This window comes from Carboxydocella sp. ULO1 (assembly GCF_002049255.1).
GTDB lineage: Bacteria > Bacillota.
This window is the reverse complement of sequence record NZ_BDLQ01000101.1, coordinates 1-57671: the sequence shown is the minus strand read 5'-3', so window position 1 is coordinate 57671 and position 57671 is coordinate 1. Positions and strand designations below refer to the sequence as shown.

Below are 57671 nucleotides of genomic sequence, written 5' to 3'. Positions count from 1 at the left end.
TGATCTAAAGGTTGAGCTTTTTCGTCCAACCTATAAAGAAATAAAATCAACATCAGTTTTTAATAAAGGTAAAGTAAAACAGCAAATTGTCCATGCGAAGGAAATACAAATGAAAAGATATGGTGTTAGACATCTTAATAATGCTAATGTTTCTCTAAGCATTTTTCGTGAAAAAGCGGAGATTTCTGAATCAGCTCTGGAGTTGCTGGATTACGCTTATGAAAAATTTAAGATGACAATGCGCAGTTATTGGCGTGTTTTTCGAGTAGCCCGGACAATTGCAGATTTGGCAGATAGCTTACTAATCAAGGAAGAGCATATGGCAATAGCATTACAGTATAGAATTTTAAACGAAAATAACTGAAGATTATGGCATTTACCTTTATCACCTGCATATAATATCAGGGGGTGAAGGTAAATGCGAACTGGTTTTAAAGTCAAGAGAAAATCCTATGGGATGGATGTGGTTTTTCGGGTTATTCATATTTGCCAATATGAGCGCATTGCTATTCTTGAGGCTGAAGATAGTGACAAAAAGTTTTTCGCTGATGCCCCGTTAGAAGATTTAGTAATCATATAGCTAACTGAACCTGTCGTTGACAGGTTTTAATTTTTTAAAAGGAATTGTAAATCATATGTCGAATAAAAATTTGTATAAAGCTGAGAGGAGGGAAAGGATGCAGGAGTTACGTAAAATGCGGATCTGGTTTGTGTCAGTAACAGCTATATTTGTCGGAGCTTTTGAATATATCCGTCATTACCCTTTACATGAAACATTGGAAGAAATATTTCCCGGGTGGCAGGAAAACTTTTTTTCTGTACTATTCTTAATGATTGGAGTAATGTTATTATCCAACCATATTTTCGTAAAATTAAAAAAGGTAAGTGAAAGTTTGAGCAAAATCGTTCAGACTTCACCTGATGCCATTATTTTTATTGACGGTAACCAGAAAATAGATATGTTAAATCCAGCTGCGTTAAAAATGCTTGGGATTGATGATAATAAGCAGGTGCAGCTAAAAATTCATTGTTCGAATATTTTAAACTGTCAAAATGAGAAAAAAGAGAAGTTGTGTAACTCAGAGGAATGCCCTTTTAACTGTACGAAGAACAGTGAAAATCGCATATGTAGAAAAGAGATATATATTAGCGACTCAAATGGAATAAATATTCCAGTGGAAGTAAGCTGTGCTAAACTGAAAGAAGATAAAGTATTTAATGGTTGTGTTTTTATTATTAGAGACATGAGAGATCGAAAACGCAAAGAGGCCTTAGAAAAACAGCGAATTAGTGAAAAAGCCATTGCTGAAGAGCGCTATCGTCTTGCCCGAGAAATTCATGATGGTTTGGCGCAAGGATTAGGATATTTGAATTTGAAAATGAGAACATTAATTGCGACTTGTAGAAAACAAGGATATAATTCTATACTGAGTGAGATGGAAGAATTGATTGCTATAATCAGTGATCTATATCAGGAAACCAGGCTTGCAATCAGAAATTTAAATAGCACAAAACTAATAACTAACGGACTTAATTCATATATTGAAAGTTATCTTTCCAATTTTGCCAGACAGCAAAATATTATGGTAGACTATAAGTGGGTTTCCTCAGGAATAATTAATAATGCTGAAACGGAAATGCATATATTAAGAATTGTTCAAGAAGCATTAAACAATATCCGTAAGCATTCCGGTGCAACGGAAGTAAAGATACTATTAGAAGAAAATGATGGCCACTGGCTCTTAGAAATATATGATAATGGTTGTGGTTTTGAGATAGAGAAAGTGGATCGAGATAAGCATTTTGGACTAAATAATATGATAGACAGAGCTAAAATCATTAAGGCTGATTTTCAAATTTATTCAGGAGAGCAGGGAACCACTATAAAGTTGATCATACCTAAACTAAGCCAGGAGGGCGACTTTGATGGAAAAAATTTTGAAAATACTGCTGGTTGATGATCACAACCTTTTCCGCAGAGGAATCAAAAGTATTATTGAATCCCATCCCGCTTTAAAGGTAATTGGAGAGGCAAGTAATGGTAAGGATGCAATTAAAAAAGCCCATGAACTAAAGCCGGATCTAATATTGATGGATATTAATATGCCAGAAATGAATGGTCTTGAAGCCACAAAAGTTCTTATTGCTCAAAATGTTGCTGCAAAAATAATAATCCTTACTGTCGAGGAAGAAGATGAAATTCTCTTTGATGCGATAAAACATGGTGCTAGTGGATATTTGCTAAAAAATCTTGAACCTGAACAGTTAATAAATTATTTATTAGAGACAAGTAACGGAATTGTGCCTATATCTCCACACCTGGCAACCAAGATTATACATGAATTTGCGCGCTTATCCCAGTACAGACAGGAGCATAAAGGGGATAATGAATCTACCGAGCCCAGGAAAGAGTTATCTTTAAGGGAAAAAGAGGTTTTAAGAATGGTGGCACAAGGTTATACAAATAAAGAAATAGGTGCTGCTCTATGTATCTCAGAGAATACAGTCCGCAATCATTTGAGAAATATCCTGGAAAAGTTACACCTGGAAAATAGAGTACAAGCTGCAGCCTTTGCTACCAGGGAAGGGTTAATTTAATTTAGTCCAACCAGACCAGCGAGAAGCTGGTCTTTTGGTTTTTTTGGACGAATGTCAATTTTCTGAATAGTATTATTTTGGTCGTAAATTAGTCTATTTCGGCCATGTAGTTTTTCGACCACTATTGTTAAAATTTTTTTAGAGACATAAAAATTCAGAATATTACGTACCATCAAAGGGAAGGAGTGGGTGAATGGAGACATTATTGTTGATATTAATGTTAGCCATATCTATCCTGATTAGCTGGATTTTAGTTGGACGTAAGGAACCTGAAGCCGGATCAATGAAGAAATATTTATTTCTGGCTATTGGCTATGGTGTTGCTAATGGTGCTATCTTTGCTGGAGCAATAGCTCTTATTAATTTATTGCAATACCATACACTGAAATGAGGAGGATTGTAATGGAAGAACAAAAGGAAATTTTTCATGCTGAAGTAAGTGACGAAATGGACGAAATCAGTCGCCGTAAGTTTTTAATAACCATGCTCGGTTTAACAGGGTCAGCAATTGCTTTGAGTCTGGCCACCCCATTAGCCGGATATGCATTAGCTCCGGCGATGAAGAAAGAGAAAGTGGAATTTATCGAGATAGGGAGTATCGCAAATTTCAAGACAGGGGAACCAATTAAAGTGGATTTCGAATTCACAAAGAAGGATGGCTGGGTAGAAACCAAACAAAAACGCTCGGTGTGGGTAGTAAAAAAAGATGAAAATAATATAACTGTATTTTCGCCTAACTGTACCCACCTGGGATGCGGATACAACTGGGACGCAGCCAGCAAACAATTCAAGTGTCCTTGCCATGGGGCAGTATTCAGTATGGATGGTGAAATAGTTGCGGGACCTCCCCCACGCCCATTAGATCGCTATGAAACTAAAATTGCTGATGGTAAATTGCTAATTGGGAAGCTAATCCAGGCTGAGGAGGCTTAAAACAGGTGATGACAGAAAGAATATATAACTGGATAGACGAAAGGCTACAAATCAAAGATCAAATCAAGGAAATACTGGACCATCCTGTTCCTCCACACGTGAACTTTTTATACTGTTTTGGAGGAATAACCTTTGTTTTAATTATGTTGCAGGTGATCACCGGTATTTTCCTGACTATGTATTATGTACCATCTCCTGACCACGCCTATGCTAGTGTTGAGTATATAAGTAAGGAAGTGGCTTTCGGCCGGCTAATTCGAGGAATGCATCGTATTGGTAGTTCTGGAGTTGTCATAATGGTAGTTGTACATCTCTTGCGAGTTTATTTCCACGGGGCTTACAAAAAGCCGCGGGAACTGAACTGGATGGTGGGTGTTGGGTTACTGCTCATCGTCCTAACTTTTGGGTTTACAGGTTACCTGTTGCCCTGGGACCAGAAAGCTTACTGGGCTACTGTGGTTGGAACTAAAATGGCTGGTTCAGTTCCAGTTATTGGCGAATTTGTTCTGAAGGCGCTGAGAGGCGGCAATGACCTGGGAGCGGTAACTCTGACACGCTTTTATTCACTGCATATCTGGTTCTTGCCCGGGGTTCTCTTTGCATTACTGGGGGCTCATTTCTTTATGATTAGAAAACAAGGGATTTCCGGTCCCCTATAAGATTCCAGTTTAAGGAGGCAGAAGAATGGCTGATCTAAAACAACACGGGAAAGGGGAGCCCTTTTTTCCTGGCCATATCCTCAAAGAAGCCGTGGTTATGTTATTAACGATAATTATTGTAATGTTTCTGGCTGTAACCATTGATTTGCCCAATGAATCTGTAGCTGACCCCACAGATACGTCTTACATCCCTCGTCCAGAGTGGTATTTCCTTTTTCTCTTTCAATTTTTGAAGTATTTCCCGGGTAGTATGGAAGTTGTTGCTGCCGTTCTTTTCCCGGCTGCTTTCATTGGTTTGTTATTATTCCTGCCTTTCCTGGACAAGAATCCGGCCCGTCATCCTAAAAAACGGCCACTGGCTACTTCATCGGCAATAGTAACAATGGTAGGAATTATAGTTCTGACTATACTGGGGATGGATGATGGAAGTAAAAATACCCAGCATACCATAACCTTCTTTGAAAAATGGAAATATGGTGTTATTATCGCCATTATCTTTATTAACTACATTGTTACCTGGATGCTGGTAAGCAAAAATTCACCAGTCAAAGATTCGGCAGCTAAAGCTATTACCGCTTCTGTACTGGCAGTATTAAGTATTATAGCAATCTCAACCGTAGTAGTTTTTTCGGCCTTGGAGCCGAACCAGGTTAAGGCTGCTGCCGGAGAAGGCAACCCCGGTAAAGATGTGTTGCTGGCAAAGTGTACATCCTGTCATAAATTTGAGGGACAGGGTGCTGATTTTGCCCCTGATTTAAGTAAAGGTCCCAAGAAATATAAAGGCAGTGAAGAAATAGCTAAGTTCCTTAAAGATCCTGCTTCGGTAGGCTCGGGTATGCCTAAACAACAATTGACTGACGATGAAATTAAGCAATTAGCTGATTTTCTGGCCAGTTTACAGGGAGCTGATGCAGGTAGCAGTTCTGGAGCGGCAGTTGAAACGTCCGGCTCCCCTAATAATGGTGGTGGAGGCAATGCTGACAAAGGTAAATCAGCTGTTGAAACCAACTGTATTGGTTGTCATGCTGTCAATGGCAAAGGTGGCACAGCAGGTCCGGATTTGGCCAAGGTAGTAGCTAATTATGACGAAAACAAGCTCAAGGAATTCCTGAATAATCCATCAGCTGTTAAACCTGGTACGCCAATGCCCAAGTTGCCGCTTGCTGAAGAAGATCTCAACAATATCGTTACCTATTTAATGAGTCTGAAAGGAACAAATAAAACTGATACTGCGCAGCCATCAAACAATATCCCAAGTGGCAATGCGCAACCATTGAGTCAGGAAAAAACTTTTGAGTTTGCCATAAAGACCATCGAAGCTAATAGCTGTAAGTCTTGCCACAAAATCAAAGGGGATGGAGGAAGTTTTGCACCTGATTTATCCAAAGTCGGCAGCTATCGTGACAAGGATTATATTGTTAAATTCCTCACAAATCCCAAGGCTGTTAATCCCAATACACAGATGCCCACAGTACCCCTCTCTAAAGAAGAGATCAATGCAGTGGCTTCTTATCTTGCCAGTTTGAAGTAGGTGGAGCAGATGCTGTGGAAGGAAATAAAAGCCTGGAGCCATGAGCATTGGAAACATTTTATTCTGATTCTGGTGATTACGCTGGTATTATCCTTCGCTACCACCTATGAATTGCAAAAATTGGTAGCGCCAAAACTCTGCAGCAGCTGCCACGAGGGGTTATCAGTGGCTCAAGCAATGCAGAAGGGTAATCATGCCCGCTTCAAGTGTGAACAGTGCCACCGCGAGACAGGCATTGGTATCAGTTTGATTCCCAAAACAAACATCATACCGGATAGTGTGCAGGGTAAAATTCCAGTTGATAAAGAAATTTGCCTTGAGTGTCACGCAATTGAAAACCGTCAGGTTACACCACGAATACCTATTAAGGTGCCACATAAGGAGCACCTGGCTAAAGGTATTCAGTGTGTGCAATGTCATATTGGAGTTGTTCATGGACAAAGACCATCTCGCGGTGCAGGAGTTGTCACTTTTAAAGGCCCTGCAATGCCAACTTGTATCAAGTGTCACCTCGAAAGAGGAGTACCTACTAACTGCTCATGGTGTCATCTACAGGATTTAAAACCCCAGTCCCATCAAGATAGAAATAAATGGGTCTGGAAAGGGGAGCATGGCTTGATGGCTCAGAAAGACGTGGGGGTCTGCGAGATGTGCCATGCTTATACCAAAGACAGAGCTGTAAATATGGGCAATAATAACAAACCAGCTGAGTTCGCTCGTAGCAATGCTTTCTGTTCAGGATGTCACATAAATAAACCACCCAGCCATACCGAAATTTGGCCAATTGTGCATAAGCAACAGGCAATACCTAACCGGGCAGCCTGTCTGGTTTGTCATAATGAAAATAAACCTGATCCGTCGGAACGAATTACCCAGAGAATTTATTGTTTCAAGTGCCACAAACCAAGGGATGGGATACAGGGGAATATTACCAATCACCCAACCAACTGGCGAAAACTTCATCCAAATGTAGTTAAGTCAATTGGGATCGTGGAAGGTAAATGTTTTAATTGTCATGCAAGTAACCATTGTGCTAAATGTCATAGGGCCTATAACATTCATCAAATTAACTGAAAGATCGGCAGGTAGACGGGAGGGGAATAAATCCCTTCCCCCTCCTCCCTTCCGAAAGGAAAGGACTAGAGGTTAATGGCCGTAAAAGAACTGCTAATAGTTGTTCTGATCGGGCTGATAATTGTGGGAATATTTGTTAATATTTATCAGCTTGACCTGAAAGAATTTTTCCTCGAAAGCTTATTGGGACTGGTGTCACCAAATAAATATGCGGAAGTAGAAAGCAAAAAAAACTTAATTAATCGCATTCCACGAGAGTTTAAGGTGTGCCTGGACTGCCACGATACGCTTGTGCAAAAACTGCAGGAAAAAAACACTCATCTTCCGGCAGTAATGGGTCAATGCGGAGTTTGTCATGTTGTAACTGGCCATCCTGGAGCCAGTGCTCAGTACACTTTACCTTTAAATGAATTATGTTTTACCTGCCATAATCGGATCTGGGATAAACAAAATCAATATCAACACAGACCTTTTGAGCTGGGCAAATGTGCGGATTGTCATGATCCCCATGGTTCTCCAAATCAATATAATCTGCGCCTGGTACCGCAGTTATTGTGCAATACCTGTCATAATATGGGGATTAGATATGGTAAATACAAAGTTCAGCATCCGCCGTTTGCAACTAACCAGTGTCTCGGTTGTCATTATCCTCACAGCTCACCTTATCCCAAAAACCTCAGAGCTCCAGTAAACGAGCTCTGTAACACCTGTCACTTTGCTACATTGCCGGGCCAATACGCACTTGTTAAACATCCTCCTTTTCGGGATGGACGCTGCATTGAGTGTCATCATCCCCATGCTTCGGATAATATGCGAATGTTAAGAAAGCCCATCCCATACCTGTGCTTGAATTGTCACGATAATGAAAGGCAAATCGGCTGGTATAAAAAAATGCATCCTTATGGCGAGAAGTTTCCAGATCGCGCTGAAGGAGGTAGCGTCACTTGTTTAAGTTGCCATCATCCCCATGGTACTGGTAATCCCAGGATGTGGCGACGACCTGGAAATTACCTGTGTTTTGGATGTCATCGCAATAAAATGGAGCCGATGAGGTGAAAAATATGGACTTACAGCCTCAAGAAAACATTATTCCGCTAAACCGCGCAATCATCTATTTGACCATTCTCATAATAACCGGTCTGTTAGTATTCTATTCTATTGGTAAATTTCTGTTCTGGAACAAACCAGAATTCCAGTCCAAAACCGAATATGATCTCGCAGTTGCCATGGAAAATGTAAAAAAATATCCGCAAAACGCGCTATTACGGGTTGAACTGGGCTGGGCCTTTGCACAGGCCGGTAATTATGATCGGGCCCTGGAAGAATACCAGAATGCTTTAAAAATTGATAAGAAGAACGTTGCAGCTAAATATAATATGGCCTTGATTTATCTGCAAAAAAATCAAGATCAAAAAGCGGTTAAATTACTCGAAGAACTTATCAAGGAAAGGCCAGCCTTTACAGAAGCCAGACTTACACTGGGCGAATACTACCTGCAGACTAAAAAGTATGATGATGCTTTAAAGCATTTTCATTTTGTGCTAAAGGCTAACCCAGGCACAGTAGACTATATCTATTTGATAGGTCAAGCGTTAGAGGGTAAAGGCAAAATAAAAGAAGCAATCCAGCAATATGAGCTGGCTTTGCGATATGTGCCTGATTTTCAACCAGCTAAGGAAGCCCTGGAAAAGTTGAAGGCCAAAAAATAGGGGGCACTATTATGGACAAGAAAAAATTTAAGCAATTATCGCTGGCAAGTCTAATAATTTTATTGCTGGTCTTTGCCTATTTTTACTGGCAAAAAACAGACCCCCTGGAAACCATACCTGTAGGCGATATAAGTGAACCTCCCAAATATGTTTTGTCTATGTATGGGGACAAAAAGTATTCTTTAGAACAACCTTTAGGTATAACAGTTTATGACAATGAGGTTTTTGTCTCTGACTCGGACGCAGGTAGAGTGTTGGTCTTTGATCAGAATGGTAAGTTATTGAGGATTATTGGAGAAAAAGACAAAAAGCTTAGAAATCCTTATGGTCTGGCAATTCACGCTGGAAAGCTTTATGTGGCTGACGGAGGACTGGCAAGAATCGCAATCTTTACTGTCCAGGGAGATTTCAAGGGGTACTGGCTTCCCAAGGAGGAGAATCGAATTAATGTGCCTGCGACGATATATGTAGATGACAATAGAATAGTAATCAGCGATTTGGTTCGCAGCGGTATATATGTTTTTGATCATCAAGGTAACCTGAAATTAGCTTTTGGCGGCAAAGGTACAGAAAAAGGCTTCTTAAATAAACCCCACGGCTTTGTAATTAATGAGCGGGGAGAATTTATTGTGGCTGATAGTAACAATAATAGAGTGCAGATTTTTGATAACAAAGGGAAATTTATCAAAATTCTTGGTGAGAATGAAAGCAATAAAGGAGAAATATTGACCCCAAGAGGCATCACCCAGGACGAACAGGGTAATATCTATGTCGTCTCCGGTCTGGAAAACAGAGTTTATGTTTTTGATAAAAATGGAAAATTTAGATTTAATTTTAACGAGACCGCTAATGGTGATACTTTAGGCTTGCCCAGTGGAATCGCCTACTCAGGACGTAAAGTCTATGTAACAGAATATGCCAATAAGCGGGTAAGTGTATTTAAGTATTAAATGAGCCTGTAAGGCAGATGCCTTACAATATAAAAATAAAGGGGTGATGGGTTAAATGTCTATTTTAAAAAAGAGAGGAGGACCTATATTGAAAGGGCGCTGGTTGACCCAAATATCATTAATTGGATCTCTGCTTTTATTCAGCGCTCAAGCAGCTTACGCTTTACCAACAACTCCACCATTGGCCAGTACTACCCTTAGCAGCGCGGCCAGTGCTGGAGGAACTACGATCACTGTTACCAGTACCACTAATATTGATGTTGGCGATGTACTGGTCCTTGACCAAGGCGTAATTGGCAAGGAAGAACGGGTGCGAGTAGCTGGTATAGCTGGAACTACTATAACCATAGCCGGAGCAAGTAATGGTTACAAGTTACAGTACAGTCATAATAGTGGTGCTACTGTAGTAGAAATTGATACTGTTGGTTTGACCAATGCCAATCCCAATACTCCTGCTACTACTTATGAACACGATCCGGGAGATCCTGATAATTTCCAAGGGGTGATGGATCCTAATTTCAATAACAATTTACCGGTCACCAGTGGGCCTCACGGTCGTTATACCACCAATACCAATGGTTGTGGACGCTGCCATCAATTACACCAAGCTAAAAGTATAAGATTAATCAGGTTTGATACAGCTGCAGCTCAAAACCCAATTTATGGAGTTTGTACTTATTGCCATAGTTTTAATGGGCAAAGTACCTATGATGTTAAAGATGGTATGATCTGGGATACCAACAATGGCTATCGCTATGCTACTAATGGTGGTGGTTTTGAACGCATGCTGGTGGTTGAGGGGCCGGCACAAGTAGCTACTGTAGTAAAAGTATCGGCTAAACACCGAGTAAATGAACAAGCAACTATAAATACCGATGGCTCAATTTCTTATGTAAAGTTTAATGCCCCTGGAGGTTACCAGGAAACAAACGGTCACGTGGAATTGCGTTGTTCAAGTTGTCATCAGCCCCACGGAACTTCTAACAGCCGTCTGCTGGTAACCAGAATACAAACAGCAGATACCAGTGGGAACCCCATCTGGCGTGATACATCTACTTCTGGAACTAAAGTAGTAATTAAGGTAAATAACCCTTTTAGTGATGAAAAAACAGAATACAACGAAGAAATTGCTACTTTCTGCGGCGCGTGCCACTATGACTATCTTTCCAGCAATGCTTCACAGAAAAGTGGATATTATATGCCCAATTATTATCGCCACAAGATGAAAATGGGACCCAATTCAGGTTTAAATGACATTAACACAAATGATGGTACTTTTGGTTATAATTCCAGTAAATTGGTTTTACCGCTGGCCAGCATCGGAAATGATGGTACTAGCACCGGAGCTGCCAATACTGTTATATGTTTGACCTGTCATTACGCCCATGGGACCTTTGTGCAGGTAACTGGAATAAAGACTTATGACCAGATCCAGCTTAATAGTAATACTAATCTAAATACAGTTAATGGCTATGAATCTCCCAAAAACCTGAGGATGGATAACAGGGGAGTCTGCCAGAACTGTCACAACAGAACAAAGAGTACAGTAAAACCGGTACTGGTGCAGGTTTTAGATCCTGCTCAAGATGGTTCAAAAGAATATGGTCAGACTGGTTCGTTGCTACCTGGTAAAGCTGTTTCACCCACTGCTAATACCATTCTAATCCGCTTCGACCAGTACATGTGGAGGGATAAAACCGATCCGACTGGTGTTGCTGGTAGTGTTGAAAACACTGGACATTACAAGGTGACAGACATGACAGCTAGCCAGAATATTTCTGTAACATCTGCTACTCTGCAGCCCGATGGACGTACTGTACTGTTAACTCTCGGCTCTAGTCTTACTCCTGGTAACCAGATTAAAGTCGAACTGCAAGCGATTGGTGCTACCAATATTAAAGACCTGAACTTTAATGAGGTAAACCCGGCAGATACGAATAATATTGTAACTTTCACTAAATAATTAGGCGCGGGGAATCTAGCATGATTCCCCGCTCGACCTTCTTCTGGGGTGGGAAAATGGCCAGAAAAATTAGCTGTTTCTTATTTGCTGTTGTTTTTTTTCTAGGAATTGGAGCATATTATTTCTCTCACGATTATTCATTATCTTATTCTAGTCCTGCAAGAAAAACGATTTATCATTTTTGGCCATCTGGTAATAATAGAATGCTTAATCAACCATTGGATGTAGCTAAGACAGGTAACGATTTATACTGGATTGCTGAAAGTACAAACCAGCGGCTTAGTGCCGTCAATAATAACGGCACAATAGTAAAAGTTATAAACTTAGAGGGAAATTTCGCCCCTGGGAGTATTTGGTGGCAAAACAACCATCTTTATGTTTGTGATTTAAATAGTAATCAAATACTGATATTAGATAAAAATGGAAATTTGATCAATCGTCTATTTTTATCAACAAATGGGGCTATAGTTAAACCTGTTTTTATTACAGGAGACAACCAAGAGCGATTATTTGTGGCTGATGTTTTTTACCATCAGGTAATTGTTTTGGATAACCTGGGTAATATCATTCAGAAAATCGCTAAGCCGGGCCATGAAAAAGGCCAGGTCTATTATCCTTACGGTATCGCTTATGATCAAGGGAACAAACGAATTTATGTCAGCGATTTTGGCAACCAGGAAGTAGATATTTTCGATATAAATGGCAGTTGGCTAGGGGATATCCCCACCTTAAGAGGCAAGCAAATACGCGGTCTGGCATGGGATGAGCGCCGCGATTTGCTTTGGGCCGTCGACATTTTTAATCATTCTGTTTTAATCTTAAATAAGGAATATAAAATTGTTGAACAAATTAATGAGCTGTCAACTGGCCAGTTCTTATATTTCCCAAATAGCGTAAGGGTTTTCGGTAACGAAGTACTAATTGCAGACAAAGAAAATAACCGGATAGTACAGAGGATTGAGGTCGATAGAAAATGAAAAAATTTTTTCAGATTATCTTATTGTTTTTTTTCTCATTTTTACCCATAATTCCGGTTATGGCAGCCCCTGACTATCCATTAATTATAAATTACAGGCCCCTGGCAGGAGATCAAGGGGCAGGCATTGATACCGTTAAATCCCCTATTACTATTACCTTTGACCGGCCTATGAATGCTGCTACAATTAATACAAGTACTTTTTATCTCAAGGATAGTAATAATAATTTACTAAATACAACTGTCACTTATGATAGTAATACCAGGGTGGCTACCCTGACATTAAATCCTGCATCAACAAAATTGAATACTAATCAAGTCTATACTGTTTTTGTTATTGGCGGAGTTTCTGGGATTAAAGATAGCAATAATAATCCACTTCCAGGAAATTTTCAATGGTCTTTTGCGACAGGAACTTCGGATTATTTTGTGCCTCATCGCAATTATTCTACCAGTACTGCAAAATGTGGAATATGTCACCAACTGCACCAGGCACCGGAGTATCGACTGGTGCGTAACAGTTCTACTTCAACTCTTTGCTTTACTTGTCATGATGGATCTGCCAGCAATTATAATATTAAATCACTTTTTGCAGCTGGCACCATTTCCTTTCACCCGGTGGCAGGCATATCTTTGGCTGGTAATTCTGATAAACTGAGATGTGTTGATTGCCATAACCCTCATAATGTTAATGATAACCGTCCCCTTGCGCCAGCTGCTTCAGGTGCTTTGTCTTATAGCCGCGGAGTTGCACCACCTGCGCGGCCAGCCTGGAGTCAGGTCGCAGAAGGGGACTGGAATTATAAAATAAGTATTTCGTATCAATACGAACTATGTTATCGCTGTCACTCAACCTGGGATCCAGCCAACCCAACCCATGCTGCTTTAACTTTACGGGATATTGCCAGGGAATTTAATCCTAATAATAAGGCTTTTCATCCAGTAGAAGCAGATAGTCCCAACACAAAGGGAATTTTTGTTTCCGGCTATTCCGCAAGTACCAGGATCTTCTGTACTGATTGTCATGGCTCTCCGGTTTCAGGTGCAGCCAGAGGACCTCATGGCTCTACAAATGTTAAGATTTTAAAAGGACTTTATGATAATAATACAGGAACTGGAAACAGCCAGCATTTATGTTTTCGCTGTCATAATTATAACGCTTATGCCCAAAGAGATCCTTACAGAGATTCAAATCTCACAGGATTTTATAATAGTAATAGAGGCAATCTGCATGCTTATCACACGGATAAATTAAACAGCATTCGCTGCCAGTATTGTCATTCTGCGGTAGTACACGGTCTTAATAGCAATAAACACCTGATTCTGAACACCAGTTTGGAATCCAATCCCTACAAAAGTAGTATTGCCAAAATTACTTACTATCAAGAAAGTAGTGGTAACTATAGTGCAAATAACTGCCGGGTTAATGATACTAATCTTTGCAGTGCACATTCAAATTAATGGAGAGTAATTAGTATGTTAAGAGTATTATCCAGTATCCGATTAGCTAATTTAATCATATTAGTTTATTGTATTTTCTTGATTATCGCTATGCTTAAACCTGAAAAGAAGCTGCTGGATTCTATTTGGTTTTTTATTTTAGGGATATTGTTTTTTTTCAATCTTACAGCCTGTACCCTTAAACAATTGGTTAATTATCGTAAAAACAAAATTGGCTTAGCGCTCTTTCATATTGGACTAGTATTAGTCCTTTTGGGAAATGGTATCAATTTTTTCTGGGGAAAAGAAGGTATTTTACAACTGGGGATTGGACAAACCAGGATTGTTGATAAAAGCAATTTATTAAATTATCGGGAGGGCAAATTTGCTTCCCCGTGGGAAGGGGATTTAGAAATCACGCTCCAAGATATAAAAGTAGAAATGGATCAGGGTAAACCTAAAGTTAAGTATGGAAATTTACTGGTAGTAAACAGGAAAAACAACGCCATAGCTCAGATACCTTTTGATTATGTAAATTCATTTCAGTCAAACGGCCTTTATTTCTGGCCTTTGGAAAGAGGCTATGCTCCTGTATTAGAGTTAACGGATGAACTGATTCACTGGAGTCTACAAACTAAAAAATTAAATAACCAGGAAGTGTACGAAGGAAATTTAAAAACTGGTGATTTAGACCTAAAAGGCCAGCTGAAAGAGCAAAAATTGATTTTAATCTATCAACAAGGAAAAGAAACAAAAGAGAAAGTTTTAAGTCAAGGACAAACAGTATTCATTAATGGACAACAAATTAAATGGCTTGAAACCTCATACTGGCTGGCGTTTTCTGTTAAATACCAGCCAGGCAATAGTATAATCTGGCCAGGAACTCTCTTGCTGATTATTGGTAGCGCCTATCATTATCTACCACTGCTTTGGAAGAAGGGATAACATGTTTAAACTTCAAGTAATAAATTTATGGACAAGCGTTAGTTTCTATGGTGTCGCCTTTGTTTTTTGGGTTGTTCACAGCTACTGGTATAAACCCATTCTGCTTAGGTTTAGTAATTATTCAGGTATAATCGGCTTTGTTTTTCATACTATAGCGTTAATTCTACGCTGGATAGAGGTTAATCATGGCCCCTATCATAATTTTTATGAAGTATTAATTTCTGACATGTGGGTAGCCTTATTGTTTTTCGGTATTTTAAGCTATAAGTTACCTGAACTAAAAAACGGCGCCCTTATCGTATATCCTTTGGCTATGGTAGTTATAGCTTATGCTGTCTTCCAAACCCCCCAGCAAACAGAACTTCCACCTTCATATGCTACTTACTGGCTGATCATACATGTGCTCTTTGCTAAACTGTCCTATGGTTCCTGTTTGCTTTCGGCTGTAGCTGCTGCTCTATATCTGCGTGAAAGAAAAGAGATTTTCGAGAAATGGCAATATCGGCTTGCAGGTATAGGATTCTTTAACCTTGCTGTAATGATTGCTTCAGGAGCAGTTTGGGCATATAAAGCCTGGGGGCGTTTCTGGGGCTGGGATCCCATCGAGACCTGGGCTTTGATCTCCTGGCTTGTGTACGGATTGTACTTACATTTATGGAGAACGCAAAACTGGCGTGGCAAAAAATCAGCCTGGTTGGCTATTATCAGTTTCTTATTCGTAATCCTGGCATTTTTCTGCCTTAAATTTCTATATCCTTCTGTTCACGAAAATCTCAGCATATAGAATATTTAGTTCATCTGGAGCAAAAAGATTACCCTCCGGGGTAGTCTTTTTTTGGCACAATCAGAGGATGGTAGAACTGCCAGAATTGTCACTATAATTGAAATAAGAGAAATAAAAGGGGGAAATAGCATGGATTGGTCAACTTTAATGGCCCATATGTATGGAACAGTTATTAGCGGAGTTATGTTTGCTGCAGGTATATATTTTTTCTTTGGATTAAGTGGAAAAACTTCCTTTGGTTATAAAGCTTTTGGAGCGGTTATGAGTAGTCTGGGAGGGTTGCTCTTTTTGCTGACCTTAATTCCTGCATTTTAATGCCAAGGAGGTTACATCAGCAAATGTCCATAGTATGCAAATGCGGATATGAACATTATGATGAATCCAAAATCATTAAACGACGCGATCCAATCACAAATCAGGTACGCCCAGTTTGTAAAATATGCGGGAGAAGAGTTTTTTTTAAGTCTGTTAATCCTGCTCAATATAAGAGAATGTTAAGATCTATCCAGACATAGGATAGGTCTTTTTTTTACCCTAAATGGTAGAGCGAAAGGCAAAAAGTTTTATATGAATAGCAATTCAGTGCAAAACTTAAATGTAGCTAAATGTTTTAGTTAACAAATATTCATGTTTTTGAGCAGTTTAGTGACTATCTCTGTTTTTTCCCGGGATTTTTCTCGTCGAATTTTAGGGGCTGGCTTATAATATGACTAAACAATTCAGTATTTGGAAAGGAGGTAATTTGAGGCCAGGAGCCCGTAGCAGACAATAACTAACCTCAATTAATTTAAGAAAGGAGTGGCAGTATGAGCATTAATACTGAGGTTGGAATGGGTCAGAACGTAATTGAACATCCAAAACGTTCCCAGGCTGAATGGAAAAAAATCGCTGATAGTCCTGATTTTAAAACTCTTATTAACGCCAAAGGAAAATTTTTGATTCCTACCATCATATTTTCTTTTGTTTATTACTTTGCACTTCCTATTTTAGCTGGTTATGCCCCTGGCTTAATGAAAACAAAGATTGTTGGTGCTATTAATTTTGGCTATTTATTTGCACTTTCCCAGTTTTTCGTAGCCTGGATAATTGCCGGACTTTATAGCTCAGTATCTAATAATACCTTTGATCCGCTGGCAGAAAAAATTAAGCAACAACAGGGGGGGAAGGGTAGATGAAGATTATTACTTTTGGTCTATTTGCTCTTGTTGTTCTTGCTACCCTGATTATTACTTACTGGGCAGCACGACGTACTAAAACTACTGCCGAATTCTATGCTGCTGGCCGCAGCTTAAGTGGTATTCAGAACGGTTTTGCTATAGCCGGTGACTATATGAGTGCCGCTTCATTTCTGGGGATTGCTGGACTCATTGCTTTAAATGGCTATGATGGTTTTATGTATTCTGTAGGTTGGCTGGTAGCATATATTACTGTTCTACTGGTCGTAGCCGAACCCTTACGAAATAGCGGTAAATATACCATGGCCGATATGCTGGCTTACCGCTTAAAACCCAAGCCGGTGCGGACTGCAGCAGCCCTTTCTACTCTAGTTATCTCCACCTTTTATCTATTAGCCCAAATGGTGGGTGCAGGTAGCTTAATTAAAATGCTAATCGGCTTATCCTATGAAACCTCCATTATTATAATCGGTATAATGATGATCTTATATGTTGCCTTCGGTGGTATGCTGGCAACCACCTGGGTACAAATCATAAAAGCGGGATTATTAATGGCTTGTGCAATTGTTTTAAGCTTTGCGGTTTTAGTAAAATTTAACTTCAATTTCGTGGACTTTTTTGGCGGTTTAAGCCAGAAGTACGGCCAATCATTCCTGGAGCCAGGGAAATTATATAAGAATCCCATTGAATTAATCTCATTAGGATTAGCGCTAGTTTTAGGTACTGCCGGAATGCCTCATATTCTCATGCGCTTCTATACTGTACCTACTGCAAAAGAGGCCCGGAAATCCGTTGTTTGGGCAATGATTTTAATCGGTTCATTCTACATTATGACAACTTTCCTTGGATTCGGAGCAGCATACTTTGTTGGAGCAGATGCGGTCAAAGCTGCTGAAAAAGGCGGTAATATGGCAGCTCCAATGCTGGCCCAATATCTATTCGGTGGACCTAATACAATTGGTGGTGAAGCTGGTTTAGCTTTCGTTTCTGCGGTTGCTTTCGCTACAATCTTAGCAGTAGTTGCCGGTTTGACTCTGGCTGCATCCAGTGCCTTTGCCTATGATTTTTACACTAATGTAATTAAGGGTGGCAATGTGGATGAAGCTACTCAGGTTAAAGTCGCGAAGAGAACAACTGTAGCTGTTGGTATTGTAGCAATAATTTTGGGGCTTCTAGCTAAAGGCCAAAACGTCGCCCATCTGGTAGCTCTGGCCTTCGCAGTTGCATCCTCTGCCAATGTGCCGGTTATTGTCTTCTCGGTATTCTGGAAGAAGTTCAATACTGGTGGTGCTGTAACCGGTATCCTGGTTGGCCTGGCTTCCTGTATCATTTTCCTCCTGCTAGGCCCCAATGTGATGGATCCAAAGACTGCAATCTTTCCACTGAAGAATCCGGCTATTGTTTCTGTTCCGTTAGGATTCCTGGGTGCCTATCTGGGCAGCTTGTTCTATCGTGAACCGGAAGCCGAAGAGAAATTCGAAGAACTCTACGTACGGGCCAATACCGGTATTGGTGCAGAAGTGTAAAAGAAGCCCCGGCAAAATGCCGGGGCTTCATCTTAATCCCTTTGGATAATGATTTTTAATTAAATGTCCATCATCTTTACCCCAGCCTACTGGAAAACCATTTACTGTTATAGTTAGCCAGCCTTTATTGCCTGAAGCAGGTAGAGGATGGCCAGCAAAGTATTGGAATAATTGTTGATCATCAGGTCCAAATTCAACATTATTAATTGTTTTAATTAACGGCCAGGCTAGAGCGGCACTATGAGCAGGCTCAAACCGATTTTTCTTGAATGCTCCTAAAAGCAGTCCAGGACGCAAAATTTTAAGCCCATTAAAATCAGGGGGCTGTAAGGGGAGCCAGAAAAGATGCTGGTTTCTTTCAAAATAAAATCCTTCTGGGCAGCTATCCAAAAAATCTTTTGCGAATGCTTGCCACGTTTTCAAAGCTGAATTTGTTATATTAACATTAGCTCGTTGGATCTTTGAAGAGATACCCGTTTCTGTTTTTCTCAAAAGAGCAATGAAATGTCCTTCGCCTTCCAGTTTATGAGGCCACAATCTAGTGCATTTTTCCAGCTCGCGATTATTTAAGAGAAGCCATTCGGGATGTCCGCCATCAAAAACAGGTAAGGGATCTGGATGGGAAATTAGACTTAATTCGGGAAAATGAGTCAAAAGCCAGTCAATTACCCCTTCATTTTCAAAAGGGTTAAAGGTGCAAGTTGAGTAAACCAGGGTACCTCCTGGTTTGAGCATTGTCACAGCGGCAGAGAGTATTTCTTTCTGGCGTTCAGCACAGAATTCCACCCCGCGCCAGGTCCACTGAGCTCGCAAACTAGGATTTTTGCGGAACATTCCTTCCCCTGAACAAGGAGCATCAACAACAATTTTATCAAAAACCTGAGGTAATTTTTGAGCTAGTTTGGCAGGCAGTTCGTTGCTGATTATACAGTTACCAACTCCCAGTCGTTCTATATTTTCTGCCAGCACTTTTAGTCTGGTTGCAGATGGTTCATTAGACCATAGCAATCCCTGACCGCCCAGGCGGGCAGCTATTTGGGTAGATTTTCCGCCAGGAGCAGCGCATAAATCCAGGATCCATTCACCAGGCCGGGGGTCTAAAGCACTTACAACGGCCATGGCACTTGGCTCCTGCAAATAATACAGGCCTGCCTGGTGATAGGGGTGATTCCCGGCTTTCGCTGACCGGGATATATAATAACCTTCCTTACACCAGGGGACCGGTTCTTCTAAAAAGTGGAGCTCTTGCTTCAAAGTATGTGTTTGGATCTTTAATAGGTTTACCCTTAACCCTTTCCGAGCGGTTGTTGAGTAGGAGTTAAGAAAAGCGGTGAACTCATTGCCAAGCCAGGACTGCATTTTGGTTGTATACTCTTCAGGGAGAGGAGGGAATTGGTTCATTCATGTATCGCTCCTTTTTATCAAACAGGACAATTTAAGGCTAGCTGTCTAATTGCACGCTAAACGGTATTATCTACAGTCTAAATGGTTATATATGTTTACTAACGAATGTACTGACATCTGGACAGGTAAAAAAAAACTCTTAGCGAAAAAAATAATGAAAATTCCATATTATCTAGCTATATTGTTGGTAAGAAGAGAGCGAAAGGATGAGGTCTATGAGCCAGTGGTGTAGAATTTGTGAAGAACCTCTAGAACGTCCTAAAGACCGTTCGATTTGTGACCGCTGTGAAAGTCAGGTTGATCGACAAGCCCGAAGTAGCTGGTCGCCATTAACTGCTGAAGTAGTTAGACAGAGACTACGTCAAAAAGGTTATCAAAGAGCTAGTAAAAAGTCAAATTCCAGTTAGAAAAAAGGCCGGAGCCTGGGGCTCCGGCTTAGTTTTTGAGGAGGGACAAGAGGGAGCGGTATAAAATGTAGAGGGTGGCGCCAACTCCTGCCAGGAACAGGAGTAGGGCAACAACTTTGGCCATAAACATCACCACTAACTATTGTTGCCCTAGTAATGACAATATATGCGCCATACAAAAAATAGGTGTCAAATATAAAGTATGTAAAAAAAGTTTTCAAAAAATACAAAATTATCTTGTTGTTCTGCTAATAAAGACATTATAATTAAGTATAGAAAGAGAACGGGGAGGGGAAAAAGTGGTTAAAATTGAAATTAACAGTCGCTGGTGCAAAGGTTGCGGTATTTGTGTAGCTTTTTGCCCACAAAATGTCCTGGAACTATCTCTTTTGGGAAAGGCAGTGGCTGTAAGTCCTGAAAAATGCATTAACTGTAAAATGTGCAGTGAACATTGCCCTGATTATGCTATTGAAGTGTTCAAGGAGGAATGAGGGGTGAGCGGGAGAAAACTGGTACAAGGCAACGAAGCCTGTGTCTATGGGGCACTGGCTGCGGGAGTTAGATTTTATGCGGGGTACCCGATAACCCCGTCTACCGAGATTGCAGAAATGATGGCAACTGAACTGCCAAAATATCAAGGCACATACATCCAGATGGAAGATGAAATTGCCAGTATGGGGGCGGTATTAGGTGCGAGTATGGCTGGAGTAAAAGCCATGACTGCGACCAGCGGCCCAGGCTTTTCCTTGATGCAAGAAAATATTGGCTATGGTTATATGGCAGAAGTCCCTTGTCTAATAGTAAACGTGCAGCGCATGGGGCCAAGTACAGGCGTCCCGACGGCCCCTGGTCAGGCTGATGTACAACAGGCACGCTGGGGCACTCATGGAGATCATCCAGCCCTTGTACTTACCCCCTGGAGTGTAGAAGAATGTTATACCCTGACTAAAAAGGCGGTAGAGCTCAGCGAACTACTATCTATGCCAGTTATCTTACTTATGGATGAAGTTATTGGACATATGCGGGAAAGCATAGATATAGCCGAAGAATTAAATTTCGCTCAAAAGGCAGAGCGAGCACTTCCTGCTCTTTCACCTCAAGAATATCAGCCCTATCGGGCCGATGAAAAAGGGCGAATTCAGCTGGCACCTTTTGGGCATGGGTATCGTTATCACATAACGGGTTTAGTCCATGATGTTAAAGGTTTTCCTACGAATAACCCCAAACTTATTGAGGAACAGCTCGTAAGAATTCAGCGGAAGGTTGAACTAAACCGACAGGAAATTGAGCTTTATGAAACCTATTATGCTGATGATGCAGATTATCTACTGGTTAGCTATGGTTGTTCTGCCAGATCCGCGTTTGCTACAATGCGCAAGCTAAGAGCTAATGGTTTAAAAGTAGGACTTGTGCGTTTGATTACCCTCTGGCCATTACCGGATAATTCACTTAGGAACATTGTCAAGAATAAAAAAAGAGTTTTTGTTGTCGAGATGAACCAGGGCCAGATTACCAGGGAAATAGGAAGAGTTGTTGCCGGCCTTTGTAAGGTACAGGGCATTCACCGGATTGATGGGGAGTTGATCACACCTAATGAAATTTTGGAAAAGGTGGTGGGATCTTTATGTTAACTGAACTGAAGCCATTTTTGCGGCTGGATCGTTTACCCCATATCTGGTGCCCTGGGTGTGGCAATGGCTTGGTCATGGCAGGCATTATCAGGGCCATTAAAAGGGCTGGCTTGAATCAGGATGAGGTAGTGATTGTTTCCGGCATTGGCTGTTCTGCTCGAGCCAGCGGTTACCTTGACTTTAATACTGTTCATACTACCCATGGCCGGGCCTTAACCTTTGCCACCGGTATTAAACTGGCCAAGCCCCATTTATCAGTCTTTGTTTTAATGGGAGATGGTGATGCATTAGCAATTGGCGGCAATCATTTTATCCATGCCGCCCGACGCAATTTGGATTTGAATGTCATAATATTTAATAACCAGATCTACGGAATGACCGGTGGGCAGGCAAGCCCTATGACACCAGCTACAAGCAAAGCAACCACTGCACCTTATGGACAACTCGAGCAGCCTTTTGACACGGTTGAACTGGCTAAAGGAGCTAGTGCTACCTTTGTCGCGCGTTCAACAGCATATCATACTCAGTTAACCGCAAAGTTTATTGCCGAGGGAATAAAACACAAAGGATTTGCGGTTACAGAAGTGATTACTCAGTGTCCTGTTGCCTTTGGCAGAAGAAATGGAATGGGCAACCCGGCGGATATGCTGAAATGGCAAAAAGAAAGAGCATTGAATATTGATGTAGCCAAAAACCTGGGGGTAAAACCGGAAGGAAAGTTCCTAATCGGTATTTTACATCAGGAGGAGCGGCCTGAACTTGGTGAGCTTATTGCTTCACAAAAGGCCAGATGGCAAAAGGGGGACAACTAGTATGTTAAAAGAATTTCGTTTATCAGGTACTGGTGGACAGGGGATAATTCTGGCAGCTATCTTGCTGGCTGAAGGCGCAACCCGGCAGGGACTAAACGTAGTTCAGACCGAGTCCTATGGACCGGAAGCACGGGGTGGAGCGTCCAAGGCAGAAGTTAAAATAAGTGATGAGCCCATTGATTATCCCAAAGTTGAAATGCCGGAATTATTATTGGCTTTGTCTCAGGAGGCCTATGATAAATATCATAATTCCGTCCAAGAGCGAGGAATCATAATAGTCGATGAGGACCTGGTCCCCCATACAGTTAATACTAATTGCCAGCTGTTCAAGATTCCATTTACCCGTTTGGCTAAAGAAAATATCGGTAAAGAAATTGTAACTAACATTGTAGCCCTAGGCGCGATTGCCGCCTTAACAAAAGAGCTTGATTCCACGTCGATTTTAGAGGCTTTACAGCAAAGAATTCCCAGCCACTTGCTTGATATAAATCTTAATGCCTATAACTTAGGTTATAAACAGGGAGTGCAAGCATATGCGCAATCCCAGACCTTCACCAGACTGGAACAGAATAGCCAATAGTGTACGGGATGTCTGCTTCCATCGCTGGGGGGGACCAAGAAGCCCGTTAGCTGTTGGCTATTTGGAGCAAACCATGCTACCAGATATCCTCTGGTTTTTGCATCGGCTTGAGCCCTGGTGGCATACAGTATTAGCCCAGGAGCTACTAAAGGATAAGTTTGTGATCCAGCATGGTTTCCCCAATGTTCTAGGCCAGGGGATGGCTGAGGAAATATTGGTTGAAATATCACCCTGGCAGACAGAACAGGGCGAAGAAAAGGACCTCTTGTTTCTTTTGTTATCTCCTATTGCGCTTGATCAGCCGATGCATTATTTGACAGAAACTTTTCCTTTGCCAGAGGAAATCTGGGCAAAATTTAAAATGGCCTGGCGGCAACAGTACAATTTCCTCACCAGGTGGCAACCACAAATCCTCGATTTTATTAGATTATGGCAGGACAATAAAGACTTTCAGCTAACCTGGCAATTTAGAACAGAGTTGTGGTTAGTTGGCATCAATTCTGATTGGGACTTTTATCTTAGCCAGCTTATACAACTGGAAAAATGCCGTATAGGTTTGCTAAACAGTCTAGAAGATTCATATGATCTTGACTTGATTCCATCTAATTGGTTAAACCTAAAAGCAGATGGCCAAGTAGAACTGAACAAAACCGGGAGTAAAATAATAACCCCCTGGATTGTAGAAGATATAATAAATACAGTCGAAGACCGTATGTTATTAGGTGGACCAACTCATGGCATCAACTCAGCTATGGGGGTTCTAGCCAGATTATATCCTGAACAAATAAAGTATTTACTAGATTTAATTGTAGATCGTAATCGGCAAGGATGGTTACCTTTGCTGGAAAGCTGGTATGCGAGGGCAGACAAAGAGATAAAAATTTATCTAATTGATGCAATTGGACATTTAGGCAAACAAAAGGCATTACCATTTTTAATCACTGCACTGCAAGCTGATGATGCTTCCATCATTCTGGCAATTTGTGAAACCCTGGCTATGATAGGTGATCGAAGTTGCGGCTTTGCCCTTAGCGCTCTGTTAAAGAACGGCAGTTATATTGTGCAGGAGAAAGTAGTATATACTCTGGCTGAATTGAAATTCACCCCGGCCCTTAAAAGCTTCCAGAAGATGCTTGACGATCCTAACGTTTCTCCAGAGTTAAAAAGAACAATCAAACGTGCAATTCATATTATTAATACACCCTCTTCCAGTTAAAAACTGGAGAGGGTGTTTTTGAATTCATCATAGATGTCCTTGAGATTTTCTGATTTTTGAAGTCTAGTGATCAAGAAACTAAGAAATTCAGATATAGCTTGATGGGGAGGTAAAGGTATTTCTTGCAAAAATGACTTTAGCCAAATGTACTGATTTTCATATAATTTTATGTTTAAATTAATTTCTTTTGGCATAATATTGCCGTTTGCTTGTTGTTGGGCCGAGTTCTTGTTATCTTTTTCCTGTTTTTGTTCTTTAGTAATATACCATTGCTCTCGCGCAAGTCGTTCTACCTCAGGTTCGTTTTTAATTTGGGGATGGGAAACAACTTTACTAAACCAGAAAATGGCTTCATCAAATTTACCCAGTCTGCGTTTTAACTCACCGATTAAATAGAGCTGTCTTACTTCCGACATTTCATTCTGAGTATAACTATTTAAATAGTTTTCTTCATAATGCTTACAGGCTAGTTCCAGAAAAAATATTTCTTTCTCTTGATTTCCCAAAAAACGATAACACCAGGCTGTTCTTAGAAATAGCGGAGCCAATTTATGGGGCGGTTTTTTGCATATTTGCATAGTGCGAATTAATAACTCAAAAGCCATAGCAGCATATGTCCAGTTCGGCTCAAACTTAAATTCAGGGTCCTTAGCTTTTAATATAGGCAGTAAAGTTTTTAGTCTTTCCTTTTCCTCGGAAGGGTGATCGGTTCCAAAAGTTTTGCTGGGAGCAGCATAATGGCATTGGGGACAAACAGCTACTTGATAAAGAAGGGGATTAATACCACTATACTGGGGACAAAAGTCAGAGTCTCTTCCAATAAGGCTATAACTGCTGCTTTTTACCCGATAAACTTCAACTACTGTATGACATATCGGGCAAGTTTTTTTTACGCTGAATATTTGGTTACTCATAGTAAGCCTCCTTTACAAAGAAAAAATTCTACATTAAACGATATTTTCCTCCAAAGTTTTATTTTTTACTTGCAAAAGGAGGGGTAAATGTAGTTATACTATATAGGGGTGGTAAAGTTGGCGCTCAGGACAAGGAGGAAAAAAAGTGTTTGAAGTAGCAATTAAGGAAAGTTTTGCAGCGGCCCATCTCATTAGAAATTATCCCGGGGATTGCGCAAGATTACATGGTCATACCTGGTTTGTAGAAGTAGGTATTTATGGCGAAGAACTGGATGACCTGGGGATGCTAATAGATTTCAGCAAACTGAAACAGATTGTTCGCAGTTATTTGAAAAAACTTGATCATCAATTAATAAATGATTTACCAGAGTTTCGGGAAGGAGAGCTTAATCCTACCGCAGAGAACCTAGCTTTCTATTTGTATCATCAAATAAATCAGGTTATAAAAAAGGAATGGCCCGATAAAAAAATTGCATTAGGATGGGTTAAAGTTTGGGAATCCCCTACAGCATGGGCTATTTATCGGAGGGGTAAAAATGAAAACATATCTGGTTAAACATGAGCTTACATATAATGGAGAACAGCTCTCATCGCTGTTTGCATATCGCAATTTTAGAGTTCAAGGCGATAGTATCGTAGCTTTTATCGGTCCCTGTCGTGTTGAATTATCTGAAATGGTGGATTTAGAAGACGTTTTGGCTCAGGACTGGATATATAGCCCCAGGATGTTACATTTTATTATTGAAATTTTTCATCTAGATCTGGAGAAAATGGTAATTATTCAACGCTTATTCATTGCTATTATTAAAGAACAACTGGAGTATTACGGCGTGAAAGGAATAAAACGTAAAGGAGATGACTTGTATTTAGAAAATAAGAAACTTTCGGTGTCAATAGCTACTCTAAGTCCGGTATCATGCCTGATTCATACTGGATTGAATCTAGAAACAGAAGGAACTCCAGTCGCTACTGTCGGCCTGAGAGAATTAGGGATTGAAAATACTGAAGAATTTGCAGAGCAGGTAATGATCGCTCTGGCAAATGAAGTTGAATCGATTAAGCTGGCCCGCTGTAAAGTAAGGGGAGTTAATTAATGCAAGCAGCTTTTCTGATCGAAATGATGTCATCCTTTCAAGGGGAGGGTACTGTCGTAGGCTTACGCCAGTTATTTCTTCGTTTTGCCGGTTGTAACCTTGCTTGTGCATATTGTGATACCCGTTATTCCTTGCATGCGCAAGAAACCTGGAAAGTTGAATTCCCTCCAGGTACGGGTTGTTGGAACATATTAACAAATCCAGTTACTGTAGAACAGTTGCTAGAACAAATAAAAAAATTTAATCCGGATAAACATCATTCTTTGAGTTTGACGGGTGGTGAACCCCTATTACACTCGGATTTTCTGCAAGAATTTTTACCTAAAATAAAACAAATGGGGTGGAAAATCTATTTAGAAACTAATGGTACACTGGTACATAACCTTAAACAAGTTCTAGATTACATTGACATTATTGCTATGGATATTAAACTGGAATCAGCTACTGGAGCTCCGACCCCCTGGGAAGAGCACCAAAAATTTTTAGAATTAGCGATGAATAAATCCTGTTTTATTAAAGTAGTAGTTAATAGCAGGACGGACAGGCGAGAAATCGGTCAAGTTGCCCAGCTAGGGCCTGAACGTACCAGAGCAATTGATATAGTATTACAACCCCAAACTGGTTCAGAATTACCGCCGGCCAATCGATGGATAGAATGGCAAGAAATTTTAAAGCCATTTTATCGGGAGGTAAGAATAATTCCTCAGACTCACAAGATTCTGGGGGTATTATAGAAAGGGTGGAAGTATGGATATCAGAAAAATTGAAACAGCTATGCGAATGATCTTGGAGGCAATAGGGGAGGATCCAGAAAGAGAAGGATTAAGGGATACCCCCAAGAGAGTAGCTCGCATGTACGAAGAGATTTTTCATGGACTGGAAAATGACCCCAGGGAACATTTGCAGGTTTTATTTACTGAAGACCATGATGAAATGGTTTTAGTCAAGGATATACCATTTTATTCCATGTGCGAACATCATTTTTTGCCTTTCTTTGGCAAAGCTCATGTAGCCTATATACCAGCTAAAGGGAAAATAACTGGACTGTCGAAATTAGCCAGGGTTGTCGAAGGGTATGCTAAACGTCCTCAGCTTCAGGAACGTTTGACCAGTCAAATCGCAGATGCTATTATGGAATGCCTTCAGCCCCGGGGCGTCCTGGTAGTTGTGGAAGCAGAGCATATGTGCATGACCATGCGGGGAGTTAAAAAACCTGGCTCATATACAACCACTTCAGCTGTAAGAGGAATTTTTAAAACTAATAATGCTACCCGTGCGGAAGCATTTAGTCTGATTAACAGCAATTAACAAAAGTAAGGAGAAGAGAAAATGAGTGAAATGGAAAAGGATAAACTCATTTTACTGGCAACTAAGACAGTACCTGCTAATCCTGAAATGATCTATATAGTTGATTTTCTTAATAAAAACCTTAAACACAAAAAGGTGATGTTTGGTCTAACATTAAATAAAGAAGAAAAAACTATGACCTTGTCTATCTATGAGGTATAAAGGAGAGAATGGGTATGAATCAGGTTTGGGTAGCCGGGATTGTTTTTCTGTTAACCTATGCTGTGATTATCTCGGAAAAGTTACATAGGACGGTTGTGGCCCTCCTGGGTGCGGCAGTTTTACTTATCATGGGCACACTCTCTCAAGAAACAGCTTTGCATCATATTGATTTCAACACCTTAGGACTGTTGACTGGGATGATGATCATTGTCGGTATAACCCGTCACTCCGGGGTTTTTCAATATTTGGCAATTGTGGCAGCGCGTTGGGCAAAAGGAGAACCTATGGCTATCATGGTGGCATTAGCGACGATCACTGCTGTACTGTCTGCTTTTCTGGATAATGTAACTACGGTATTATTAATCGTGCCAGTCACCTTTTCTATAACTCGAGAACTGAAAATTAATCCAATTCCTTTTTTAATATCCCAGGTGTTGGCGTCTAATATCGGTGGTACAGCTACTTTAATTGGTGACCCTCCTAATATTATGATTGGCAGCCAGGTTAAAGAGCTAACTTTCAATGCCTTTATCTGGAATTTAACACCAGTAATAATTATTATTTTTATTGTAACAATTTACTTATTAAAATGGATTTACCGTAAAGACTTAAATGTTGCTCCTGAGCTAAAGTCCCGTTTAATGGCTTTTGATCCCTATAAAGAGATTAAAGACCCTTTACTTCTGAAAAAATCCCTGCTGGTTTTGGCTTTAACCATTGCTGGATTTGCTACCCATCAAATCTTCCACCTGGAATCTGCAACAATTGCCATGGCTGGTGCAACCCTCTTGATGTTAATTAGCAAAGTTGATATGGAAAAAATCTTCCATGAGGTAGAATGGCCAACCCTCTTCTTCTTTATTGGACTATTTATCCTGGTAGGGGGGTTGGTAGAAGTAGGAATAATCAAAGCCATGGCTGAAAAATCTCTGGAAATAACTGAAGGTAATCTCACCTTTGCTGCAATGTTAATTTTATGGGTTTCTGCCATTGCTTCCGCCTTTGTAGATAATATTCCCTTTGTTGCTACCATGATTCCGCTCATCAAAACCATGGGCCAGCTGGGGAACATGGGCAATATTGAACCTTTATGGTGGGCTTTGTCTTTAGGAGCATGTCTGGGGGGAAATGGTACCATTATCGGTGCATCAGCCAATGTTATTGTGGCAGGGATGGCTGAACGTCAGGGCTATCCTATGACATTTGTTGGCTTTATGCGAATTGCTTTTCCCCTGATGATAGTCTCGATAATTATCAGCTCAGCATATATTTATCTCAGATATTTGTTATAGGGGGAAAATAAATGCGTATCCTGATCAGCAACGATGATGGGATCTGGGCCCCTGGTCTCAGGGCCCTGGTAGAAGCACTAAAGCCCCTTGGTGAAATTTTTGTTGTCGCCCCTGATCGGGAAAGAAGTGCAACAGGACATGGTATCACTGTTCACTGGCCCCTGAAAGTAGAACAGGTTGATTTTGGCATTACCGGGGTGCAAGCCTGGTCAGTTGAAGGTACACCCGCCGATTGTGTAAAGCTAGGAATTGAGGTTTTGACTGCGGGTAGTCGTCCTGATGTAGTTGTATCCGGGATCAACAAGGGCCCTAATCTGGGCACGGATGTTCTGTATTCTGGCACAGTTTCTGCAGCCATTGAGGCTATTATAAACGAAGTCCCGGGAATTGCTGTCTCATTGGCCAGCTATCAAGACTTCAACTTTGCAGCTACTGGAAAAGTCGCTGCCTACATGGTTGAAAAATTATTGGAACATGGGATTTCAGAAGATACTATTCTCAATGTAAATGTACCGCCACTGCCGCTGGATAAACTGAAAGGAATAAAAGTAACCAGACTGGGTCAAAGAAGATATCAAAATGCTTTTCACGAGCGAAGAGATCCGCGCGGCAGGGTTTATTACTGGATTGGCGGGGAACCGATAGATCTAGATGCCAGTCAAGACACAGATATCTGGGCGATTGAAGCAGGATATGTTGCTGTTACACCAATACACTTTGATTTAACCAATTATAAAATCATCCAGGAAGTAGATGGCTGGGATTTGTCGCTGAAATAAATTGGCATTAACCCCTGAAAAAAACAGGGGTTATTTTTTTTACCTTTATTACCTCTAAAATCATAAAGAAAATAAATAAATCTTTCTTTATAATAATTTTGAGGTGATATTATGAAAAAGGTTATCCTGGTGAATTTGCTCACGGGAGTAATGATTTTTGGACTCTTGTTTTTATATAACCAAAATAATATTGAAAAGCTTTTTAAGGACAATCCTTCTGTAATGCAAGTAAAAGTAAATGACCAGCAAATTAACATTAAGCTTAACTTCTCTTCAACCCTTTCTGAAAACCTGGTTAATATTTTAGAAAATACACCGCCTGATTATAAAATTTATTTTATTTCCGAAAGCAATAAGCAAATTGATACTTTTTGGCAAAAACACAAGAATAAAATATTGGAATTATTAATAAACAGGAAATTAACTGCTGCTGAAGAGCTGGTTCAGCATTTATCACAACAGCGCATACAGGGGCAAATTGTTGTTACCGATAAGGGAACCCTGCTAATTTTGAAACAAAATAAAAATTTCCTGGTGGAATTGATACCGGTAAATTTACTATCAAGCAGCTAATTTCTATGGTGAAGGGGGATATCATGAACAGATTGATTCTATATATAAACGGACCAATACTGGCAATAGGACTTTACACCTGGTTATATGTCCGGGAATATTTGGGTTTGATTTTACTGTTAGCTATATTTGCGCTGGGTTATCAGTACTTGTTAATGAAAAATTTGATACCCGGGTTACCTTTCAGTAACCAAAAAAAGTATGAGCTGGTACAATTCAGCGATATTGGCGGTCAGGAACGCGCTATTAAAGAACTACAAGAAGCTCTGGATTTTCTTAACCTTTCTCAAGAAGTACAAAGACTGGGTATCCGGCCAATCAAAGGTATTTTGTTAACTGGTCCTCCAGGTACCGGAAAAACATTGTTAGCCAAGGCGGCAGCAACTTATACTGATTCGGTTTTTCTTTCTGTTGCAGGATCTGAGTTCGTTGAAATTTTCGCCGGTAATGGTGCCAAAAAGGTACGTCGCCTATTTAATGATGCCCGTAAACTAGCGAGGAAAGAAAAGAAAAAACATGCGGTTATTTTTATTGATGAAATGGAAGTTGTGGGGGGCAAACGAGGCAGAGTTGCCAATCAGGTTGAGTATGACCAAACATTGAATCAGTTATTAGTAGAAATGGATGGCTGCCAACCGGAGGATAGTGTTCACATTCTGGTTATTGGTGCAACCAACCGCCCTGACCTTTTAGACGATGCTCTATTAAGGCCTGGCCGTTTTGATCGCCATGTGGAAGTAAGCTTACCTGACATTAAAGGGCGGGAAGCAATTTTAAAAATACATTTACGCAACAAGCCTGTCAGCCCTGACCTGGATCTATATGCAATTGCTAAACAAACTTATGGTTTTTCTGGAGCGCAATTGGCCAGTGTAGCTAATGAAGCGGCTATCTATGCTTTGCGTTCCGGAAAAGAACATATTGGGCAGGAGGAGTTCTTAAAAGCGATTGACAAAATTCTTTTAGGTGAACACAGAGACACACTATTAAGTGATGCTGAAAAATTCAGAATCGCAGTCCATGAGATAGGTCATGCTTTTATTTCTGAATTTTATTTCCCCAAAAGCATAGCTCAGATTACGATTGTCCCCAGAGGCAAAGCATTAGGCTTTATCAGACAAATACCAGAAAAGGATGAGCCAATCAAAACTGAAAGTGAAATTAGAAAGAAAATCAGGGTGTTATTAGCCGGGGGGTTGGCGGAAGAAACTATTCTCGGTGAAAAGAGTACGGGCAGCAAAGGGGACTATCAACAGGCTCTATTGTACATCAAGGAACTCATTTACTGTGGAATGAGTGGCTTAAAGTTGGTCGATCCTGAAAGGATTCCGGAAGAAATCATAACTGAAAAGATTAATGATATTGCGGAAATGGAATCACAAATAGTTTTGGAGATTTTTAGTAATTATCAAAATGATTTAGTTCAATTAAGCAATATTCTTTTAGAAAAAGAAACTCTAACGGGCGATGAATTTTACAACCTGCTGCCTTCTTTCGGCAAGTAACGCTGAAAGAAGGCTTTTCCATATCTGCGGATTATGATAAAATTATTACATATCAGGCTGGAGGGTAAAAGATGTCGCGTTCTGTAGAGGTTATCAATAAAAAAGTTGCGCAAATTTTAAATCAATATAGCATGAGATTAGCGGTTGCTGAATCCTGTACAGGTGGATTATTAGCTGCCAAGATTACCGATCTCCCCGGCAGTTCTGAATATTTCTCGGGCGGTATAGTGGCTTATGCCAATGATGTTAAAGTAAATTTATTAGGCGTTAAAACAGAAACTATCGAAAAGTACGGTGCTGTCAGTTCCCCTTGTGCCCGGGAAATGGCAAAGGGAGTAAAGGAACGACTTGGAGCTGATTGCGGAATTGCTATAACAGGCATAGCAGGACCGGGTGGAGCTACCCCTGATAAACCAGTGGGACTAGTTTATTTTGGTATTGCAATTGCAGAGTTCACCTATGTGGAAAAGCAGTTCTTTAAAGGCGACCGGGCAGAAATACGTAAAAAAGCAGCTGCTCACGGTTTGAAATTGCTTTACCAGATCATAACAAATAGATACCTTAATGAAAGGAGTTAGTAAATGTCACAGGAAAAATACTTTTTTGGAAATTTACAATTAAGCAAAAACGTATATCGCGCTATCAAAGAAATGGGGTTCGAAGAGCCTTCGCCAATTCAGGCCCAGGCAATTCCCCCCTTATTAGCCAATAAAGATGTTATTGGTCAAGCTCAGACTGGAACAGGGAAAACTGCTGCCTTCGGTATTCCGATTGTGGAGAAAATCAATCCTCGCTATAAAGGAGTACAGGCATTGGTTTTAACTCCTACCCGGGAATTGGCCATCCAGGTTGCTGAAGAAATTAGTAAGATTGGCAAGTTTAAAGAAGTAAAAACTTTGCCGATTTATGGTGGACAACCTATTGAGAGACAAATTCATGCCTTGAAAAAAGGGGTACAGATTGTCATTGGAACTCCTGGCAGGATATTAGACCATTTAAATCGTAAGACTCTAATTCTTAACAATGTCAAGATGGTGGTTCTGGATGAAGCTGATGAAATGCTGGATATGGGTTTTATTGATGATATCCAGACCATTTTTGAATTTTTGCCCGAAACAAGACAAACATTATTGTTTTCAGCAACTATGCCCGTACCGATATTGAGTTTGGCTAAAAAATACCTTAATGAACCAGAATGGATTACTGTTAGCAAAGATGAACTCACAGTACCATTAATTGAACAAATCTACTATGAGGTAAGAGAAAACGAACGCCTTGCAGCTTTATGCCGGATCTTAGATGCCTCTCAAATTACACAGGCTATTATTTTTTGTCGGACTAAAAAAGGAGTAGATGACTTAGTAGGTAGTTTACAAGCCCGAGGCTATGCGGTAGACGGATTGCATGGTGATTTAACTCAGAGCCAAAGGGATAAGGTTATGAACTCTTTTCGTCTAGGAAAACTGGAGTTTTTGGTAGCTACTGATGTGGCTGCCCGCGGGATCGATGTGGACAATGTCAGTCATGTTATCAATTATGAAGTACCACAAGATCCTGAATCCTATGTGCATAGAATTGGTCGTACCGGTCGGGCTGGCAGGCAAGGCACTGCTATAACCCTGGTAGTTCCCCGCGAATATAAACAGCTAAGACTGATTGAAAAACTTGCCAATACTTTGATTCGCAAGGAAAAGCTGCCTACTCTGGCTGACATAGCTGAAAGAAGAAAAGAAAATGTAATTGCTCGAATTGAACAAATTGTGTCCAATTTGAAACTCGAAGATTACTATCCGATCATTGAAGAGCTAACAACCAGATATGAGCTAAGGGATATTGCCGCTGCTCTATTATTTGGGTGGATTGAGCCTGCAGAAACTGTAGTCAATGAAATCGAGGACAATGATGACGATTCCTTGTTCCAGAACACTGGAGCGGGTCCAGGCATGGTTCGATTCTTTATCAATGTTGGTAAAGAAGATGAAATTACTGTTAAGGATTTAATTTCTTTTATTGTTGAAGAAGCTGGCATTGAAGAGAAACAAATTGGTAACATTCGTTTGCTGGGCCGCTTTAGTTTTGTCGAAATACAGCAGGATATTGCTGAAAAAGTCTATTACTGTTTGCAAAAAACTTATTTAAGAGGACGCCGAATCAATGTCGAACCTGCTCGGAATCGCCAGAAATAAAAAGCTTGACCAGGGAAATGGGAACTGATAAAATAAAAACAAACATCCGTTCAGGGGATGGGAGGAAAAAATAAATGGATAAACAAAAAGCACTGGAAATTGCACTGAGTCAAATTGAGAAGCAATTTGGCAAGGGAGCGGTTATGCGGTTGGGTGAAGCCAGTAATAAAATGAATATTGAAGTAATACCTACTGGTGCCCTCTCCCTTGATATTGCATTAGGGGTAGGCGGAGTTCCCCGCGGTCGGGTGGTAGAAATCTATGGCCCGGAATCATCCGGCAAAACCACTGTTGCTCTGCATATAATTGCAGAAGCACAAAAGAACGGCGGTATTGCAGCTTTTATCGATGCTGAACATGCTTTAGATCCGGTTTATGCGAGAAAGCTAGGGGTTGATGTAGATAACCTGTTAGTATCACAGCCTGATACTGGGGAACAGGCCCTGGAAATCGCTGAATCATTAGTAAGAAGCGGTGCTATTGATGTGCTGGTAGTTGACTCAGTTGCAGCTTTAGTCCCCCGCGCTGAGATTGAAGGGGAAATGGGAGACTCCCATGTAGGTTTACAGGCCCGACTAATGAGTCAGGCTTTAAGGAAATTAACTGGAGCCATCAGTAAATCCAGATGCACTGCTATCTTTATCAACCAAATCCGTGAAAAGGTTGGGGTCATGTTTGGGAACCCGGAAACCACCCCCGGTGGTCGGGCTTTAAAGTTTTATGCTTCCGTCCGCCTGGAAGTTAGAAAAGTTGAGGCCATTAAACAGGGTAATGATGTTGTAGGTAGCAGAACAAGGGTAAAAGTAGTAAAGAACAAAGTTGCTCCTCCCTTTAAACAAGCGGATTTTGATATTATGTATGGTGAAGGTATTAGCAGAGAAGGGAACGTAATTGACCTTGCAACGGAAATAGATATTATCAAAAAGTCCGGGGCCTGGTATTCCTACGAAGGAGAGCGTTTAGGCCAGGGCCGGGAAAATGTTAAAGAATATTTAAAGGAGCATCCCGAGCTGTTACAGGAAATCGAAGAGAAAATTAAACAAAAACTTCTGGCAGGGGCTGATATAACAAGCCCAGCGGAGGTTATCCTAAATGAATAACATAGAAAATAAAAGTTTCAGGGCTGCTTACCAGGCGGCCCTGAAATTATTAGCCTTAAAAGATCATACGCGCAAGGAAATAACCGAAAAATTAAAAAGAAAGGGTTTTTCTTCCGATTTAGCAAATCAGGTTGTTAGCCAGCTGGAGGAAGAAGGCCTGGTAAATGATTGTAAAGTGAGCCAAACCTATTTCAACGAGCTGTGGAATTATAGTAATGCTGGTCCAACAAAAATATTAAACAAAAGCAAAGAGAAAGGATTGGATCAAGAATTTATTAAAGCAATGATAAATAATCTAACTGAAGAAGAGCTAAAAACAAAAGTTAAAAATATTATAAAAAAACGCATGAAACAAGGAGATAATAAAGCAAAGCTAAGAATATATCGTTATTTATTAAATCAGGGTTTTTCTTACTCACTAATCAACAGAGCCTTTGCTGAGTTAGGGTATAACTTGACAAATCAGCAGGAATAATTTACAATCTTTTAAGAGTGGCATACTCTATCCACAGGAAAAGGCATAACATTGACCGAGAAATGCTCGGTGTTTATTTTTTTATCCATTGGAGGTGACGAAGTGATAGAACTATGGATTGGACTAGCCATTATCAGCGCTATTCTGGCTTTTTGGGGAGGTTATAAATACCGACAGAATGTCGTTGAGAAAAAAATAGGGGAAGCTGAATCGGAAGCCAAACAAATCCTCGAAGAGGCTGAAAAGGCCGCCGAAGCTAAAAAGAGAGAGGCTCTTGTTGAAGCCAAAGAAGAAATCCTGAAAATGAAACAGGAAGTCGAGAGAGAAAACAAGGAACGCCGGGCAGAAATCCAACGGATGGAACGGCGTTTAACCCAAAAAGAAGAAACCCTTGATCGAAAACTGGAGAACATAGAAAAAAAAGAAGAACTACTGAGCAAAAAAGAGGAAGAAATAAACAATTTAAGAAGCGAACTGGAAAATATTCTGTTAACCCAAAAGCAAGAACTGGAAAGAATCTCGGGTTTAACTTCGGAAGAAGCCAAAAACCTGCTTCTCAGCCAAATTGAGGAGGAAGTAAAACATGATGCAGCAGTCTTGATAAAAGAAATTGAAACCAATGCCAAAGAAGAGGCTGAGAAAAGGGCCAGAAACATTATTGCTCAGGCAATTCAACGTTGTGCTGCTGATCATGTAGCAGAAATTACTGTTTCAGTAGTATCTTTGCCTAATGATGAAATGAAAGGGAGAATCATTGGTCGGGAGGGTAGGAATATCCGGACCCTGGAGACCCTTACCGGAATAGATCTTATTATTGATGATACACCAGAAGCAGTAATTCTGTCAGGGTTTGACCCTATCCGCCGTGAAATTGCCAGAATCGCTTTAGAGAAACTAATTTTGGATGGTAGAATACATCCTGCCCGTATAGAAGAAATGGTAGAAAAAGCCAAGAAAGAAGTTGAGGGGCAGATCAGAGAAGCTGGCGAACAGGCGGCGTTTGAAGTCGGAGTTCATAATTTGCACCCAGAATTGATCAAACTGCTTGGTCGCTTGAAATATCGTACAAGTTATGGCCAGAATGTACTGAAGCATTCTATTGAAGTGGCACACCTGGCCGGAATGATGGCCAGTGAGCTAGGTGTGGATGTTACATTAGCGAAACGCTGCGGTTTGCTACATGACATTGGTAAAGCTGTTGACCATGAAACAGAAGGCTCCCATACAGAAATTGGTGCTGATCTCGCCAAAAAATATAAAGAATCCAAAGAAGTTATTAATGCGATTGCATCACATCACGGGGATATTGAGGCAACTACTATCGAATCAGTTCTTGTTGCTGCAGCTGATGCCATTTCAGCTGCTCGTCCTGGCGCCCGCCGCGAGACACTGGAAGCATATATTAAACGTTTGGAAAAATTAGAACAGATAGCCAATGAATTCGATGGAGTAGAAAAATCCTTTGCTATTCAAGCGGGCCGCGAAATAAGAATAATGGTCAAACCAGAAAAAATCGATGATTTAACAGCTGTTCGATTGGCACGTGATATTGTCAAGAAGATCGAATCGGAGCTTGAATATCCGGGTCAAATTAAGGTTGTTGTTATTCGAGAAACGCGAGCAATCGATTATGCCAAGTAACTTTAAAGGAGAAGGTTGTTCCTTCTCCTTTTTGCTTGTGTTGTTCTCCTTGGTTATATATGATAATATGATTTTAGGGTTATTTATTGGGAAGGGTGACACAGTTGAAACAAAATCTAACAATGGAAAACGACAATGCTGGTTTACTGATTTCTTTCTTGATCCGCTATCCCGAGATACTGAAGATTATATATGAGCCAAAACAAATGGTCATAACCTTTGCCTTTGGCATCCGAACACCCTTAGAGGATAAGCAATTTAATAAATTTAAAAATAAAGTATCGGATTATATTAATACCGTACTGTATCTAAATAATCAGACTGCTAAAATCCAGGATCTCTCTATAACGTCTATGCATGGAATCAGCTTGGTGGAATTTAAAAGGGACTTAACTACTTTTGAAAAAAATGAACTCAATGTGTTGATTGAACTTCTAAAAAGAGAGTATGAGGAAAAGTTACTGGTAGAGGATATGGGAAGTGTTGAAGAAGATGTACTCTGGCTACATGAAGAGATTATTAATAATTTTTTACTGAATCTGGGTGGAGCTGCTAGCAATGATGTCCCTTTAGTAGCTTTCCGTGAAAATGGGAGAGTATTTGTTTTTAATAAAAATTAGTTGAGGTGAATGGAATGCGCATCTTAATGCTGGGGGATATTACCTCCAGGCCTGGAAGAAGAGCGATCAGTGAAAGGTTACAGGATATAATAAAAACTAACGAGATAGATTTCGTTATTGCCAATGGAGAAAATGCAGCTGGTGGTAATGGTATAACCAGGGAAATAGCTGATGAACTATTCCTCGCTGGTATTGATGTATTAACAATGGGTAATCATGTCTGGGATAAAAAAGAAATTTATAATTTTATTGATAAAGAGGCCAGAATATTAAGACCTGCTAATTATCCCCCTGGTACTCCAGGTACAGGCTGGGGCATCTTTCGTTTAAAAAATAATCTCAAAATAGGGGTAGTTTCACTAGCAGGAAGAGTTTTCATGGGGGAGCAACTTGACTGTCCCTTCCGAACCCTTGAGAATGTTATATCAAGTTTAACAAAAGAGACCAAAATAATCATCATAGACTTTCATGCTGAAGCAACTTCGGAAAAACAGGCCCTGGCCTGGTATTTTGATGGGCGGGTCTCGGCAATATGCGGTACGCACACCCATGTACTTACCTGTGACGCCAGAATTTTCCCCAGAGGAACAGCCTACATTACTGATTTGGGAATGACCGGACCATACTATTCTGTCCTCGGAGTAAAACCCGAAATTGTCATCCGCAAATTTATTACCCAGCTGCCACAAAAATTTGAGGTCGCCAGTGGTCCCTGGCAAATTAATGGTGCAATCTTGGAGATAGATGAGGGGACTGGTAATGCTCTTGCAATAACTACTTTAAATGAAATAGAAAAAATGTTGTAAAAAATTTCTGAAATCTTCGAGCTACAAAAAGGAATTTTTTCATTGTTGGCGAATATTTATAATTGGGAACAAAAGAAAAAAATTACATCCCTATTTTGTAAGGAGGTTGTGTAAATGGAAGTCCTCAAGGTTTCAGCAAAGTCTAATCCAAATTCTGTAGCAGGTGCATTAGCGGGGGTCTTGCGTGAGAGGGGCGGTGCCGAAATTCAAGCCATAGGAGCTGGAGCGATCAACCAGGCTGTAAAAGCGGTTGCTATTGCCCGGGGTTTTGTTGCTCCAAGCGGTATGGATCTTATTTGCATTCCAGCTTTCACCGATATTATTATCGACGGTGAAGAAAGAACAGCCATAAAGTTAATAGTAGAGCCCAGATAAAATATTTTTTTCAAGATATTTGACCTGTTTGTCTCCACAAACAGGTTTTTCTATTTTATGGGAAGGAGGCGTGATGCGTTGGACTATTCAAAGGTTTTACTGTTTGATGGCCATTGTGATGCCCCCTGGGCCGAATTTCAAGGGCAAAAACCAGCAATAGATTCTAGACCTGTGGAAGGCCGGTATATTCAGGTGTTAAATACTTTTTTCTCAGATTCAATGCTGGTAAAGGAATCAAAATGGTCAACCTTGTTCTCATTGTGGGATATCTCTAGAAGAATTGCCAGGAGGCTAAATCTACCAATTTTAACGGAACGGCCATTTTCTACCCAGTATGGAATAATTCTAGGGATTGAGGGGTTAGATCTGTTTTCCGGAAATTTGGCTGAGTTGGAAGCTCTCTTTGTTTTAGGATATCGGTTAATTGGCTTAACCTGGAACAGATCTAACCTGGTTGCAGATGGGCTTGGTGCTGGCAGTTCAGCAAAGGGACTTACCCAAATAGGCAAACTTGTGGTAAAATGGTGTTTGGATAAAGGGGTTATTTTAGATTTAGCTCATCTTGCCGAAAAAGGTTTTTGGGATGTAATGGCAGTAGCTACAAAACCGATAGTAGTTAGCCACGCTAACTGTTATCAACTTTGCCCACATCAGCGTAATCTTACTGATTGTCAAATCAAGGCCCTCATTGCTAACCAAGGTCTAATTGGCATAACTTTCGTCCCAGAGTTTTTGAGCGGCAAGACACAGGCTACAATGGATGATATTATTCGACATCTCGACCATGTTCTAGCTTTAGGAGGAGAAAACAATGTCGGTTTCGGCAGTGATTTTGCCGGCACTGACAGCCTACCACTTGGAATTACTGGCCCTGAAAGCTGGATGAAAATAATTGAAAGCCTTTATCAAAGATATTCAGACGAATTAGTGCATAAAATCATCGGTCTTAATTGGTTACGCATTATTAATTCAAATTTGCCTGAAAGAAGGAATTGATATGCCCGCTGACCTCCATCTCCATTCAACGGCATCTGATGGCACCCTATCCCCGGAAGAAATTGTGGCTGAGGCAGCTGCCCTGGGGTTGACAACTATTGCTATAACTGACCATGATACTATGGATGGCATTAATTCGGCACTAATTGCAGGTAAAAAACATAATGTTAAAGTCATCCCGGGAATCGAGATAAACACTGAATGGAAGGGACTGGAGGTACACATTCTTGGTTATTATCCCGACATGTTTCATCCCCAATTTGCGGATATGTTGCTAACCTTGCAAGCAGCAAGAAGGGAAAGGGTAATTAAAACAATTGAAAAGTTGCAGCGTAACGGTATCGACATTGATATTTCTGATATACTGGCAGAAGCTGGAGGCCGCTGTTTAGGACGTCCTCATATAGCAAGAGCATTAATCAAGAAGGGTTATGCCAGCACCCAACGCGAAGCTTTTGAATTGTATATTGGGCCAGAAGCACCCGCCTACGTACCTCGTTTTAAACTTAGTCCAGAGCAAGCTATTTCAATCATTATTCAAGCTGGCGGGGTACCTGTTCTTGCTCATCCAGGGGTTCTTGCTAGAGACGATATTATTTATTATTTATTAAAACACGGGTTAATGGGAGTGGAAGTATTTCATCCCGACCATAACGCACGCCAGATTCAAATTTATTTAAAAATTGCCAGAAAGCTCGATTTATTAATTACTGGTGGTTCTGACTGTCATGGACCGCGGGGCAAAAAAAGAGGATTGATGGGGAAAGTACGCCTGTCTACGCGCTATGTGGAAGAACTCAATTCGGCAATTAAAAATAATCCCACAATAATGCTACCTGAATGTAAGCTATAAAAAAAATTATCCACAACTGTGGATAATTCTGTTGATAAATTATCAGACAATTCACGACAATTTCCGTCAGCTTTCGGAATTGTTTCGGCTGTTTTTTCTTGTTATAATAGTTTTGTCATAATATTTTAAGAAAGGAGCCGTTCTTTTGCGTAAATTAGCTATTTATGTGCTATGTATTATTTTGTTCCATTCGATGTTCATACCAAGTGCCCTGGGGGCAACAAAATATTTGCAAAACGGTGATAAGGGTCCTTTGGTTAAAGAATTGCAAGTTTTGCTAAAACAGAAAAAAGTCTATAATGGGCCTATTAACGGCATTTTTGATAATCGTACCCATGCTGCAGTTGTTAAATGGCAAAAACGCATGGGTCTACCGGCGTATGGTAAAGTAGGCCCAGCTACATGGGCAACATTAAAAAAGCAGAACAAAAGTAGAACAAAAACTGTTAGCCGCAGTGGAGACCTCCGTAAACCAGGGTATGGACAGCTGATAGACTGGTCGCTAGTCAATCAGCTTTGGGAAGTAGGTACAATTGCCCAAATTATCGATCTGGAAACCGGGAAACAGTTTAATGTCAAGCGGATTTACGGGCATAACCATGCCGATGTTATTCCTTTAACAGCTGCTGATACTGAAGTCCTTAGATCTCTTTATGGAAGGTGGAGCTGGGACAGAAGAGCGGTTATTGTTTGTTATAACGGACAATACTGGGCGGCCTCAATCAATGGTATGCCCCATGGAGAAGGAGCTCCTGCAATTAACAACTTTCCCGGACATTTTTGCGTTCATTTTCTTAACAGCCGTACCCACGGTTCCAGTTATACTAAATCGGGTGTTTCTATAACTGATCCTGATCATCAAAGAATGGTGAGAAAGGCTGCTGGATTATGATTAAACGTTGGCTAGTCCGCATTTATGGTGTAGTACAGGGAGTAGGGTTCAGGCCGTTTATCTACAATCTTGCCAGCAAATATCAACTCAGCGGATTGGTTGGCAATGATACCCAAGGGGTTTTTTTAGAGATAGAAGGGTCAGAGGAAGTGTTAAACGCATTTGTTCAACAGATACCAATTGTAGCTCCTCCTATGGCTGTAATTGACAAGATTGAGATAATTAATACTGAGTTACCTATATCAATGCAATCAGGTTTTATCATTGTCAAAAGCCAGGGAGCAGGTGACAAACAAATATCTGTACCTGTAGATACAGCTTTATGTTCTGACTGTGAAAAAGAATTGTTAACTCCGGAAGATAGACGTTATTTATACCCTTTTATAAATTGTACAAATTGTGGCCCTCGTTATACAATTATCGAAGCTTTACCCTACGATCGTTTTAATACTACAATGAAAACTTTTCAAATGTGCCCGGAGTGTGCGGCGGAATATAACGACCCCACAAATCGGCGTTTTCATGCCCAGCCTAATGCATGCTGGCACTGTGGCCCACAGGTCAGTCTGCTCGATAGACAAAAAAACATTATCGCCAGAGGTATTGAAGCTATAAAACAAGCGGGAGAATTTTTATCTGCTGGCAAGATTATTGCTATCAAAGGCTTGGGGGGTTTTCATCTCGCCTGCGATGCCCGGAACTCTGACGTGGTAAAAACTTTACGACGGAGAAAAAACCGGGAAGAAAAAGCTCTTGCTGTTATGTGCAAAGACATCAATACACTAAAGGCGATAGTGCAAACTAGCATTTATAGTGAAAAAATCCTTCAAGGTCCTGAAAAACCAATTCTCCTGCTGCCCAAAAAGGATACTCAGCTTCTGGCTGATGAGATTGCCCCTGTAAATCCTAATTATGGGGTGATGTTACCATACACTCCTCTGCATCGGGTATTATTTGAGTTTTCACCACCGTATCTGGTTATGACTTCCGCCAACAAAACGGATGAACCTATAGAATACAAAAATGATGAGGCGGTATCAAATCTTAATCAGATTGCAGATTACTTTCTGTTACACGATCGAGAAATTAAACGCCGCTGTGATGATTCAGTTGCAACCGTTTTTAGGGACAAACTCTTTATGATAAGACGCTCTCGTGGTTTTGCTCCTCTAGCCATCAAACTGCCTGAGGAATTTAGCCATATTATTGCAACGGGAGCAGAACAAAAAAATGTTATCGCAATAGCTAAAGGTAAAGATATTATTCTCAGTCATCACCTGGGCGACCTGGAAAATGAGGAAGCCTATCGAGCCTTTGAAGAATGTATAAATGACCTGACAAGTTTTTTGGATTTAAAACCGCGCCTAATCGTACACGACTTACACCCTGAATATTTAGCCACTAAATGGGCTCTGGAACAACCGGTTGCTAAACTGGCTATACAGCACCATGAGGCACATATTGGAGCTTGCATGCTAGAGCATCAACTGGCAGAGCCCGTTATCGGTATTGCCTTTGATGGCACTGGTTATGGTTACGACGGAACTCTCTGGGGCAGTGAAGTTTTTATCGGTGATGGTAAAGATTTTCGGCGAGTAGCTCACTTACTTCCCATCCCGTTAATTGGTGGCGAAAAAGCTATTAGGGAAGTCTGGCGTTTAGGATATGTTTTACAGGAGCTAGCCGGCATAAAAGAAAAGAATGCCAACTTTAACAATAGGCCCGAAATTAGTATTTTCAAGAAAATGCTATCCAATCATCTTAATGTTTTTCTATCCACCGGCATGGGACGGCTATTTGATGGTGTAGCAGCAATACTAAATTTACGTGAAAAAATTACGTATGATGGACAGGCTGCCATTGAGCTGGAAAATATAGCTTATCATAGCACTAAATCAATTCCTTTAAAATTAGATATAATCCAGCAGGAGAAAAAATGGTTTTTTGACTGGCGACCGTTAATACAACAAATTTCCGCCTATCTCCGCAAAGGTGAGGCTATTTCAACCCTTGCTTTTGGCTTCCATTTAGCCATAGCAAATGCAATCAATGAAATCTGCCTCTTAATAAGAAACCAGTACGGAATAAATAAGGTCTGTCTGAGTGGTGGGGTGTTCATGAATCAAATTCTTTTAAGAGAAAGTGTTTCAAGGTTGGAACAGGACAATTTCGAAGTTTACTGGCATCAGACAATTCCCTGTAATGATGGTGGCATAGCTGCCGGTCAAATTTATTTAGCATATTTAAGGAGTGAAAAATAATGTGTTTAGCTGTACCTGGTAAACTGATTGAAAAGAAAGAAAACACTGGAGTTGTGGAACTGATGGGAGTTAAACGGGAAGTTAGTTTAATACTATGTCCGTCCGCTTCAGTTAATGATTATGTGCTTGTTCATGCTGGTTTTGTTATTGATGTTGTAGATGAGGAAGCTGCTTTAGCAACTATTAAATTATTACAGGAGCTGGAGGAAAAAAATGCAGAACACCATTTCGCAAATTAAAAACCCGCAACTAGCAAAAAATCTAGTTCAGGAAATCACCAAGCTAGCCTTACAATTGCCCCAAGTAAAAATAATGGAAGTGTGTGGTACCCATACAGTTTCAATCTTTAAATCGGGCATTCGTTCTCTGTTGCCTGAAAATGTGAAATTGGTATCCGGGCCCGGTTGCCCGGTTTGTGTTACACCTAATAACTACATTGACCAGAGCATTTGGCTGGCCCTAGAAAAAGGTGTAATCTTAACCAGTTTCGGCGATATGTTAAAAGTTCCTGGTAGTAAGTATTCCCTGGCCCAGGCCAAATCATTGGGTGCTGATATTCGCGTTGTATACAGTACGTTAGATGCACTGAAAATAGCACAGGAAAATCCTGAAAGAGAAGTTGTATTTCTGGGTATAGGTTTTGAGACAACAACTCCAACCGTAGCCAGTGCGGTTTTGCTGGCAGCAGAGCAGGGACTGAATAACTTTTCAATTATAGGAAGCCATAAAACGATCCCTGCCGCATTAAGGGCTTTAGCTGAAAACAAAGAAATAGGAATAGACGCATTTTTATTACCAGGACACGTTTCTGCTATTATCGGCCTTGAGCCTTATGTTTTCCTTGCTAACGAATATAACTTGCCTGGCGTAATAGCTGGTTTTGAAGGCGTGGATATTCTAATGGGAATTTATGAAATCCTGCAAATGCTTATAAAAGGCCAGGCTCAAATATTAAATGCTTATCCTAGAATTGTTAAAACAGAAGGCAATCCAGTGGCCAGAGAAATAGTCAATCGAATTTTTCAACCTGCCGATGCCTACTGGCGTGGTATCGGTCTTATTCCCGAAACAGGCCTTGAATTAAAAGATCAATACAAAACTTTTGATGCAAAGGAAAAGTTTAACATTCCCGATTTTTCTGCTCATGAACCTAAGGGTTGTCGTTGTGGGGAAGTTTTAAGGGGCCTAGTTACACCACCTGAATGTCCATTGTTTAGTAGAAAATGTACTCCTGAAACACCAGTAGGTGCATGTATGGTTTCTATTGAAGGAACATGCGCAGCATATTACAGATATGGGGTGTGAACCATGGAATTTATTACCCTTGGCCATGGCAGTGGTGGCAAATTATCTCATCGCCTAATTTCTGAACTGTTTTTGAAGTATTTTCAAAACGAAATTCTCATCAAACAGGATGATATGGCTATCGTACCAGGCAGCAGTATGAACTGGGCTATTTCGACTGATTCTTTCGTTATTAATCCGATCTTTTTCCCCGGTGGAAACATAGGGAAATTATCTGTCTGTGGAACTGTAAATGATGTCGCCATGTCCGGTGGAATACCATTATACTTGACAGCAGCTTTCATAATTGAGGAAGGGTTCCCCCTGGCAGAACTGGAAAGAATCGTCCAGAGTATGGCTGAGACGGCCGCATCGGCTGGTGTGAAAATAATAGCAGGCGATACCAAAATAGTTGGAAAGGGACAAGCCGATGGCATTTTCATTAACACAACAGGTTTTGGATTAATTCCAGAAGGCAGAAATATTAGCGGACGCAACGCTCAGCCAGGTGATGTAATAATCGTAAATGGAACTTTAGGAGACCATGGAGTAGCAGTAATGGCTGAACGACATGGACTGGAATTTTCCGTACCTATCTTCAGTGACTGCGCTCCTTTAAATGAAATAATTGCCCTGTTGCTGGAAAATGTACCTCGGGTAAATGTTTTGCGCGATCCCACACGTGGCGGTTTGGCAACTACCCTCAACGAAATAGCCTACCAGAGTAATGCAATGATAGAATTATGGGAGGAAAAGCTTCCAGTAAAGGATGAGGTTTTTAGTGCCTGTGAAATTCTTGGTCTAGATCCTTTATATATTGCTAATGAAGGTAAATTTATCGCCATTTTACCGGAAGAATTTGCTGATATAGCATTAGCTACAATCAAGAACCATCCTCTTGGCCGTGACGCGGCGATTATCGGTAAAGTAGTAGACAAACCTAAAGAAAACTCAAATAATAAAGTTTACCTTAAAACAGCCTTGGGCGGAAAAAGGATTCTCGACATGCTGGCCGGCGATCAGTTGCCCAGGATTTGTTAGGGAGAGGTTTTATGCGTATTGCTGTGATTGATGGTCAAGGCGGAGGTATTGGAAAACATATTACTGAAAAACTGCGTAAAGTTTTTGGGGAAAAAATCGAGATAATAGCCCTGGCTACCAATGCCTGGGCGGCCGCTAATATGTTGAAAGCAGGAGCCAATGAGGCTGCCTCAGGAGAAAATGCTATTTGTTACAGCATTAAAAACGTAGACATAATTGTGGGACCGCTAGGTATAGTTATTCCGAATTCAATGTTAGGGGAAATAACTCCTGCTATAGCTACGGCTATAGCTAGTATAGATAAAGAAAAATATCTTTTACCTATTTGTCGTGATCAAATCAAGCTAATAAGCAATAGCAATGAGCCATTACCTCATTTAATCAATGAACTGGTGGATGTGATAAGAAACAAACTGGCCGATGATCTCAATTGAGATTATCGGCCAATCTTAAAATCTCGATCTCTGCGGGAATTTTGTGTTCCTGAGAATGGTGATGCCTAATTAGTTGTAAGGTAATAGAATCAATGGTATTAATGGTCCTGGCTACATTCCAGCCAATTTCCCCGTGATAAAGATAGGAATGACACATGCGATGCCACCAGGATAACGGACTGCGATAATCAAGATATGCATATTTTTTAACTAATCCTGGGAAAAGGGCATTTACCATTACCATGATAACTCTTTCCAGCAAGGATATTTGGAAACTTACCTTACCGATATCATGTAATAGAGCTCCTTTAATCAATGCTTCTCGATTAAGACGGCTTTGTTGCTCAGAATCTAGTCGATCAAATAATTTTTCGCAGGTTCTGGCAACCCGGACACAATGCTTTTGGGTTATGGGATCCAAATGATAAAAAAGGGTTTGTTCCATCAAGTTTAAATATGAGTTAACATATTCTCGATCTTTATCAGTCATTTTCGAAAATATAGCCCAAAAAAACTGCTTGAACCGTCTTAACATATATTGCCTCCAATCCAAGAAATCTATGACATAGTATAGCAAAAAATATTCAGGGGAGAAAGGGGTAACAAACTTGCCGGGGGAAAAAATTTTGGTAGTTGGTGGCATCCGCAGTGGGAAAAGTAAGTGGGCAGAAAAATTAGCTTCATCGGATAGGCAAGTAGTGTATATTGCTACTGCACAGGTCTGGGATGAAGAAATGGCCAGAAGAGTAAATGAACATAAAATACGCCGCCCGTCACACTGGCAAACAGTTGAGGAACCACAGAAAATAGCTTGTATTCTAAATGAACTAAATCAGTGGGATGTCCAACCAACGGTGTTAATTGATTGTCTAACATTGTGGGTAACTAATTTATTGCTGAGTGAAATGAATTTGGAAAAAGAGTTTGCTGATTTGGTGCAAACAATAAAAACATATCAAGGAAAAGTTATTTTGGTTAGTAATGAAGTTGGGTTAGGAGGAATAGCCAGCAACCAGTTAACCCGGACCTTTGGTGATGCACTGGGAACTTTACACCAGCTATTAGGTGAAATTTGCAATAAAGTTTATTTTGTCTGGTGTGGTATAGCAATAGATATAAAAAAGCACGGGGAGAGGATATAATGGCGGCAAAGACTATTATGGTCCAGGGAACTGGCTCTAATGTCGGTAAATCATTAATTGTTGCTGGCTTGTGCCGGATTTTGAAAGAACAGGGGCTAAAAGTAGCTCCCTTCAAAGCGCAAAATATGGCCCTGAATAGCTACATTACATATGAGGGTGGGGAAATAGGCAGGGCCCAGGCATTACAGGCAGAAGCTGCTGGTATATTACCCAGTGTTGATATGAATCCCATCTTATTAAAACCTGCCGGTAATATGCAAAGCCAGGTTGTAGTATTGGGGAAGCCTCTCGGTAACATGTCTGCTCGAGAGTATCATAACACTTGGTCGCTGCAGGCATGGAAAATTGTAACTGATGCTTTTCACAGATTAGCAAATCAATACGATGTTATTGTTATCGAAGGTGCCGGCAGTCCAGCGGAAATAAACCTAAAAGATACTGAAATTGTAAATATGCGAGTTGCTAAATATGCCAGGTCGCCCGTCTTACTTGTTGGAGATATCGACCGCGGGGGCGTTTTGGCATCACTAGTTGGAACTATGGAATTATTAGAACCAGAAGAACGGCAACTGATTAAAGGGTTTATTATCAATAAATTTAGAGGCGATGTCAATCTGTTTTTACCAGCGATTGAGATATTGGAAAGAAAAACGCTGGTTCCTGTTTTAGGAGTTCTGCCCTATCAAAAGCTGGCACTGGAAGAAGAGGACTCTATGTCTATTCAATCTAAGCCTCTGCCACCAAACGGATTGGATATTGTAGTGATACGCTTGCCTCAGATATCTAATTTCACAGATTTTGATGCATTAAAATTTGAGCCAGATGTAGGTGTGCGTTTTGAATCTGACCCTTCTGCTGCAGGCAACCCTGATGCTATCATTATTCCTGGCAGTAAAAATACCATCAGCGATTTGAACTTTTTACGAACTTCCGGTTGGGAAAGTTATTTAAAAAGCGCTCAAACCCAAGGGATTCCAATAGTGGGAATATGCGGTGGCTATCAAATGCTAGGGGAAAAAATCTACGATCCCCATGGTGTGGAAGGTACAAAAAGGTTCGAAACTGGCTTAGGCTTTATCAAAATGAAAACAGAGTTTTGGCCTGAAAAAACAACTACAATTAGTAATGGTATTTTAACTAATAAATTTTTTAATTTGGAAGAGTCAGGACTTGATGTAAAAGGGTATGAAATTCACATGGGTCAAACCATTCTTGATCCTTCCGAAACCCCGTTTATTAAGCTGGATGACAATCGAACTGATGGAGCAATTACTGCACATGGACAAATTTGGGGGACGTATTTTCATGGCATTTTTGATAATGACCAATTCCGTCGAAACTGGTTAAATTATTTGCGTCAACGAAAAAAACTTTTACCTATTACTACTTTGCGTAACTATAAAGAATGGAGAGAGTACAATTTAACCCAGCTAGGCAATTTAATTAAAGAAAATTTAAATATGGAGTATTTAATGAAATTGATAGAAAATGGTATTGAGGGATAAAAATGGAGCATTGGACTATTAATAATATTATAATGATTTTTATTGCATTTTTTTTAGATTTGCTTCTAGCTGACCCTAGATGGTTACCCCATCCCGTAGAAGGAATGGGAAAACTGGCTGCTTACATTGATGCAAGACTGAACCATAATCATAACGATTTTAAAAAAGCATTAGTATCGGGCATAATTGCGCTAATTGTTTATTTACTGGCAGTTTCTCTAATTTGCTTAATAATTTTGAGCGTAACTTATGCCTATAATGAAATTTTATATGTCTTCACTGGCTCAATTCTCATCTATTTTTCCTTAGCTCTAAAAAGTTTATTAAAGGCAGCAACAAAAATATTAAAACCTTTATCTAGAGGGAATATAGCTTTAGCCCAGAAAAAAGTAGCTGAAATTGTCGGCAGAGACACTGAACATATGAATGAAGAAGAAATAATTAGAGCAACTGTTGAATCTGTAGCGGAAAATTTCATCGATGGTTTTTTTGCGCCCATTTTTTGGGCTCTTCTTGGAGGCCCTGGCGCAGCGATAATTTATCGTGCCATAAATACTTTAGATTCTATGTGGGGATATAAAAATTCTCGTTATCTTTATTTTGGGAGGTGGGCAGCCCGCCTTGATGATGTGGTTAACTGGCTACCCGCTAGATTAGGAGGATTGGGCTTATTAATCACAGGTGGAATATTAGGATTCAATCTAAAACAAAGTTTCATTATATGGTTGCGGGACGCCCATAAACATCCCAGCCCAAATTCAGGTCATCCAGAAGCAGTAATAGCTGGTTTATTAGGAGTTCAGCTGGGAGGATTAAACTATTACCATGGTCAGCCACAGTGGCGGGCTACCTTAGGAGATAAAAATAAGAAGTTTGAGTTGCGAGATATAATTAATACCCAAAAAATTGTTTTCACTGCAGGCTTATTAACTATAACCTTCATTGGATTTTTAGGTATAGCTCTAGTACTAAAGTTAGGGGTAAATTAAAATGAAGTCAGCTATCTTTGCCTTACATGCTTTAACAAGAATTTCGCTGTTTGAAGTTAAATGGGATGAAAAAGCATTCGGTAAAGCAACCGCATATTTTCCAGTAATCGGATTGTTACTGGGGGGAATTTATCTACTAATTGCCGTTTTTCTGGCACCATTTGCAAGTAGTGTTATTTTAGCTGCATTACTAATTTGGGCTCACACTATTTTAACAGGTGCCATGCATATTGATGGCTTGCTAGATACAATTGATGCAGTTTTCAGTAACAGATCTCCTGAACGGATGTTAGAAATTATGAAGGATAGCCATGTTGGCAGCAATGCAGTAATCGGTGCTTTTTGTCTGTATTTGTTAAAATACAGCTTTTTAATTGAAATTATTAAAAATAAGCAACTGGTATTGATCGTACTAGCGCCTGTTCTGGCGAGATTCAATCAAGTCGTAGTAATTTATTTTTTTCCTTATATTAGACCACAAGGATTGGGAAGTTTGTTTAAAAACTATACTGGAAAAAAGGAATTCATGTTAGCCTCATTTTTTACAATATTGAGCCTTATCATTATGTCTTATTGGTTAGAGTTTGCTGATATTTTTCTTTTTTTAATTTCAATAATTACTGCTCTTTTATGGGGAAAGAAGTTTACAAAACTTTTTGGTGGGTTAACAGGTGATCTCTATGGAGCACTTAATGAAATCACAGAAATATTGATACTAGTAGCTGGCTATTTTCTTTTAAAATAATATTGGGTGGGGGTAGTAGGTTGAAAGAAAAATTTATACGTCACCATGGCGGTAACATTTGGCGATTCAGAAAAGTTATCGATTTTTCTGCCAATATAAACCCCGAAGGGTTATCTCCAAACGTAGTAGCAGCAATTAAAGACAATCTTAATTTATTAGTTCATTACCCTGATCCTGAATGCACAGAATTAACTCAAATTTTTTGTAAAAAAAACAACCTGGATCCGGGTTACTGTTTGTGGGGAAATGGCGCCGCTGAACTTTTTTATTTATTGTTCAAATATCTAAAACCAGGCACCATTCATCTTCCTATTCCTTCTTTTTGTGAGTATGAAGGTGCTGCTTTAGCAGCTGATGCGGAAATACGGTTCTGGTCATTTGCAAAAGAAAATAACTGGGATATAGACTGGCTTGAGATAATAGCTGAAGCAAACCCTGGAGACCTGTTAGTAATTACCAATCCTAACAACCCTACAGGATTTCTCTGGGAGAAGCAGAGACTTTTACCAGTGATTGATCGTGCTTATTCTAAAAATGTAAATGTCTTGATTGATGAGGCCTTTATTGACTTTGTCGATGAACCTGAAAAATCATCTTTTATACAAGATTTCTATCAATGGCCTAATCTATTTATAAGCTATTCACTTACAAAATTTTATGCCATACCAGGTCTAAGACTGGGAATTTTACTGGCTAATAAAGAGATGATATCCTCTTTGAAATTTCATAAGGACCCCTGGAATGTTAACTTATTGGCCCAGGTAGCAGGAGCAGCAGCTTTACAGGATTCTGCTTACGAGGCTATTAGTAGAAAACTAGCCAAAAAAAGGCGTGAAGCAATGATTGAATTAATAGAGGATTATCTGGTACCAGCGGGTGTAAATTTTTGGTTACCACAGGCCAACTATGTTCTCCTGGAGTTGCCAGTACCTGTCTCAGATGTAGAACAAAAAATTAGAGATGCCGGTTTTCTAATTCGCAACTGCCAGAACTTTCGTGGACTAAATGAATATTATTGTCGTGTTGCTATAAGAACAGAAGCGGAAAATCGGGCATTAATTTTAACTATGCAAGAAATAATTACTGAGGTGAAAAAAAGTGCCGAAAGTCTTACTGGTAAGACATGGTGAAACAATCTGGAACAATCAATTACGCTACCAGGGACATACTGACATCCCGTTGAGTGAAATTGGACGCCAGCAAGCAGAAAGATTAGCATTACGACTAAAAAACTGGCCGATAACTGCCTTTTATGCCAGTGATTTGTCCCGAGCGCAAGAAACAGCCCAGATTATTGCCAGGTATCATCAAAAACCTGTAGTGTTATGTAATGGATTTAGAGAAACGAAGTTTGGCGCTTGGGAAGGATTAACCTATAAGGAGATAGCAGCACAATTCCCTGACGTTTGGAATGCATGGCAACGGGACCCTGTTAATGTCGTTATACCGCAAGGTGAAAGTGTTTCACAAGTAGCAGACAGGGCATGGAAGGCTTTACAACAAATCCTGTGTCAGCACAGGGACGATGATATGATTCTAATTGCCTCCCATGGTGGTACTATTCGTTTAATCTTAGCCCGTGCTTTACAAATGAATCTTAATCTGTTCTGGAATATCCGACAGGACAACACCGCTCTTAATATTATCGATGCATATAATGACCGTTATATAATTAGCCTGGTAAATGACACCAGTCACCTGGAACAAATTTAATGCCCGAATTGGGCATTTTTTTCTTGGCGTACTATTATGATTGTGCTATAATAATGGGAAATATTTAGGTCGAATCGAATTATAAACTAAAGAAAGGAGAATTAGATATGGAAGACAAATTCCTTAAGGAAGGACTTACCTTTGATGATGTATTATTAATACCAGCTAAGTCCGAAGTATTACCCAGGGATGTAGATACCTCTACATACCTGACAAAAAATATCAAACTAAATATTCCTCTGATGAGTGCTGGCATGGACACAGTTACTGAAGCCCGCCTGGCCATCGCCATTGCCCGTGAAGGAGGCATTGGTGTAATTCATAAAAACATGTCAATTGAGCGTCAGGCCCTGGAGGTAGATCGGGTTAAACGTTCGGAACACGGAGTAATTACTGATCCAATCTATTTGTCACCTCAACATCCCATCAGAGATGCCCTGGAATTGATGGAGAGATATAGAATTTCAGGAGTTCCTATTACTGTGCAGGGCAAACTTGTCGGTATTTTGACTAACCGAGATTTACGGTTTGTAAAAGATTATAGTTTACCTATTGAGGACGTTATGACAAAAGAAAATCTTGTTACCGCTCCGATAGGTACAACCTTAGAAGAAGCGAAAGAAATATTACAAAAACACAAGGTAGAAAAACTCCCTATTGTTGATGAAAACTTTATGTTAAAGGGTTTAATAACTATAAAGGATATTGAAAAAGCCAGACAGTATCCCAATGCTGCAAAGGATCAAAGGGGACGGCTCTTAGTTGCAGCTGCGGTAGGTGTAGCCAAGGATACTGATGAGCGGGTAGAAGCTTTAGTAGCTGCAAAGGTAGATGCCATTGTAGTTGATACTGCTCATGGTCATTCTCGAGGTGTTATAGAAACAGTAAAACGGATAAGACAAAAATACCCCGAACTAAATATTATCGCAGGTAATGTGGCAACTGCCGAGGCTACAAGAGACCTAATTGAAGCTGGTGCTGATGCCATTAAGGTGGGTATTGGTCCCGGTTCCATTTGTACTACCAGGGTTGTAGCAGGCATTGGCGTTCCGCAAATTACCGCCATTTATGATTGTGCTAGAGAGGCAGCTAAATATAATATTCCCATTATCGCAGATGGTGGGATAAAGTACTCTGGAGATATCACAAAAGCCATTGCTGCTGGTGCTGATGTAGTCATGATAGGCAGTCTGTTTGCTGGTACGGAAGAAAGTCCTGGGGAAATGGAAATTTATCAGGGACGCAGTTTTAAGGTTTATCGTGGCATGGGCTCAATCGGAGCTATGAAAGATGGCTCCAAAGACAGATATTTTCAAGAGAATGAGCAAAAACTGGTTCCAGAAGGAATTGAAGGCCGTGTACCCTATAAAGGTCCCCTTGCTGAAACCGTTTATCAATTAATAGGCGGTTTGCGAGCTGGTATGGGCTACTGTGGAGTACGTAATATACAAGAACTGAAGACTAAAACAAAATTTATACGAATTACTAGTGCTGGTTTGAGAGAAAGTCATCCCCATGATGTGATTATTACAAAAGAGGCACCTAATTATAGTTTGTAAACAATAGAGGTCTGGAGTTTGTTCCAGACCTCTTAACATTACCAGCAGGATTTTGCTGGTTTTATCGAGAATTATATTATGTTGAGATTATAATTGTGGAGGCGAATGTTCTTGCAAGAATTGCTATTTTATTCCCAGTTAGCTGTAACAGCTCTGGCCATTATGTGGTATATATTTGCAGCCTTTCAGGGATTTAAGTTTTTAACTGGTCAAATGACTACTACAGAAATGGTACCTTCTCTGAAAAATCTTACCATGTTAGGACTTCTATTTTCAATTTTAAGCATATTATTTACTGGTTTCTATAACCTGACTACTGAAAAAGTTTTTTGGGAAAATATTATGCTGGTCTCGATTGTGGATATTTTGTTTAATGCGGCGGTATTGCATATGCTTTACTGGAAATGGCGCCCTTACTGGCCTGCTGCCACAACCATCTTAACTATTTTTATTGATGCTTTTTTAAGAGTAATGTTTACCAAATTTTATTTATAGAGATAAAGGGAAGAGGGGAGAAAATGGTAAACAGTTTAGACCAACTCAAACAGTTATTTATTGAAAATAACTACTGTCCTGATGACCGTACAGTAATGGCAGTTTTTCTGGCTTTAAAGTTAAAAAAACCATTATTGGTTGAGGGCCCTGCAGGGGTAGGCAAAACTGAATTGGCCAAAGTTATCTCTAAAAGTTTAAACAGGCCTCTCATTCGCCTCCAATGCTATGAAGGGCTAGATGAAAGCAAAGCATTATTTGAATGGAATTATCAAAAACAACTTTTATACATTCAGACATTGGTGAATCAGGGTTCTAACTGGCAGGATATTAAGAAGAATATTTTTAGTGAAGAATTTTATCTGGCCCGCCCAATTTTGCAGGCATTAACTGCTGAAAAGCCAGTAGTTCTGTTAATTGATGAGATTGATAAAAGCGACCAGGAATTCGAAAGTTTCCTGCTAGAAGCACTGGCTGAATATCAAGTTACCATTCCCGAAATCGGTACTATCAAAGCCAAACATATTCCTTTTGTTTTGTTAACCAGCAATAACACAAGAGCATTCAGTGAAGCATTAAAACGACGTTGCCTCCATCTTTACATTGATTATCCTGACAAGGAAAGAGAGTTAGAAATAATTCTAAAAAAATTGCCTGATCTGGATAAAATATTGGCTGAAAAAATTATCACTTTTACCAGTAATATCAGAAAACAAAAGATCAAGAAATCACCTAGTATAGCTGAAGTAATAGAGTGGGCCCAATCTGCCCTTGTAAGCGGCCAAAAAGACCTTAACATAGACTGGGTTCAGCAATCATTATGCGTATTACTAAAATATGAAGAAGATATCAAGACAATCATGCCAAAGGTGGCCTCACTCCTATGATAGTGAGGAAAATACTCCAAATAATTAATGAGTTGCGCGAATACGGTTATCCAGTTTGTACTGATGAAGTTTGTGATTTCTTACAGGCACTAACAATTATCCCATCTACAGAATGGAATTTGAAAGATTTACTTTACATTACGCTGGTTAAAGATGATATACAGGCCAAGATGCTTGAAACTATACTATTTTATAAATCTTCAGAACTTCCAGTTGGAAATATTGTCGGTGATAGAGAATTTACAAGTAGTGAATATGGTCAACCCGAAGCTTTTAAAGAAAAGCTATTTCAGTATATTGTTCTCGGAGATATGAATAGTTTAAAGCGGATTATAAGTAAGTCATTGGACTATATTTCAGAAAAAAATCTTAATCTTAGCTACGAAGAATTTAATAAAAAGATAAAAGTTTTTTTGGAATGGAAAATTACTGAGAACAAGCTCTTAAAAACTGAAGATCCCCAATTAATAATTAATTTAGAAAGTGCACGAGAGATTTTTGAGAACGAGGTAAAAAAATTTTGGTATAACAAACTAAGTATAGAAAATAAAAAAGATTTTATAAAAGAAAACATGTTAGTGAACAAGGACCTGGGATCACTTGATACAAAAGAACAAATGGTAATTGAGCAACACATTCAAAAACTTACAAGATACCTGGCAATGAAAAAAAGCAGGCGCTGGATACGTGCCAAGTCAGGACTTTTTGACTTTAAAAAAACTTTTTCGACTTCAATAAGACACAATTTTCTCCCCTATCATTTATATTATAAAAAGCCCAAAATTACTAAGACAAATCTATACGTTCTATGCGATATTTCTGGCTCAGTTAGTCCATACGCCTTGTTTTTACTACAGTTTGTTCAAGGGATCTATAATGTTTTTAAAAATGTTAAAGCCTTTGTGTTTGTGGATCAGGTAGCAGAAATTTCCCATTTGCTTGCACAGGAAAGAATGTCTAAAGAATTAATTACCGAACTTTTCAATAGTCAGGCGTCTATTAGCGGGTTTAGTAATTACGCTTTAGTCGGACAGCAAATTTGTAATCTTCTATCTGATCACCATTATTTCCATAGTATATTAATAGTAATTGGTGATTGTCGCACCAATTACCAGCCTGCTGGTATCCAATACTGGCGAGGTCTATGCAGTAAATTTAATAAAACAATATTTTTAAATCCTGAACCCATTGAGCGCTGGAATCAAGATGACTCACAGGTAAAAGATTTTATGCCATTATTTCATTATTTTTTCGAGTGTCGAAATATCAATCAGCTGGAAAAAATCATAAGTTTTTTGCTATAATATAAGTAACTAAACAACAAGGTGGGATTATTGTGAATCTAAAAGTATGTCTTAATGTAGATAGCTTAAAAAAAGATGAAGTTAGAAAACTAATAAAGGATGTAGAGATTTTTTGCACTTGCGGTTTGCGTTTGCATGCCCTGGACTTTGAACATTCTGAAGTTTGCCCTGAATGTGGCCGCGAGTATCATTTACAGGATGGGATTGGACATTTTCATATTATTATAAATAAACCAACAGAAGAAAAAGGATATTATTAAATATTTTTGTTCATGAAAGCAGGAAAACCTGAAAAGGTGTAGAATAAATGTATTTAATATAGCTGAATATTATGACAACAGGTGCCTCTTTTGAGAGGAGAATAGGGAATCAGGTGCAAATCCTGAGCGGTC

The 57671-nt window shown here is 40.0% G+C and carries 64 protein-coding genes and 1 riboswitch (1 of these 65 running past the window's edge); of the genes, 61 read left to right on the top strand and 3 right to left on the bottom strand.

The genetic code is table 11. From position 1 onward, the window contains the following. The 20 genes from ULO1_RS11555 to ULO1_RS11460 all read left to right on the top strand — a co-directional run. Positions 1 to 364: the 3' portion of a YifB family Mg chelatase-like AAA ATPase gene (locus ULO1_RS11555; protein WP_079906829.1), read on the top strand. Its footprint begins 1142 nt before the window's first position; 364 of the gene's 1506 nt are visible here — the last part of the coding sequence; its start codon lies beyond the left edge, outside the window; it ends in the stop codon at positions 362 to 364. A gap of 54 nt (positions 365 to 418) precedes the next feature. Then, complete coding sequence (locus ULO1_RS11550) at positions 419 to 580, top strand: sporulation peptidase YabG (RefSeq protein ID WP_078664364.1); 162 nt, start codon at positions 419 to 421, stop codon at positions 578 to 580. Between the two features lie 97 nt (positions 581 to 677). Continuing rightward, complete coding sequence (locus tag ULO1_RS11545; RefSeq protein ID WP_159446897.1) at positions 678 to 1958, top strand: histidine kinase; 1281 nt, start codon at positions 678 to 680, stop codon at positions 1956 to 1958. Next, the gene (locus ULO1_RS11540) at positions 1927 to 2598 is read left to right on the top strand and encodes a response regulator transcription factor (RefSeq protein WP_079906833.1); all 672 of its coding nucleotides are present in this window, start codon (positions 1927 to 1929) and stop codon (positions 2596 to 2598) included. The genes ULO1_RS11545 and ULO1_RS11540 overlap by 32 nt, the downstream gene beginning before the upstream one ends. Before the next feature lie 193 nt (positions 2599 to 2791). Beyond that, the gene (locus ULO1_RS11535; RefSeq protein WP_078664367.1) at positions 2792 to 2989 is read left to right on the top strand and encodes a hypothetical protein; all 198 of its coding nucleotides are present in this window, start codon (positions 2792 to 2794) and stop codon (positions 2987 to 2989) included. An 11-nt stretch (positions 2990 to 3000) separates the two neighbouring features. Then, entirely contained in the window at positions 3001 to 3531 is a 531-nt protein-coding gene (locus ULO1_RS11530) for a ubiquinol-cytochrome c reductase iron-sulfur subunit (protein ID WP_159446577.1), read from the top strand. Positions 3532 to 3539: 8 nt separating this feature from the next. Continuing rightward, positions 3540 to 4190: a cytochrome b N-terminal domain-containing protein gene (locus ULO1_RS11525; RefSeq protein ID WP_078664369.1), complete on the top strand. Its 651-nt coding sequence runs from the start codon at positions 3540 to 3542 to the stop codon at positions 4188 to 4190. 25 nt (positions 4191 to 4215) lie between these two features. Then, entirely contained in the window at positions 4216 to 5721 is a 1506-nt protein-coding gene (locus tag ULO1_RS11520; protein ID WP_079933638.1) for a c-type cytochrome, read from the top strand. Between the two features lie 9 nt (positions 5722 to 5730). Beyond that, the gene (locus ULO1_RS11515; protein ID WP_078664371.1) at positions 5731 to 6795 is read left to right on the top strand and encodes a hypothetical protein; all 1065 of its coding nucleotides are present in this window, start codon (positions 5731 to 5733) and stop codon (positions 6793 to 6795) included. A gap of 75 nt (positions 6796 to 6870) precedes the next feature. Beyond that, entirely contained in the window at positions 6871 to 7851 is a 981-nt protein-coding gene (locus ULO1_RS11510) for a cytochrome c3 family protein (protein WP_078664372.1), read from the top strand. 5 nt (positions 7852 to 7856) lie between these two features. Beyond that, on the top strand, positions 7857 to 8504 hold the full coding sequence (locus ULO1_RS11505) for a lipopolysaccharide assembly protein LapB (protein WP_079906840.1): 648 nt from the start codon (positions 7857 to 7859) through the stop codon (positions 8502 to 8504). Between the two features lie 11 nt (positions 8505 to 8515). Next, on the top strand, positions 8516 to 9454 hold the full coding sequence (locus tag ULO1_RS11500; protein ID WP_079906841.1) for a hypothetical protein: 939 nt from the start codon (positions 8516 to 8518) through the stop codon (positions 9452 to 9454). Between the two features lie 181 nt (positions 9455 to 9635). Next, a complete protein-coding gene (locus tag ULO1_RS11495) occupies positions 9636 to 11417 on the top strand; it encodes a cytochrome c3 family protein (protein ID WP_159071867.1) in 1782 nt (593 codons plus the stop codon). Positions 11418 to 11473: 56 nt separating this feature from the next. Further along, positions 11474 to 12394 carry a hypothetical protein gene (locus ULO1_RS11490; protein WP_143325459.1) on the top strand — a complete coding sequence of 307 codons (921 nt, stop codon included), beginning with the start codon at positions 11474 to 11476 and terminating at the stop codon, positions 12392 to 12394. Next, positions 12391 to 13854 carry a cytochrome c3 family protein gene (locus ULO1_RS11485; RefSeq protein WP_079933636.1) on the top strand — a complete coding sequence of 488 codons (1464 nt, stop codon included), beginning with the start codon at positions 12391 to 12393 and terminating at the stop codon, positions 13852 to 13854. Before ULO1_RS11490 ends, ULO1_RS11485 begins: the two co-directional genes overlap by 4 nt. 15 nt (positions 13855 to 13869) lie before the next feature. Next, positions 13870 to 14778: a hypothetical protein gene (locus ULO1_RS11480; RefSeq protein WP_078664378.1), complete on the top strand. Its 909-nt coding sequence runs from the start codon at positions 13870 to 13872 to the stop codon at positions 14776 to 14778. Position 14779: 1 nt separating this feature from the next. After that, positions 14780 to 15562 carry a cytochrome c biogenesis protein CcsA gene (gene ccsA, locus ULO1_RS11475; protein ID WP_079906847.1) on the top strand — a complete coding sequence of 261 codons (783 nt, stop codon included), beginning with the start codon at positions 14780 to 14782 and terminating at the stop codon, positions 15560 to 15562. Between the two features lie 129 nt (positions 15563 to 15691). Next, positions 15692 to 15877 carry a hypothetical protein gene (locus tag ULO1_RS11470; protein ID WP_078664380.1) on the top strand — a complete coding sequence of 62 codons (186 nt, stop codon included), beginning with the start codon at positions 15692 to 15694 and terminating at the stop codon, positions 15875 to 15877. A gap of 491 nt (positions 15878 to 16368) precedes the next feature. Further along, positions 16369 to 16737 carry a DUF485 domain-containing protein gene (locus ULO1_RS11465; protein WP_200803449.1) on the top strand — a complete coding sequence of 123 codons (369 nt, stop codon included), beginning with the start codon at positions 16369 to 16371 and terminating at the stop codon, positions 16735 to 16737. After that, complete coding sequence (locus ULO1_RS11460) at positions 16734 to 18263, top strand: cation acetate symporter (protein ID WP_107753386.1); 1530 nt, start codon at positions 16734 to 16736, stop codon at positions 18261 to 18263. Before ULO1_RS11465 ends, ULO1_RS11460 begins: the two co-directional genes overlap by 4 nt. Before the next feature lie 27 nt (positions 18264 to 18290). Here the strand turns inward: ULO1_RS11460 and ULO1_RS11455 are convergent, their stop codons facing one another. Continuing rightward, entirely contained in the window at positions 18291 to 19664 is a 1374-nt protein-coding gene (locus ULO1_RS11455) for an RsmF rRNA methyltransferase first C-terminal domain-containing protein (RefSeq protein ID WP_079933635.1), read from the bottom strand. 709 nt (positions 19665 to 20373) lie between these two features. Between ULO1_RS11455 and ULO1_RS11450 the strand changes: the two genes are divergently transcribed. The 5 genes from ULO1_RS11450 (at position 20374) to ULO1_RS11430 (ending at position 24313) form a co-directional block, all read left to right on the top strand. Then, the gene (locus ULO1_RS11450; protein WP_200806964.1) at positions 20374 to 20565 is read left to right on the top strand and encodes a ferredoxin family protein; all 192 of its coding nucleotides are present in this window, start codon (positions 20374 to 20376) and stop codon (positions 20563 to 20565) included. A 3-nt stretch (positions 20566 to 20568) separates the two neighbouring features. Further along, positions 20569 to 21705, top strand: a complete 1137-nt coding sequence (locus ULO1_RS11445; protein ID WP_079933633.1) for a 2-oxoacid:acceptor oxidoreductase subunit alpha — start codon at positions 20569 to 20571, stop codon at positions 21703 to 21705. Continuing rightward, entirely contained in the window at positions 21699 to 22517 is an 819-nt protein-coding gene (locus ULO1_RS11440; protein ID WP_079933632.1) for a 2-oxoacid:ferredoxin oxidoreductase subunit beta, read from the top strand. The genes ULO1_RS11445 and ULO1_RS11440 overlap by 7 nt, the downstream gene beginning before the upstream one ends. A gap of 1 nt (position 22518) precedes the next feature. Continuing rightward, entirely contained in the window at positions 22519 to 23097 is a 579-nt protein-coding gene (locus ULO1_RS11435) for a 2-oxoacid:acceptor oxidoreductase family protein (RefSeq protein WP_079933631.1), read from the top strand. A gap of 61 nt (positions 23098 to 23158) precedes the next feature. Beyond that, entirely contained in the window at positions 23159 to 24313 is a 1155-nt protein-coding gene (locus ULO1_RS11430; protein ID WP_079906855.1) for a HEAT repeat domain-containing protein, read from the top strand. Here ULO1_RS11430 and ULO1_RS11425 read toward each other — a convergent pair. Continuing rightward, positions 24310 to 25227, bottom strand: coding sequence for a DUF2225 domain-containing protein (locus tag ULO1_RS11425; RefSeq protein ID WP_078664387.1), 918 nt, complete (start codon positions 25225 to 25227; stop codon positions 24310 to 24312). The genes ULO1_RS11430 and ULO1_RS11425 overlap by 4 nt on opposite strands. A 145-nt stretch (positions 25228 to 25372) precedes the next feature. On the opposite strand from ULO1_RS11425, the gene queD reads away from it, so the two are divergent. From queD to ULO1_RS11300, 25 genes are all read left to right on the top strand, one after another. Continuing rightward, positions 25373 to 25783 carry a 6-carboxytetrahydropterin synthase QueD gene (queD, locus tag ULO1_RS11420; RefSeq protein WP_078664388.1) on the top strand — a complete coding sequence of 137 codons (411 nt, stop codon included), beginning with the start codon at positions 25373 to 25375 and terminating at the stop codon, positions 25781 to 25783. Next, on the top strand, positions 25764 to 26321 hold the full coding sequence (locus ULO1_RS11415; RefSeq protein ID WP_078664389.1) for a DUF366 family protein: 558 nt from the start codon (positions 25764 to 25766) through the stop codon (positions 26319 to 26321). Before queD ends, ULO1_RS11415 begins: the two co-directional genes overlap by 20 nt. Beyond that, positions 26321 to 27055 carry a 7-carboxy-7-deazaguanine synthase QueE gene (locus ULO1_RS11410; RefSeq protein ID WP_079933630.1) on the top strand — a complete coding sequence of 245 codons (735 nt, stop codon included), beginning with the start codon at positions 26321 to 26323 and terminating at the stop codon, positions 27053 to 27055. The genes ULO1_RS11415 and ULO1_RS11410 overlap by 1 nt, the downstream gene beginning before the upstream one ends. Positions 27056 to 27068: 13 nt before the next feature. Beyond that, positions 27069 to 27629 carry a GTP cyclohydrolase I FolE gene (folE, locus tag ULO1_RS11405; RefSeq protein ID WP_078664391.1) on the top strand — a complete coding sequence of 187 codons (561 nt, stop codon included), beginning with the start codon at positions 27069 to 27071 and terminating at the stop codon, positions 27627 to 27629. A 21-nt stretch (positions 27630 to 27650) separates the two neighbouring features. Next, entirely contained in the window at positions 27651 to 27830 is a 180-nt protein-coding gene (locus ULO1_RS11400; RefSeq protein WP_078664392.1) for a YpmA family protein, read from the top strand. A gap of 8 nt (positions 27831 to 27838) precedes the next feature. Then, positions 27839 to 29122 (top strand): SLC13 family permease, encoded by a 1284-nt coding sequence (locus tag ULO1_RS11395; RefSeq protein ID WP_079933629.1) that lies wholly within the window; start codon positions 27839 to 27841, stop codon positions 29120 to 29122. 11 nt (positions 29123 to 29133) lie between these two features. Further along, positions 29134 to 29901 (top strand): 5'/3'-nucleotidase SurE, encoded by a 768-nt coding sequence (gene surE, locus ULO1_RS11390; RefSeq protein ID WP_078664394.1) that lies wholly within the window; start codon positions 29134 to 29136, stop codon positions 29899 to 29901. A gap of 111 nt (positions 29902 to 30012) precedes the next feature. Further along, positions 30013 to 30474 carry a hypothetical protein gene (locus tag ULO1_RS11385; RefSeq protein WP_079933628.1) on the top strand — a complete coding sequence of 154 codons (462 nt, stop codon included), beginning with the start codon at positions 30013 to 30015 and terminating at the stop codon, positions 30472 to 30474. A gap of 23 nt (positions 30475 to 30497) precedes the next feature. Then, positions 30498 to 31979 carry an AAA family ATPase gene (locus ULO1_RS11380; protein ID WP_143325457.1) on the top strand — a complete coding sequence of 494 codons (1482 nt, stop codon included), beginning with the start codon at positions 30498 to 30500 and terminating at the stop codon, positions 31977 to 31979. Between the two features lie 71 nt (positions 31980 to 32050). Continuing rightward, positions 32051 to 32557 (top strand): CinA family protein, encoded by a 507-nt coding sequence (locus ULO1_RS11375; RefSeq protein ID WP_078664396.1) that lies wholly within the window; start codon positions 32051 to 32053, stop codon positions 32555 to 32557. 3 nt (positions 32558 to 32560) lie between these two features. Beyond that, the gene (locus tag ULO1_RS11370; protein ID WP_079933627.1) at positions 32561 to 34165 is read left to right on the top strand and encodes a DEAD/DEAH box helicase; all 1605 of its coding nucleotides are present in this window, start codon (positions 32561 to 32563) and stop codon (positions 34163 to 34165) included. Positions 34166 to 34239: 74 nt separating this feature from the next. Continuing rightward, positions 34240 to 35265, top strand: coding sequence for a recombinase RecA (gene recA, locus ULO1_RS11365; RefSeq protein WP_078664398.1), 1026 nt, complete (start codon positions 34240 to 34242; stop codon positions 35263 to 35265). Then, complete coding sequence (locus ULO1_RS11360; protein WP_079933626.1) at positions 35258 to 35740, top strand: regulatory protein RecX; 483 nt, start codon at positions 35258 to 35260, stop codon at positions 35738 to 35740. The genes recA and ULO1_RS11360 overlap by 8 nt, the downstream gene beginning before the upstream one ends. 117 nt (positions 35741 to 35857) lie before the next feature. Further along, the gene (rny, locus tag ULO1_RS11355; protein WP_375804194.1) at positions 35858 to 37381 is read left to right on the top strand and encodes a ribonuclease Y; all 1524 of its coding nucleotides are present in this window, start codon (positions 35858 to 35860) and stop codon (positions 37379 to 37381) included. A 104-nt stretch (positions 37382 to 37485) separates the two neighbouring features. Next, positions 37486 to 38001: a hypothetical protein gene (locus ULO1_RS11350; RefSeq protein ID WP_143311769.1), complete on the top strand. Its 516-nt coding sequence runs from the start codon at positions 37486 to 37488 to the stop codon at positions 37999 to 38001. 14 nt (positions 38002 to 38015) lie between these two features. Continuing rightward, a complete protein-coding gene (locus ULO1_RS11345) occupies positions 38016 to 38807 on the top strand; it encodes a TIGR00282 family metallophosphoesterase (protein WP_078664401.1) in 792 nt (263 codons plus the stop codon). A 114-nt stretch (positions 38808 to 38921) separates the two neighbouring features. Next, positions 38922 to 39182, top strand: coding sequence for a stage V sporulation protein S (locus tag ULO1_RS11340; protein WP_078664402.1), 261 nt, complete (start codon positions 38922 to 38924; stop codon positions 39180 to 39182). Between the two features lie 78 nt (positions 39183 to 39260). Continuing rightward, a complete protein-coding gene (locus tag ULO1_RS11335) occupies positions 39261 to 40178 on the top strand; it encodes a dipeptidase (RefSeq protein WP_159446579.1) in 918 nt (305 codons plus the stop codon). Position 40179: 1 nt separating this feature from the next. Further along, positions 40180 to 41031 (top strand): PHP domain-containing protein, encoded by an 852-nt coding sequence (locus tag ULO1_RS11330; protein WP_078664404.1) that lies wholly within the window; start codon positions 40180 to 40182, stop codon positions 41029 to 41031. Between the two features lie 145 nt (positions 41032 to 41176). Next, on the top strand, positions 41177 to 41923 hold the full coding sequence (locus ULO1_RS11325) for a peptidoglycan-binding protein (RefSeq protein ID WP_079906859.1): 747 nt from the start codon (positions 41177 to 41179) through the stop codon (positions 41921 to 41923). After that, positions 41920 to 44184, top strand: coding sequence for a carbamoyltransferase HypF (gene hypF, locus ULO1_RS11320; protein WP_078664406.1), 2265 nt, complete (start codon positions 41920 to 41922; stop codon positions 44182 to 44184). The genes ULO1_RS11325 and hypF overlap by 4 nt, the downstream gene beginning before the upstream one ends. Beyond that, entirely contained in the window at positions 44184 to 44423 is a 240-nt protein-coding gene (locus ULO1_RS11315) for a HypC/HybG/HupF family hydrogenase formation chaperone (protein ID WP_078664407.1), read from the top strand. The genes hypF and ULO1_RS11315 overlap by 1 nt, the downstream gene beginning before the upstream one ends. Further along, positions 44398 to 45489 carry a hydrogenase formation protein HypD gene (hypD, locus tag ULO1_RS11310; protein WP_079933625.1) on the top strand — a complete coding sequence of 364 codons (1092 nt, stop codon included), beginning with the start codon at positions 44398 to 44400 and terminating at the stop codon, positions 45487 to 45489. Before ULO1_RS11315 ends, hypD begins: the two co-directional genes overlap by 26 nt. A 3-nt stretch (positions 45490 to 45492) precedes the next feature. After that, the gene (gene hypE, locus ULO1_RS11305) at positions 45493 to 46509 is read left to right on the top strand and encodes a hydrogenase expression/formation protein HypE (RefSeq protein WP_079933624.1); all 1017 of its coding nucleotides are present in this window, start codon (positions 45493 to 45495) and stop codon (positions 46507 to 46509) included. 11 nt (positions 46510 to 46520) lie between these two features. After that, the gene (locus ULO1_RS11300) at positions 46521 to 46943 is read left to right on the top strand and encodes a DUF3842 family protein (RefSeq protein ID WP_078664410.1); all 423 of its coding nucleotides are present in this window, start codon (positions 46521 to 46523) and stop codon (positions 46941 to 46943) included. Here the strand turns inward: ULO1_RS11300 and ULO1_RS11295 are convergent. Further along, complete coding sequence (locus tag ULO1_RS11295; RefSeq protein WP_159444457.1) at positions 46936 to 47433, bottom strand: HD domain-containing protein; 498 nt, start codon at positions 47431 to 47433, stop codon at positions 46936 to 46938. The genes ULO1_RS11300 and ULO1_RS11295 overlap by 8 nt on opposite strands. A gap of 136 nt (positions 47434 to 47569) precedes the next feature. Between ULO1_RS11295 and cobU the strand changes: the two genes are divergently transcribed. From cobU to ULO1_RS11240, 11 genes are all read left to right on the top strand, one after another. Next, complete coding sequence (gene cobU, locus ULO1_RS11290) at positions 47570 to 48085, top strand: bifunctional adenosylcobinamide kinase/adenosylcobinamide-phosphate guanylyltransferase (RefSeq protein ID WP_159444458.1); 516 nt, start codon at positions 47570 to 47572, stop codon at positions 48083 to 48085. Further along, the gene (locus tag ULO1_RS11285) at positions 48085 to 49590 is read left to right on the top strand and encodes a cobyric acid synthase (RefSeq protein ID WP_078664413.1); all 1506 of its coding nucleotides are present in this window, start codon (positions 48085 to 48087) and stop codon (positions 49588 to 49590) included. Before cobU ends, ULO1_RS11285 begins: the two co-directional genes overlap by 1 nt. Positions 49591 to 49592: 2 nt before the next feature. Further along, entirely contained in the window at positions 49593 to 50579 is a 987-nt protein-coding gene (gene cbiB / locus ULO1_RS11280; RefSeq protein ID WP_079933623.1) for an adenosylcobinamide-phosphate synthase CbiB, read from the top strand. Between the two features lies 1 nt (position 50580). Next, positions 50581 to 51324: an adenosylcobinamide-GDP ribazoletransferase gene (gene cobS / locus ULO1_RS11275; protein ID WP_078664415.1), complete on the top strand. Its 744-nt coding sequence runs from the start codon at positions 50581 to 50583 to the stop codon at positions 51322 to 51324. A gap of 20 nt (positions 51325 to 51344) precedes the next feature. After that, on the top strand, positions 51345 to 52454 hold the full coding sequence (locus tag ULO1_RS11270) for a histidinol-phosphate transaminase (protein WP_159071871.1): 1110 nt from the start codon (positions 51345 to 51347) through the stop codon (positions 52452 to 52454). Then, positions 52423 to 53037, top strand: a complete 615-nt coding sequence (gene cobC, locus ULO1_RS11265; RefSeq protein WP_078664417.1) for an alpha-ribazole phosphatase — start codon at positions 52423 to 52425, stop codon at positions 53035 to 53037. Before ULO1_RS11270 ends, cobC begins: the two co-directional genes overlap by 32 nt. 107 nt (positions 53038 to 53144) lie before the next feature. After that, positions 53145 to 54596: an IMP dehydrogenase gene (guaB, locus tag ULO1_RS11260; protein ID WP_078664418.1), complete on the top strand. Its 1452-nt coding sequence runs from the start codon at positions 53145 to 53147 to the stop codon at positions 54594 to 54596. Between the two features lie 111 nt (positions 54597 to 54707). Next, complete coding sequence (locus ULO1_RS11255; RefSeq protein WP_078664419.1) at positions 54708 to 55091, top strand: hypothetical protein; 384 nt, start codon at positions 54708 to 54710, stop codon at positions 55089 to 55091. 23 nt (positions 55092 to 55114) lie between these two features. Continuing rightward, positions 55115 to 55975 carry a MoxR family ATPase gene (locus tag ULO1_RS11250; RefSeq protein ID WP_078664420.1) on the top strand — a complete coding sequence of 287 codons (861 nt, stop codon included), beginning with the start codon at positions 55115 to 55117 and terminating at the stop codon, positions 55973 to 55975. Continuing rightward, positions 55972 to 57279, top strand: coding sequence for a VWA domain-containing protein (locus ULO1_RS11245; protein WP_079933622.1), 1308 nt, complete (start codon positions 55972 to 55974; stop codon positions 57277 to 57279). Before ULO1_RS11250 ends, ULO1_RS11245 begins: the two co-directional genes overlap by 4 nt. Before the next feature lie 32 nt (positions 57280 to 57311). After that, entirely contained in the window at positions 57312 to 57539 is a 228-nt protein-coding gene (locus ULO1_RS11240) for a hypothetical protein (RefSeq protein WP_078664422.1), read from the top strand. 62 nt (positions 57540 to 57601) lie between these two features. Further along, positions 57602 to 57671, top strand: a riboswitch (cobalamin riboswitch). This riboswitch is flagged as partial in the annotation.

What these genes read in the sequence shown, in the direction of transcription:
- ULO1_RS11550 (WP_078664364.1), top strand. Translation starts at nt 419, where the DNA reads ATGCGAACTGGTTTTAAAGTCAAGAGAAAATCCTATGGGATGGATGTG.
- ULO1_RS11545 (WP_159446897.1), top strand. Translation starts at nt 678, where the DNA reads ATGCAGGAGTTACGTAAAATGCGGATCTGGTTTGTGTCAGTAACAGCT.
- ULO1_RS11540 (WP_079906833.1), top strand. Translation starts at nt 1,927, where the DNA reads ATGGAAAAAATTTTGAAAATACTGCTGGTTGATGATCACAACCTTTTC.
- ULO1_RS11535 (WP_078664367.1), top strand. Translation starts at nt 2,792, where the DNA reads ATGGAGACATTATTGTTGATATTAATGTTAGCCATATCTATCCTGATT.
- ULO1_RS11530 (WP_159446577.1), top strand. Translation starts at nt 3,001, where the DNA reads ATGGAAGAACAAAAGGAAATTTTTCATGCTGAAGTAAGTGACGAAATG.
- ULO1_RS11525 (WP_078664369.1), top strand. Translation starts at nt 3,540, where the DNA reads ATGACAGAAAGAATATATAACTGGATAGACGAAAGGCTACAAATCAAA.
- ULO1_RS11520 (WP_079933638.1), top strand. Translation starts at nt 4,216, where the DNA reads ATGGCTGATCTAAAACAACACGGGAAAGGGGAGCCCTTTTTTCCTGGC.
- ULO1_RS11515 (WP_078664371.1), top strand. Translation starts at nt 5,731, where the DNA reads ATGCTGTGGAAGGAAATAAAAGCCTGGAGCCATGAGCATTGGAAACAT.
- ULO1_RS11510 (WP_078664372.1), top strand. Translation starts at nt 6,871, where the DNA reads ATGGCCGTAAAAGAACTGCTAATAGTTGTTCTGATCGGGCTGATAATT.
- ULO1_RS11505 (WP_079906840.1), top strand. Translation starts at nt 7,857, where the DNA reads ATGGACTTACAGCCTCAAGAAAACATTATTCCGCTAAACCGCGCAATC.
- ULO1_RS11500 (WP_079906841.1), top strand. Translation starts at nt 8,516, where the DNA reads ATGGACAAGAAAAAATTTAAGCAATTATCGCTGGCAAGTCTAATAATT.
- ULO1_RS11490 (WP_143325459.1), top strand. Translation starts at nt 11,474, where the DNA reads ATGGCCAGAAAAATTAGCTGTTTCTTATTTGCTGTTGTTTTTTTTCTA.
- ULO1_RS11485 (WP_079933636.1), top strand. Translation starts at nt 12,391, where the DNA reads ATGAAAAAATTTTTTCAGATTATCTTATTGTTTTTTTTCTCATTTTTA.
- ULO1_RS11480 (WP_078664378.1), top strand. Translation starts at nt 13,870, where the DNA reads ATGTTAAGAGTATTATCCAGTATCCGATTAGCTAATTTAATCATATTA.
- ccsA (WP_079906847.1), top strand. Translation starts at nt 14,780, where the DNA reads ATGTTTAAACTTCAAGTAATAAATTTATGGACAAGCGTTAGTTTCTAT.
- ULO1_RS11470 (WP_078664380.1), top strand. Translation starts at nt 15,692, where the DNA reads ATGGATTGGTCAACTTTAATGGCCCATATGTATGGAACAGTTATTAGC.
- ULO1_RS11465 (WP_200803449.1), top strand. Translation starts at nt 16,369, where the DNA reads ATGAGCATTAATACTGAGGTTGGAATGGGTCAGAACGTAATTGAACAT.
- ULO1_RS11460 (WP_107753386.1), top strand. Translation starts at nt 16,734, where the DNA reads ATGAAGATTATTACTTTTGGTCTATTTGCTCTTGTTGTTCTTGCTACC.
- ULO1_RS11455 (WP_079933635.1), bottom strand. Translation starts at nt 19,664, where the DNA reads ATGAACCAATTCCCTCCTCTCCCTGAAGAGTATACAACCAAAATGCAG.
- ULO1_RS11440 (WP_079933632.1), top strand. Translation starts at nt 21,699, where the DNA reads ATGTTAACTGAACTGAAGCCATTTTTGCGGCTGGATCGTTTACCCCAT.
- ULO1_RS11435 (WP_079933631.1), top strand. Translation starts at nt 22,519, where the DNA reads ATGTTAAAAGAATTTCGTTTATCAGGTACTGGTGGACAGGGGATAATT.
- ULO1_RS11425 (WP_078664387.1), bottom strand. Translation starts at nt 25,227, where the DNA reads ATGAGTAACCAAATATTCAGCGTAAAAAAAACTTGCCCGATATGTCAT.
- ULO1_RS11415 (WP_078664389.1), top strand. Translation starts at nt 25,764, where the DNA reads ATGAAAACATATCTGGTTAAACATGAGCTTACATATAATGGAGAACAG.
- ULO1_RS11410 (WP_079933630.1), top strand. Translation starts at nt 26,321, where the DNA reads ATGCAAGCAGCTTTTCTGATCGAAATGATGTCATCCTTTCAAGGGGAG.
- folE (WP_078664391.1), top strand. Translation starts at nt 27,069, where the DNA reads ATGGATATCAGAAAAATTGAAACAGCTATGCGAATGATCTTGGAGGCA.
- ULO1_RS11400 (WP_078664392.1), top strand. Translation starts at nt 27,651, where the DNA reads ATGAGTGAAATGGAAAAGGATAAACTCATTTTACTGGCAACTAAGACA.
- ULO1_RS11395 (WP_079933629.1), top strand. Translation starts at nt 27,839, where the DNA reads ATGGGTATGAATCAGGTTTGGGTAGCCGGGATTGTTTTTCTGTTAACC.
- surE (WP_078664394.1), top strand. Translation starts at nt 29,134, where the DNA reads ATGCGTATCCTGATCAGCAACGATGATGGGATCTGGGCCCCTGGTCTC.
- ULO1_RS11385 (WP_079933628.1), top strand. Translation starts at nt 30,013, where the DNA reads ATGAAAAAGGTTATCCTGGTGAATTTGCTCACGGGAGTAATGATTTTT.
- ULO1_RS11380 (WP_143325457.1), top strand. Translation starts at nt 30,498, where the DNA reads ATGAACAGATTGATTCTATATATAAACGGACCAATACTGGCAATAGGA.
- ULO1_RS11375 (WP_078664396.1), top strand. Translation starts at nt 32,051, where the DNA reads ATGTCGCGTTCTGTAGAGGTTATCAATAAAAAAGTTGCGCAAATTTTA.
- ULO1_RS11370 (WP_079933627.1), top strand. Translation starts at nt 32,561, where the DNA reads ATGTCACAGGAAAAATACTTTTTTGGAAATTTACAATTAAGCAAAAAC.
- recA (WP_078664398.1), top strand. Translation starts at nt 34,240, where the DNA reads ATGGATAAACAAAAAGCACTGGAAATTGCACTGAGTCAAATTGAGAAG.
- ULO1_RS11360 (WP_079933626.1), top strand. Translation starts at nt 35,258, where the DNA reads ATGAATAACATAGAAAATAAAAGTTTCAGGGCTGCTTACCAGGCGGCC.
- ULO1_RS11345 (WP_078664401.1), top strand. Translation starts at nt 38,016, where the DNA reads ATGCGCATCTTAATGCTGGGGGATATTACCTCCAGGCCTGGAAGAAGA.
- ULO1_RS11340 (WP_078664402.1), top strand. Translation starts at nt 38,922, where the DNA reads ATGGAAGTCCTCAAGGTTTCAGCAAAGTCTAATCCAAATTCTGTAGCA.
- ULO1_RS11330 (WP_078664404.1), top strand. Translation starts at nt 40,180, where the DNA reads ATGCCCGCTGACCTCCATCTCCATTCAACGGCATCTGATGGCACCCTA.
- hypF (WP_078664406.1), top strand. Translation starts at nt 41,920, where the DNA reads ATGATTAAACGTTGGCTAGTCCGCATTTATGGTGTAGTACAGGGAGTA.
- ULO1_RS11315 (WP_078664407.1), top strand. Translation starts at nt 44,184, where the DNA reads ATGTGTTTAGCTGTACCTGGTAAACTGATTGAAAAGAAAGAAAACACT.
- hypD (WP_079933625.1), top strand. Translation starts at nt 44,398, where the DNA reads ATGCAGAACACCATTTCGCAAATTAAAAACCCGCAACTAGCAAAAAAT.
- hypE (WP_079933624.1), top strand. Translation starts at nt 45,493, where the DNA reads ATGGAATTTATTACCCTTGGCCATGGCAGTGGTGGCAAATTATCTCAT.
- ULO1_RS11300 (WP_078664410.1), top strand. Translation starts at nt 46,521, where the DNA reads ATGCGTATTGCTGTGATTGATGGTCAAGGCGGAGGTATTGGAAAACAT.
- ULO1_RS11295 (WP_159444457.1), bottom strand. Translation starts at nt 47,433, where the DNA reads ATGACTGATAAAGATCGAGAATATGTTAACTCATATTTAAACTTGATG.
- ULO1_RS11285 (WP_078664413.1), top strand. Translation starts at nt 48,085, where the DNA reads ATGGCGGCAAAGACTATTATGGTCCAGGGAACTGGCTCTAATGTCGGT.
- cbiB (WP_079933623.1), top strand. Translation starts at nt 49,593, where the DNA reads ATGGAGCATTGGACTATTAATAATATTATAATGATTTTTATTGCATTT.
- cobS (WP_078664415.1), top strand. Translation starts at nt 50,581, where the DNA reads ATGAAGTCAGCTATCTTTGCCTTACATGCTTTAACAAGAATTTCGCTG.
- guaB (WP_078664418.1), top strand. Translation starts at nt 53,145, where the DNA reads ATGGAAGACAAATTCCTTAAGGAAGGACTTACCTTTGATGATGTATTA.
- ULO1_RS11250 (WP_078664420.1), top strand. Translation starts at nt 55,115, where the DNA reads ATGGTAAACAGTTTAGACCAACTCAAACAGTTATTTATTGAAAATAAC.
- ULO1_RS11245 (WP_079933622.1), top strand. Translation starts at nt 55,972, where the DNA reads ATGATAGTGAGGAAAATACTCCAAATAATTAATGAGTTGCGCGAATAC.